The sequence below is a fragment of the Bifidobacterium sp. LH_417 genome (assembly GCF_056357035.1).
Window position 1 is genome coordinate 57,672 of the sequence record NZ_JBKEVI010000007.1, and the last position, 56,627, is coordinate 114,298.

Consider the following 56,627-nt stretch of genomic DNA (forward strand, 5'->3'; position numbering starts at 1 on the left):
TGGTGGCGATGTGGTCGATATGACGGTCGTTCATGGGAACCTCCTATGGATGTGTGGGGCCGTGGCGCCCCCGTGTGCCTTCCATAGGCGTATCCCGGCGGGGGCTCGACGGGTTTTCCGGGAAAGGTGCTTCGGAAAGGTGTTCCCGGGCGTGTTCCCGAAGGTCGGCGCAAGGCCGCGGCCCCGTGCCGGCCCTTGCGTCTCGGCCCTCGCGTCACGCCGGCGTGACGCTCACCCGTTTCGGCAGCGCGCCTCCGGGGGAGGCGACCATGCCGAAACGGGCCGGGCGCATGGCGGCGCCCGCGGTGACCGGCTCCAGTTCGGTGGACGTGCCGTCCGGCCAATGCAGCGTCAGCCGGTAGGTGCGCGGCCTCGTCGACGATTCCAACTGCACGACGACCATGCCAGGCACCGTGTCGTGACGGCGCGCGAGCACCGTCAGATGGTCGGCGTGGAACCGGGTCTCCCACCGCTCCGGAGGTGTGGCGCCCCCGGGTTCGTCGTCGCCGCGCGTACCGGAGACGGCAAGCATCGCGGCGTCGAACGCGCACGCCTCCAGTTCGAGGGCGAACAGGTCGGCGTCCCAATCGGCGTCGGTCCATCCGCGTCCGGCGGCGTGTGCGATGTCCAGATTGAGATGGGGGCCGCCGTCGAGCTCCTCCTGCCGGATGGTCTGCCGGAACCCTTCGGGCAGCACCTCCAATCCGGTCGCGTTCGCGGCGCCGATGGCCGCCTGGCGGGACTCCCAGATGCCGTTCACCTGGCCGATCAGTTCGGGGTCGGCCAATACGGCGCGCGCCAGTCCCTCGCCGAACCCGTCCGTGGCGCCCCGGCTGATGGTCCACGCCGAGATCTCCGGGCCCACCCGGCCGTGCCACACCTCCCGCGCGGCCCGGCGGGCGGCCGGACCGAACAGCGGGTCGTCGAACAACGGATCGCCGCCCATGGTCGTCTCCTTTCTTATGACCGTGTTGTACCGTGCCCGGTATCACGCCCGGTGCCGTCGGTGCCTCTGTGATCGTCGTCGGGCTGCAGGACGCCGGCGCATCGCGGCGATCGGATGCAGATCGGCGGCGCCGGGGCTTCCTGTATGGACGCGACGAGATGCTCCGCCGCGTGCAGGGCGTCCGACGGCGCAGGCCCGTTGCCGGCCCGGTCCGGCTCGCCGGTCCTGTCGATGTGCGACGAATCCAGACGACCCAGAGTGGTCCGTTGCAGACGCCCGTCGCGGAACACGAGGACCTGCCGGGACGTGTCGACGAGGCGTATGCGCCCGGCGTCGATATGCCCGACCACCTTGTCCAGATTGCCGCACAGGGAGGCGAGCGTCTCCTTGTTCACGCCGCCCGCCTGTGCGTAGTATGCGGCGAGCGCGTCCGTCCAGCGGCGTTCGTCGAGGCGGAAGACCGGCATGCCCGTCCGCTCGTCGGTGCAGGGTCTTGCGGCGAGGTTGCACGAGTAGCGCGCCAACTGGATGCCGTCCTTGGATGCCGGGTCGCGTTCGGCCGCCTCGTCCAGCAGCAGCATCTCTTTCTCGAGCATCAGCACGCCCTGCTCCCGGACGGTCGCCGTCCATGCGCCGTCGGGCGTATCAGGGACGAAGGATTTCCTCCCCAGCGCGCCCACCATGTACATGATGCGGTGTGTCATGGCCACGGTTTGGGCGAGCCCGCGGGTCGAGGCGGCGCCGGGATCGTTCTGGAAGGTCTGCAGCGCCTCGACCCATCCGGCCTTGACGCGGAAGGCGGCGCAATGCCCGTGTCGGTGCGGGCTTTCCGTGATTTCCTGGTCCATCCAGGAGAACAGGACCTCGTATGCGCGTTGTTCGAGCTGATCCGTATGCGGGATCATGCCGAACAGGTCGCTGAAGGAGGTGTCGCCGGCCGTGAGGGAATCCTCCAGCGGGTCGGTGGCAGGCTCGTCGGTGCCGTACAGATCACGCCACGCGTTGACGAGCATGGGCCTGGTCGATCCGTAGGCGTCGGTGGCGAACGTGTTGCGCAGGATGTGCTCGATGCCGCCACGGTCGAAGACGAGCGGATCGTGGCGTGCGACGTCGCCGCGCTTGTTGGCCAATTGCTGGATGGATTCCATCGCCGCCGCATGGGCGACCTCGAAGGCGGCGTTGCCGTCGCTGGCATACGTCGGCTTGTCGGCGGCCCCGGCCCACGCCGACTCCGTCTCCCGCCGTTCCCGGCGTTCCCTCTCCATCCGTCTGCACACCTTTCCGGCGGCATTGCAAAGGTAGCCCCAGTACCGCCTCTGTTCCGGCGACGGGTCCGGATCGTCCAGCAGAGCCTGGTAGAACGCGTGGATCAGCAGCCAGTCGCGCACGACCCCCACGCTGCGCGGAGTGTTCGGCCGCGCGAAGTTCGGCTTCGTCTTGCCTTTGACGGTGGTCTTCTTCGTCTCGTCCTTGGCGACGGTCGGCTTCGACCTGCCCTTGACGGCGGGGAGGAACGATTCCCTGAAGTTCCTGCTGATGTTGCGCTCCCACAGTTCGCGCGCCCGCGCGACGTAGGTGTCGATGCGCCTGTCCAGCTCGTGGGGCTCATCGGACGCCAGCTTCCGGTAGGAGTCGGGCAGCCTGCGTTTGAGCTCATGGAGCTTCATGTCGAAATCGCCGTCGCCGACGGCTTCGTCCGCCACCGAGCGGGCGATGTCCATATACCATCGCTCGGCGATGTCGCAGGCCTCGGCGACGGGATTGTCGCACGGCCCTCCATGCGGGTCGGCGATCCGCTCCAAGGCCCATGCGTTGCCGAGCCTGCCGAGCCTGCTCTTCGCCTTCCGGATGACCGCGAGATCGGCCTGGTACGCGTCTGGGTCGTCGCTCGCGCAGGTCCGCAGATACCTGTCGAGCCCGTCCCGTCCCGCCGTCGTCTCGCCGCATCCCTTCGGCTTCCTGGCGATGGGGAATCCTTGCGCCTTGACCGGTTTGGGGTCGCGGTCCTGATCCAGCAACAGACAGGCGTATTTGAAGATGGTCGCATGCCTGACGTCGATGCAGTCCAGCTCGCGGAGCACCTTCCCGATGAACTCGCGCTCCGATTCGGGCAGAGCGTCGTATTCGGCAAGCTGCCTGTACCAGACGCTCGGGCGACACGCGGTACCATCCGCACCGGGCATGGCCTTGGTCGCGCCGGATGTTTTTCGGGAAGAGGACATCATCGTATGCTCCCTCGAACGTACGTGGAACCCTTGTCCCCACAATACACCGGCTGTATGCTGAACATGGGTTCGAACGCTGACGGTGGTGTGAAAGGGGTGCGTCATGCCGGAACAGGGACAGGCGTTGTATGTGGGCATCCGGCGTTACCGGAAGCACAACGATCTGCGCTGCTGCCGCGCCGACGCCGAAGCCATGGCCGAAGCCTTGCGCTACGACTGCGACGACAACCCGATCTGGGAGAACACGGTGCTCGTCGACGGTGAGGCCGACGTCGTGGACGAGGCCTCGCTGCGGGACGAGATCGGGCGCATGCTTCGCGCGGCCGACCATGACGACGTGCTGCTGTACTACTCCGGGCACGCGTTCGCGCTTGCCGACGGCGACCTGCTGCTCGCCACGTACGAGGACGACCCCGACGCCGGCGATGCCGGGCGCTCCGGCCTGCGGTTCCGCGAAATCGTGGAGGACGTGCGCCGGCACGAGGACATCCTGCGGTCCGTGGTGGTCATACTGGACTGCTGCCATGCGGGAGCGCTCGCCGGAGTCGAACTGCCCCGCAACATGGCGGTGCTCGCGGCGTCCCGCGAGGACGAGGCGGCGCGCGAGATCGGGGAGCACGGGCGGTTCACCGATGCGCTGCTCATGTGCCTCGACGGCGCCAGCGCCGACGTGTACGGCAATGTATCGGTGTCGTCGCTGTTCTCGAACGCGAGCATGGCGCTGGCCGCCGACGGGCGCGGGGCGCAGCGGCCCATGCTCAAGGCGTTCCTGGACCGCGACATCGTGCTCAAACGGACACGAGCCGGCATCACGCCGAAGATGATGAGCCGCCTGGTGGAGGCGCGCGATCCGCGTAGGGACGGCAGACGTCCCGTGTTCGCCGACGCGACATCCGAATTCCTGCCGTACCCGGAGATGGAGGCGCCTCTGCCTGAGGACGGGGGCAGGCCCAGCCGCAGCCCCGACGACCGTCCGGAGGACCGCACGCCCCATCAGCGGCTGATGGACGAGATGAAGGCGTGGCGCAACGCGTACCTCATCGACATCGTCGACGACAAGGGGGAACCCACCGACCTGTTCTGGGCGGTGGTCAACGGCGGCCGCGTCCGACTGACGGCGCGCGGCGCCTACTACTACGACCTGATGAAACGGCAGTCGGGCAGACGCTGACCCGCGGGGTCGGCGTGTCGTAATCGTTTTTCCTGAGTGGTTGGACCGGGATACCCCTATGTGGGGCGTAGGGCGGTGAAGGGAACCGCCCCGGTCCGAAAGGAAACGATCATGGCACACGGTCTCTCGACGCTCGCGCGGCAGGTGAAGCGTTATCTGGACGCCGACGACATCCATTACAGCATGCCCTCCGCTGGGCATTTCCGGCTCATGATGACCATCGACGGCAAGATCAATCACATCACGGTGCACATCATCATCGGCCACGGATACGTCACGTTCCTCGGGGAGCCGCCGCTCGAGCCTGACGACGACGATACGGAACTCATCGGGAAGGTCGCGATGCTGTTCCATCGTCTCACCTTCGGCCTGCGCGCGGGGTCGTTCGACATCGACCCCGAGGACGGGCAGACGCTCTTCCGCATCGGCGCACTGTATAAGGCGGGAGACGTCCCTTCGATCGAGACGCTGCGATACATGATGGGAAGCGTATGCTCCGCATGGGAGTCCCATGGTGACGAGTACCTGCGTCTTCTAATCTGCGGTGACGGCGGCGGTTTCGACGATGACGGTGATGACGGTGACGGTGGTTCCGGCGGCTCCGACGATGACGATGATGACGACGGTCCCGACGATGACGGCGAGGACTTCGACGAAGAGGAGTTCAGGCGTCTCTTCCAGGAACTGTTCGGGTGGGGTGGCGACGGGGAGGATGCCGACGACAACGGGCCGTCCGGCGTCGACGACGGTTTGGACGGCGGCGACGGCGACGGCCTGGACGTCGACGAGAACAACCTGCTGCGCTCGGCGGACGGACTCTGCAGCTGCGGCCGCGAGGCGATGCGGCGGGATGATCCCCGCCGCGCGCTGGAATGCTATCGCGAGGCGCTGCGCATCTTCCGTGGCCTGGACGGCAGGATCCCCGAATACCACGTCGCCGACGTGAGGTTCGCCCTCGCCGAGACCTACCTACGTCTGGACGACGACGAATCAGCGAAGCGCGAGTTCATCGGGTTCCTGGACGAGCGCGGCCTGATCCGGGCGAAATACCACCCGGATCAGCCCTTCTCCGACTACAAGGTCATCGAGGCGCACGAGCAGCTCTCCCGCATCTACCGCGCCGAAGGCGACGAGGAGCAGGCGAGGCGCGAGGCCGTGGCCTGCGTCGGCGCCCGCACGAACCTCCACGTCGGATCCGTCGAGGCGTCCGGGGCGAACGGCTACTGCTACTGACCGTCGTGGCGCGGGGAGGCGGTCTGGAAAACCGTATGGAAAACCGTCGGATGCGATTCCGGATACGCCTATGACCGGTACCACGCCGATAAGGAATCGGCGGAACGCCAAGTAAAGGAACAATCATGAGCTACGACGACACCGGCATCATCACCATCGACACCATCGACACCATCGACACCATCGACACCATCGACACCATCGACACCAGCGGTCCGTTCACCGACGCCGTTCCGTCCGCCATCGGCGACGGATCCGCCGACCGCGGCATCGCCGAGCCAGCGATGCCGCAGGTGCCACTGCCCGAGCCCGCCTCCGACTCTTCCGACACCTTCGTCGCCAAGGCGTCGGGCGTCGGCGCCGGCCTCGACGACCTGCTTGACTCGGACCGGCCGTTCTGCGACCTCGTATGGGTGCCGCTCACCTCGAGGAAATACCTGTCCCCGCACCTGCCGCTGGGCGCCGATCCCCTCGAGGCGTTGAACGCCAACTGGGAGAAGGTGCGCGGCGAGGACGTCGCCGTCGTGTCGGACAACGGCATGTCGGTGACGATCCCGATGGAGGTGGACAGCATCGCCTGCCATCGGAAGGTCACGCTGCGGCTGACCCTCGTCCCCAACCGCTACCACGACGAGGACGACTCATGCCCGTCGTTGTACCTGCACCGTGTCGAAGGACCGGCGGAACCGGCGTCGACGATCCCGGCGAAGGGAACGCCCGCCGCGGCCGTCGTCCCCGGGCGCGCGCTGCAGGAATTCGCCTACCTCGGCGGTCGCGACTTCGACTCGCCCGACTCCTATCCGGAGAAGCTGCGCAGGCTGGCGGACATGGCGCTGCCTGAGGACTGGGACATGCCGGAGGAGACCAGGCCGTTCCCACTGCTGCACCGGTACCTCACCTACACGTTCTACCGTGTGCAAAGCCAGGGAAAGGTCGTCGTCAACGAGTCGGCCCACGGAGGGTTCGCCGCCATCAACACCGGTCTGGTGTCCCGCGTCTCCTCCGCCGACCTGTACATGGTGTTCGGGCGCAACGGCGGCCGCGAAGGCTCGAGGAAGTGGCGTCTGTGCGGGTTCTGCGAGGCCGGTGTGGGCGGCATCGGCAAATACCTGCTGCAGTCCCTGCCCGTGGAGAGCGGCAAGGTGCGTTTCCCCGAACGCGCCACCTACTTCAGCAATCTGTCCGACGTGCTGTTCGACGTGCCCCGCGAGCTGGTGGCACTCGACTACGCGCACATCCTCGGCGACCACCTCGAGCGCATGCCCGAAGGGTTCCTCCGCCGCGCTATCGACGGGGAGTCCCCGCTGCACGCGCGTCTGGAGGAGCTGCTCGCAGCCGGCACCGACGACGAGGGATGGCAGACGTTCGGCAAGGAGGTGCTCGCCGACACCGTGGTGCGCCGCCGCATGCAGGAGGCCATCGACCGCGGCCTGGAATACGCGATGGTCCTCGCCCGTCTCGACTACAAGACCGCCGTGCCCTGCTTCTACCCGACGACCGACCGCATGAGCCTGCTGCTGCCGCTGGGATTGACCGATCCGTTCAAGGCGGAACTGGCGCTGGTGATGCAGGTGAACGGCAACGGCACGGCGCAGGGCGTGACCGTTCTGCCGCTGCGAGTCGCGTTCGCCAACGCGCGTCTCATCTGCCGTCCCGATTCCAGCTGGCTGACGCTGTGACCGGGGCGCCCGGGAATCGTGCGTCCCGTCCCACGGCCGGGGCGCACGACGGATACACTTGGGACAACAGACAACAGACAACAGACAACGGCTGGGCCGGGACGGCCGGCGGAGGGAATCGAGACGGATATGAGGATCGGCGTGACCGGGCACCAGCGCATTCCGGAAGAGGCGAGGGCATACGTGGAGCAGGGGCTCGACGAGTTCCTGCGCCGTCACGCCGGCGGGGACGTCGTCGGTGTGAGCTCGATGGCGTGGGGCGCCGACCAGATGTTCGCGGACGCGATGCTGCGCGCCGGGTATCAGGTCATGGCGATCATCCCGTGCCGCGGATACAAGGCCACGTTCGACGAACAGGGCCTCGCTGAATACGACCGTCTCATGACGCAGGTGCGCACCGCCGTGACCCTGGACTTTCCGGAGCCGGGCGAGGAAGCGTTCCTCGCCGCCGGCAGACGCGTGGTGGACGAATCCGACCTGCTGGTCGCCTTCTGGGATGGACTGCCCGCCGCAGGCAGAGGCGGCACCGGCGACGCCGTGGCCTATGCGCGGGCGAGACGCAAACCCGTCGTCGTGATATGGCCCGAGGGGGTGGCCCACTAGGCCGGTTTGCCCCTTGGCCGGAGACAACGTACGCGGGGACGTTCGCCGGCGTACGGTCTTTCCGGCATTGCCGTGTTTTCCGTCAGGTTCCGCCCCGGATACCCCTATGTCAGGCGGACAGGTCGCCGACCTGTCGTCAGGGGCATCCGAAAGGAACGACGAATCATGGGAACGACACGGAAGGTGAGGCTGACGAAACTCACCGAGCGGGACGCGTTTATGCCGGAGGCGATGCGCACCGTGCAACGGTCGATCGTGGTCAGGGCAGGAGGCAGGCCGAGACCCTCGCGCGACTGGTGGGCCGCGCTCTTCGACCGCAGGACGATGGTCGCACGCTACCGCAAGGACAATCATCTGCCCGACGAAGGGTATCTGCACGTGCTCATCGAAGGGTATCTGGGAGCGGTGGCCATCGAACGGCAGGACACCCTCCTGCTGCAACAGGCGCTGCGATGCCGCGCCCTGGAACTCGTCGAGGAGTGCCGCGGGCTTCAGGAGAGACTGCCCGGACTGCTGCGGTCCCGAGACCGGGCCGCCGAAGCCATAGGCGGGCCGTCCGACGCCGACCGGCCATCGACGGCGGCGGAATGCTACGAATCGCCGGCCGCAATCGCGCGCCGCCGCCGCCGGGAGCGGACGAAGGCGCTTCACGACGGCAGCGCGGCCGTGGATGCCGCGCTTCGTCGTCTCGCCGAGATCAGAAGCGAACACGCCGAACTCGAGGACACGTTCTGCTTCCATCAGGGCGCGTTCATAAGCCGTGCGGTGGTGATCCGCACCTACTACCTCATCCGCATGAACGATTTCGTGCGCCGGACCCTGTATGGGGTCCTGCGCGACGGTGAGCCCCCGATCCTTCCCGACATGCCGTGCGGGTTCGACGATCCGGAGCCGTTCCCCTCCCTGCCGGACAAGGCGCCGGAGGAGATGGCCGTCGCCGGGGATGGCGATGGGAATAGTACTGGGAATGCCGGCGGAGGCACCGGGGCCGTTGCCGGGGATGGCGCCGAGGATTCTGCGGCGGCATCCCGCCGCGAGGACGCCGCGCGACGCGGCGGAGAGGCCGTCATCGCGGTCCTGTAGTGCCCGACACGCCCGGAATCCCGATTTTTCGGTTCCCGGGCGTGTTTCCTCCGCATACCGTCCCGCATACGCCTATGGAGGGCGACGGATACATACGGCACATGATCCGCAGCCGGAATCGCGTGCGAAACCGCGCGCTCTCCGGTCAAGGAAAGGAGCACCCATGTTCGATCGCAACCAGAACAATCCAGGCAACCGAAGCAATCCGAACGGCCGGAACGACGCAAACATCCGGAATAACCCGAGCGGCCGGAACAACCCGGCCCGGCGGGTGGCTCGGCAGGCGGCGCGGGCTGTCTTCGCAGCCCTGTGCGCCGCAGCCCTGCTCTCCGGCCTCGGCGGCTGCACCTCCGGCGCGAACGAAGCCGCCGAGTCGAAGTACTCCGCCGTGGCCGTGGTGATCGCCGACACGGTGACGAATCCGGCGCCGTCCCTGAGCTCCGACGAGGAGGCGCTGGTGAAGGACGTCATGCTGACCTACGGCACCGACAGGCTGACCGTCATCTCCGCAGCCGGCGAACCCCGCACGGTGCGCCCCGACCTCGTCGAGTTCGATCCGAGCCAGGGAAACGCCACGGGCAACAACGTCCGCGCGAAAAGCAACATGCTCGAACTCGCCGACGCCCTGGCCGCCATGCACGCCGCCAGCGACGAGCAGAGCACGCTGGAGGCGATCGCGATGGCCGCCGACTTCCTGGACGCCAAGGCATCCGACGGCAAGCCTGCGCTGATGCTCGTCCATTCGAACGGCATCGACACCGCCGGGCCGCTCGCCATGCAGAGCACGCTCGCCGCGAACTCGGCCGACGAGATCGCGCAGGCGGCGCACGGGGCGATCCCCGACCTCTCCCTTGAGGGGGTCATGGTGAGGCTCGCGGGTTTGGGATATCTCGCCGATGACGCGCCCAAGGCGCAGGAGCGGCCGTCCGCGGCCGTCCGCACGCTCATCGAGGACGTCTGGACGCGCACGTTGAAGACCTTCGGGCCCGAAGGCGTGGAAGTGGACAAGACCCCGCTCTCCGGCGGCCATGCGAGCGGCGCGACCAGAAAGGTCACGGCCGTGAAGCTGCCTTCCGCCTCGGTGGCGTGCACGTCCGGGAATGTGAACTACCGGCTGCCGTCGTCGCTGCTGTTCGCGCCGGACAGCGCCGTGCCTTCCGCCTCGGCGAAGGACCTGCTCAAGGAGCCCGCGGCCCTGCTGCACGACAACCCCCGGGCCACGGTCACCGTCACCGGGCACGCGTACGCGGCCCCCGCGTACGACGCGCAGGACTATCAGGCCATCTCCGAAGCCCGGGCGGCCGCGATCGCCGAGATGCTGCGCGACGACTACGGCATCGACGCCTCCCGCATCACATCGCGCGGGGCCGGTGCAAGCCAGTCCGCAGGCGACGTCGGCGGATCGGAGAGCCCCGAGGCGCAACGCCGCGTGGACGTCGCCGTCACCGGCGTCGCGGACTCCTCCTGCAAAGTCGGCTGACTCCGGCCGATGATTCCCCGTCCGATCCCGCGATCGCGCGGCATCGGACGGGCACCACCCACGACTGTGCCGGAAGGCGCGTGGAAAGGAAAGCATCATGAACACGTCAAAACACATCGAACTTCCCGAATTCAGCGCGGATCGCGCGTTCGACGACATCGAGACAAAGGCCATGGAGGAGCTCCAGGGGCTGATCGATGTCCATGCGCTCGATTCGGCGCACGGCGACCTGATCGACGACTACGTCGCGAACCTCTCCGAGGACGTCCATCGGCAGGTCGACCGCACCTACCATGACGGGCTGCGCATCCTCGAGAGGCAGGAGGAGAGGCTCGTCGCCCGCATATCGCGGTCCCGTTGCGCGGCGGACGCGGCCGCCGACGCCGCCGCCGACCTCGAACGGCAGACCGATGCCGTCTACGAGGATTGCCTCGGCCTGCGCGCCTCGCACGGCGGCGTCGACTGGTGTTCGCAGCTCGGCTGGTGGAGGTCGGTCGGCGGGGAGCAGGACCGACCCGTGGCCGGCCGGTCGCCGTCCTCCGCTGGGTCCTCCGCCGCACCTTCCGCCGTGCCCGCCGCCGCATCGCCCGATGACGGGGCCGGGAAGGATCGTCCGGCGGCGTTCGCGGCCGAGCCCTGCGTGTTTCCGAAAAGGACGGTGGTGTTCCTGATCGCCGGCGTGCTCATGGAACTGGCCGACCCGGTCATGAGCGCCTCCCTGTTCGACGCGCTGCTCAACATGCCGGGCACCACCGTGTTCGGGGTGAGCCCGTATTCCTGCTTCATCGTGCTCGCCGTCACCGCGGCCGCGATAGGCGTCCCCTCGTCCATCGGATGCCATCTGGCGTCGTCGCGTCCCTCCGGCGGCGGCCGGGCTGGGGCGCCGCGGTGGATCGTCGCCCTTGCGGCGGTCTGGGCCGCCGTGGGGCTGGGCATGGCCTTCCTGCGGGTGTTCGAGGCGCAGATAGAGGGTGTGCGGCCGAACTACGCCTCCAGCGTTCCGGTCGGGTTGTTCATGCTCTTCATGTACGTGTGCGCGGGGCTCGACCTGTTCGCCACATCCTTCTCATACTTCGGCGGCACGTACCACCGCGTGCGCGCCGTCCAGCGCGGGGCGCGCAAGGCGCGGGCGCGGGCCGCCGGCGAGATGGCCCGCACGGAAGGGCTCGTCAGGCGGCTGGAGGCGTTGGACGCCATGCGCGAACGGTTCACCGTGGAACGCGACCGGCAGCATGCCGTCCTGCATGCGCGCGAGGACGCCATCAAGAACCTGGCGCGGCTCCGGCTCGCCCGCGCCCTGGCTGACCCCGCCCAGAGCGCGCTGGTCAAGACGCCGCTGCGCCCGGAGCGCGCGCGGGCGGAGGCTCGTATCCCGGCGGTTCCGCCGGTTCCGGAAGCCGCGACGGGGACTCAGCAGTCGATGGTGTAGACGCGGGTCTTGTAGTCCTTCCAGTCGGGCAGGGATTCACCCGCGTCGAGCGCGCGTTTGATGTCACCGTAATAGTGCAGTTTGCGCTGCACGTGCATCGCAGCCTCGTCGAGCGCGCGCCGCTGCTCGTCGAGTGTCTTGCGACGCGCGTCGAGCAGTTCGAGAATCTCATCGATGTGCGCCGGCTCGTCCTGCTCGTAGGCGAAGAACCGTTTCAGATCGTCGATGGTCATGCCAGCGTTCTTGAAGCAGCAGATGGCGCGCAGCCGGTTGATGTGGCACTCCTCGTATTCGCGCCGCCCCGCCGCGTCACGCCCCACGTTGGTGAGCAACCCCTGGTCCTCGTAGTACCGCAGCGTGGAGGTCTGCATGTGGAAGCGTGTCGCCACTTCACGGATCGTGTACGTCCCAGCCGTCGCGACTCCCGCCGTCGCAGCTCCCGCCGTCGTGTCCATCGTGCCGTCCTTTCCGGTCGTGCTCTGTCCGTCCGACTACGCCAGTCACGTGCGCGTCGCCATGCGCGGGGTTCCGCGTCCGCCGCCGCAGCCGCACGACACGCCGCGGACGTCGATTTGCCTTCAAGTTTACTTGAACTGAGAGGATGATTGCGTAATCACGAACATGGACGCCCGACCGGACTCGACGCGGATTCGACGGGCCCCAAAGGAGATATCGACGATGCCCGACTTCATCAGCGCATATACGCCCGCAGACACCCGCTATGACACGATGATCTACAACCGCTGCGGCGCCTCCGGCCTCAAACTGCCGGCCGTCTCGCTCGGCTTCTGGCACAACTTCGGCGACCTGACGCCGTTCGATCATATGAAGCAGCTCGTGTTCACCGCGTTCGACAACGGCATCACGCACTTCGACCTCGCCAACAACTACGGTCCCGAATACGGGCAGGCGGAGCGCAACTGCGGCGTGCTGCTCGACCGGTACTTCAAGCGCCACCGCGACGAGCTCGTTATCTCCACGAAGGCCGGATACGACATGTGGCCTGGCCCGTACGGCGACCACGGTTCGCGCAAGTACCTCATCGCCTCGCTCGACCAGTCGCTGGAACGCCTCGGCCTCGACTACGTGGACATCTTCTACCACCACCGTCCGGACCCGGAAACCCCACTCGAGGAGACGATGGGCGCGCTCGCCCAGATCGTGAGCTCCGGCAAGGCCCTGTACGTGGGCCTGTCCAACTACGACGGCCCGACGATGGAGAAGGCGGCGGCGATCCTCAACGAACTGCACACGCCGTTCATCATCAACCAGAACCGCTACAACATCTTCGACCGCACCATCGAACAGAATGGCCTCAAGGACACGGCCAAGCGTCTCGGCAAGGGCATCATCACGTTCTCGCCGCTCGCGCAGGGCCTGCTCACGAACCGCTACCTCCACGGCGTGCCGGCCGACAGCCGCATCGCCCTCGACCCGCGCTTCCTTCAGGATTCCGCGCTCACGCCGGAGCGTCTCCAGCAGATCCGCGAGCTCAACGACATCGCCATCGCCCGCGGCCAGACGCTCGCCGAGATGAGCCTCGCTTGGCTGCTGCACGACGGCGTCGTCACCTCCGTGCTCGCCGGCGCCTCGAAGCCGCAGCAGATCCTCGACAACATCGGCGCGTTGAGGAACACGACGTTCAGCGCCGAGGAGCTCGCCAGGATCGACGAGATCTCCAAGCGCTGAAACCCCGAAAACAAGGGAGGCGGACCCTCGCCAGAGGATTCGCCTCCCTTGCCGTGTAACGGAACGTGCGACGGCCTACATCACATCACCAACCGCGCATCTCGTCGTAGATGCGCTTGCAGTCGGGGCAGACCGGATACTTGGACGGATCGTGCTTGGGCACCCACACCTTGCCGCACAGCGCAACCACCGGGCGTCCGGTCATCTGCGATTCGGCGATGCGGTCGCGCGACACGTAGTGCGCGAACCGGTCCGCGTCGCCGTCGTCGGAGCGGCTGGTCTCCTCCTTCTCCTCCGGACGTTCGAGCACCGCGGTGCCGGTGCCGGCATCCGGATCGGACAGCGGCGACGACGTGTCCGCGTCGAGGAACGCGGCGAGAAGCCTGCCATCGTTCAGCTGATCATTGTTCGTCATGACGACCTCCTGATAGGACCTATGCTGCCCACCATCATAGTTGCCGTCGCCGCACCCGCGCCGTCGTGCGGTGGCGGCAAGGCGCGGTAGGCTAGTGAGCCATGACCATAGCAGTGTGCCCCGGCTCGTACGACCCCGTGACCGCCGGACATCTTGACGTAATCGAACGCAGTGCGCGCTTCTTCGAGGAAGTGCATGTGGTGGTGGCGGTGAACGCGGCGAAGACGCCGATGTTCCCCACCGAGACCCGCGTCGACATCATCCGCCGTGCCCTCGCCAAGGACGGATGCACGAACGTCGTCGTCTCCTCCACCGGAGGTCTCATCACCGACTATTGTCGTGAAGTGGGGGCATCCGTGATCGTGAAGGGCCTGCGGCAGAACGGCGACTACGAGGCGGAACTCGGCATGGCGCTGGTGAACCGCAAGATCGGCGACGTGGAGACCGTTTTCCTTCCCGCCGACCCGGTGCTCGAACACATCTCCAGCTCGATCGTCAAGGACGTGGCGCGTCATGGCGGCGACGTGACCGGCATGGTGCCCGATTGCGTGGTGCCGATGCTCGCCGAGGCGCTGTCGCGGGAGGTCGAGGCGCGCGCGTCGAAGGAAAGGAACGCATCATGACCGATGCAGCATATGACGACAAACAGGAAGGCGCGAACGCGGGCGACGGCGGTTCCGCGCCCGTCACGTTCGAGCCGATGATCGCGCCACCGTCGTCCGCGACGGACGGCGCGAACGGCGCGAACGGCATGGACGCGCCGCTCGACCCGCCTGCGCCGTCGGCCGTTCCGGCGTCGCCGCAGGCCGCGCCGGGAACCGCCGACGACACCGCCGCCGCGGCCCCCTCCCCCACCGTCGCCTCGCCGACGATTCCGGAGGACGACGGCGACGACAGCGACATCGGCGACGACGCGCGCGTGCTCAAGACGCCGTTCCCATTGCCGGATCTGCGCGAAGGCGATGACGAGGACGACGACATTGATGCCAGCCGCGACGAGTTCACCACCGTCTACGACATCATCGACCAGTTGGAGGCGACGCTCGAAGAGGCGAAGGGCAGCATCTTCTTCCCCGACCAGGTGAAGATCGACCGCACCGAATTCGCCGGTCAGTTGAGCGACCTGAAGAAGATGCTCCCCGTGCAGCTGGAACGCGCCTCCGCGCTCATGCGCGAGGCGGAACGCCGGCTGGAGGGCGCACAGACGCAGGCGAACGCGATCGTCGCCTCCGCGCAGAGCCGCGCCGCCGACATCGTCAAGGAGGCGAACGAGCAGGCGCAGTTCCTCGCCGGACAGGAGAACGTCACCGAACTCGCGCGGCAGAAGGCGCGCACGATCCTCAACACCGCGCAGACGAAGGCCGACCGTCTCACGCGCGGCGCCGACGAGTATTCGACGAAGGTGATGGAGACGCTGCGCGCGCAGCTCGCGAAGATGAGCGGCGACGTGGACGCCGGTCTCAACGTACTCTATGAGCGTCGCAAGTCGGCCGGCGCGGATATGCCGCACCTCGACATCAGCGACTATCCCGAATCGCGCTGACGCGTTCGGCCGCCGGACCGCACCCGGTTCACGGTCGAGCACGACGAACTGAACATGAACAACCGAAGCCTCGCGGGACCAACCGCAGGCGACAGCAGAAAGGACTTGACCTCATGCCCCGTCCCGAAGATTCCCTCTGGGCCGTGCCCGTCGCGCAGGTCGCATCGCGCGCCGGCCAGTCGAAGGCCGTCGACGCCGACTTCCCCGCACCGAGCGGCATCGGCGACGCGGTGATCGGCGTCGAGGAGGGCGCGCCTGTGCGCGTGACCGGCTCGTTCGACTCGATCGTCGACGGACTCATCCTCACCGCACGCGTCACCGCGCCCGTACACGCCGAATGCACCCGCTGCCTCAAGCCGATCAAGCGCGACTGGGGCGTGAACGTGACCGCGTTCTTCCCCTACGAGTCCGAACGCGACGCGAACCGGTCCGGACGCGACGACGGCAAGGGCGAAGTGGACATCATCGCCGGCGAGGAGGAGTCGGAGGACACGTACCCGCTGCTGGCCGGCGGCGCGTTCGCCGACCTGGAGGCGCTGCTGCGCGACACGCTCGTCGAGAAGCTGCCGCTGCAGCCGCTATGCCGCCCGGATTGCAAGGGTCTGTGCTCGCAGTGCGGCGCTGACCTCAACGAGGATCCCGACCACCATCACGAGACCACCGACATCCGCTTCGCGGGACTCGCCGCGTTGAAGGAGCAGCTGGAGGCCGAGGAGTCGGGCAACCAGGGCGAGTGAGCGCGACACACGCGGAGCCGCGCGTCCGTCTTTGTACAGGCGGTGCGTTACAGTACTGAACGCTTAAGCTCAATGTTCGAACGAAACAGAGGATACTGAAATGGCACTGCCTAAGTACAAGACCTCGCGCGCCAACACGCACTCGCGCCGCGCGAACTGGAAGGCGACCGCTACGGCGACCGTGACTTGCCCGAACTGCGGCGAGCCGGCCCTGCCGCACGTGGCCTGCCCGAGCTGCGGTTCCTTCCGCGGCCGCATCTACCGTGAGGCCATCCGCTCCGGTCACGCCAAGTGATCCACGCGGCATAGCCACGAATAACGGCATGAAGAAAGCCCTGCCATCGACGGGTGGCGGGGCTTTCGCATAGCTATCCACCCCTTCCCCGTCTTCACACCTTTCCATCCGGCCTCCGGCCGACCCTTAAGGACATCAAGGAGCACATGATGACCGAAACCACACCCACCCGCACCGCCGGCGCGTCCGACGCGGCGAACGAACTGCTGGAACGTCTGGGCACGACGATCAGCCCGGACCTGCTCGTGCAGGCGCTCACCCATCGTTCCTTCGCGCACGAGCACCCCGGCGTCAAGCATTACGAGCGTCTCGAGTTCCTCGGCGACGCCGTGCTCGAACTCGTCGCCACCGAGACCCTCTTCCGTGTCCATCCGGACATGACCGAAGGCCAGTTGGCGAAGATGCGCGCCAAGGCGGTGAGCGAGGAGGCGCTGAGCGCGATCGCCCGCACCAAGCTGCACGTTGAGCCGTACATCCTGCTCGGCCGTGGCGAGGCGGCACAGGGCGGCGCCTCGAAGAGCTCGATTCTGTGCGACATCGTCGAATCGCTGATCGGCGCGACGTTCGTCGAACACGGCATCGACGGCGCGCGCGAGGTCGTGCACCGCCTCGTCGACGACACGCTCGCCGAGGTCGCCACCGAAGGCCCCGCCCTTGACTGGAAGACCTCGCTGACGGTCAAGGCGCATGAGCTCGGCAAGCCGGAGCCCGTCTACCACATGTCCGTCTCCGGACCGGAGTATGCGCAGGTGTTCACCGCACGCGTCACGCTCGGCGACGACGATACGGTGCTCGGCACCGCGCGCGGCTCCAGCAAACGCAAGGCGCAGCTGGCCGCCGCCGAGATCGCCTGGCACAAGCTCAGCGACTGATTCCGCATTCCGCCCATTGGGCCGGGCCCTGCAAACATCAGCGAAACGAATAGACTGGAATCCACGCGCGAAAGCCGGCCACAAGCCGGTTTTCCATGCAACGGGGCCGGCACGGCACGGGCGGAACCATCCCGTACCGTGCCGGCCATGGATCAGTAGTGAAGTGTGAGAGGATTATGGCTTTACCCACGCCTTTGCAGGCTTTCAGCGGCGTTCCCAAGACGCCCGTGAACGACAAGCAGACCATCGTCGACGGTGAGAAGATGACCGGCGCGCAGGCGCTGGTCCGTTCGCTGGAGGATCTCGGCGTCACCGACGTGTTCGGCATTCCGGGCGGGGCCATCCTGCCCGTCTATCATCAGATCAATGACGATCTGAAATTCCGATTCATCCTGATGCGTCACGAGCAGGCCGCCGGCCATGCCGCGGAGGGTTATGCGATCGCGACCGGCAAGGTGGGCGTGTGCATCGTCACGTCCGGCCCGGGCGCCACGAACGTGGTCACCGCCATCGCCGACGCGAACATGGATTCCGTGCCGATGGTCGTCATCACCGGTCAGGTGGGCGTCAACGCGATCGGCACCGACGCATTCCAGGAGGCCGACATCGTCGGCATGACCTACCCGGTGTCGAAGCATTCATATCTCGTCACGCGCGCGCAGGATATCCCGCGCGTGCTCGCCGAGGCGTTCCATGTGGCCGCCACCGGCCGCCCCGGACCGGTCGTCGTGGACCTCACGAAGACCGCGCAGGTCGGCGACATGTACTATTCGTGGCCGCAGCGCATGATTCTGCCCGGCTATAACCCGACGACGAAGGCGCATGGCCGCGTGCTCTCCGATGCGGCGAAGCTGTTCAACCAGTCGTACCGCCCGGTGCTGTACGTGGGCGGCGGCGCGATGCGCTCCAACGCGGGCGCGCAGGTCAAGCGCCTCGCCGAACTCACCGACGCCCCGATCGTCACCACGCTGCCGGCGCGCGGCATCGTGCCCGACACCGATCCGCACAACCTCGGCATGCTCGGTATGCACGGCACGGTGGCGGCCACCGGCGCCGTGCAGCGCTGCGACCTGCTCGTCGCGATCGGCGCGCGCTTCGACGACCGTGTGACCGGCAAGCTCGACGCGTTCGCGCCCGGCGCGCGCGTCATCCACATCGACATCGACCCGGCGGAGATCGGCAAGAACCGCACGCCGGACGTGCCGATCGTCGGCGACGTGGCGACCGTGCTCGACGATCTCATTCCGGAGATCGAACGGGCGCAGGCGATCACGCCGAGACCGAACCACAAGCCGTGGTGGGACCGTATCGCCTACTGGCGCAAGCAGTATCCGATGACGTGGGACGAGCCGACCGACGGCTCGCTCGCCCCGCAGTGGGTCGTCAAGACGCTGTCCGACATGGCCGACCCGTCCACGATCTGGGTGACGGGCGTGGGCCAGCACCAGATGTGGGCGTCCCAGTTCATCGATTTCGAGAATCCGAAGTCGTGGATCTCCTCCGGAGGCCTCGGCACGATGGGCTACGGTCTGCCGGCCGCGATCGGCGCGTCCGTGGGTTCGGCCCGCGAGTTCGACGGTGCCAAGCCGGTGTGGCTCATCGACGGCGACGGCTCGTTCCAGATGACCAGCGAAGAGCTGGCGGCCGCGTTCTTCGCGCGCACGCCGGTGAAGATCGCACTGCTCAACAACTCCGTGTACGGCATGGTCCGCCAGTGGCAGACCCTGTTCTACGATCACCATTACTCGCAGACGAACCTGCTCGACGGCGAGGCGCACGGCGCCGAGGGCGACGCGCAGGCGGCCGCCGGCGAACTGCCGCTCGAGGTGCCGGACTTCGTGAAGCTGGCCGAAGCCTACGGTTGCGTCGCGTTCCGCGTGTTCACCGAGGAGGAGGCCGTCGAGGCGATCCGCAAGGCGAACGAGATCAACGACCGCCCGGTGCTCATCGACTTCCGCGTGTGGAAGGACGCGATGGTGTGGCCGATGGTCGCCGCCGGCGCGTCGAACGACGAGGTGACGTACAAGCCGGGCGTGAAGCCGTTGCTGGACGACACCGAGGGCGACGCCTATGTGAACGCCGCCGAGGAGGCGCGCAGGACCGCCGCCGCTTCCGCCGCCGAGAACGGGAAGGAGAACTGACATGCCCGCGAATTATCCCGCTTCCAAGCCCGGTTCCGAGCGTCATACGCTGAGCGTCCTGGTGGAGAACCGTCCGGGCGTGCTGGCGCGCATCGCCGGCCTGTTCGCCCGCCGCGCGTTCAACATCAACTCGCTGTCCGTCTCCCCCACCGAACGTCCGGACATCTCCCGCGTGACGGTGACGGCGGACGTCGAGGCCGTGCCGCTCGAACAGATCATCAAGCAGCTCAACAAGCTGCTGCACGTGCTCAAGATCGTCGAGCTCGACCCGAACACCACGGTGGAACGCGAACTCGTGCTCATCAAGGTGGCGGCGAACGAATCCAACCGCTCCGACGTGCTGGAGATCGTGCGTCTGTTCCGCGTGCGCGTGGTCGATGTGAACCCGGAGTCGCTCACCATCGAGGCGACGGGCGCGGAAGGCAAAATCGACGCGCTGCTGGGCCTGCTGGAGCATTACGGCGTGATCGAGCTGGTGCGTTCCGGCGCGGTCGCCGTCACGCGAGGCCCGAAGGCCCTGAGCGAAAAGGTGCTCGGCTCCGAGATCACCGGACGCTGACGCCGCGCACGTTCCGGCCGGCATCCCAAGAGATGAGCGGATAGGAGCGTGGGCACGACGAAGGGGATGGATACGTCATATGACGTATCCATCCCCTTGTTGCATACCCCGAGCGCCAAGTGCTAGCATAGTGCATGCATTGATTGATGACTGCACTATGACAGCAAGGAGGTCATGATGACCGCAACAGAGAGCACCGGCACCATCACCGTCCGCAAGGTGCCCGCGGAATGCATGGACGCGCTCAAGAAGATGGCGAAAGACAACAACCGCTCCATGGAGGCGGAGGTACGTTCGCTGCTGGAGGACTGCACCACCGAGTATCTGGCGCACCGCATCACCACTTCGGCCGATCTCGTGGCCGAGATGCAACGACTGCTCAACGGCGAGGGACTCGGCCCGGACGAGGAACTGTGTCCTCCACGCAACACCTACGACACCGGCCCCCGCCCCGTCGATCTGGGTCTCGACGATGACGACGATTGCGAGGGAACGCGATGATCACCATCCTCGACACCAATGTCGTCAGCGAGGTCACCAGCAAGCCCCGCATGGACACTAATGTTCGGGACTGGATCATATCGCAGCGACTCCATACCCTCCATACGACGAGCATCACCATCGCCGAACTGCTATACGGCATCGCCCTGCTGCCGGAATCGTACAAGAAGGAACGCCTCAGGCAAACCACGTCGGCATTCATAGACAATTTCCGACATCGCACGTTGTCGTTCAACAGCGCAGCCGCCCCGTATTACGCCACCATCGTCACCGAACGACGGGCGGCGGGACGTCCGATCGGCACACAGGACGCGATGATCGCAGCGATCGCGCGTGCGCACGGGGCGGCGGTGGCGACGCGCAACGTCAAGGATTTCGAGGGTACCGGCGTCACCCTCATCAATCCGTGGGAGGCACGGTAAAAGCCGCCGGTGGGGTGACACATCGGACATGAATCCGACGTGTCGTCCCACCGGCGGCCTCATCGGGCCCGCGTTCGGGAACGGCTCCGATCACAGGTCGAGCGGCGGCAGGGTGACGGTTGCGTCGGCGCGGTCGCGGCAGGCGGCGATGCGGCGCGCGTTGATCTCGTCGACCTCCATGACCCACTTGCGCGCCTGCTCGGGCTCCTTGCCGAACTGAATGTGACGCTCGACGAGACGCTCACGGCGCAGGTCGTCGTCGACGTCCACATACCACACTTCGGTCATGGCGGCGCGCACGTCCGCCCACGCATCGGCCTCATCGAGCAGGTAGTTGCCTTCCGTGACCACAAGACGGGTCCACGGGAAGACCGGAATCGCGCCGGCGAGCGGCTGTTCGAGGTCGCGCTCGAACATCGGGGCGTAGATCACGCCGTCCTCGCCCTCGTGGATGCGGCGCAGCAGGGAGCGATAGCCGCGGGCGTCGAAGGTGTCGATCGCGCCCTTGCGCTGCAGACGATTCAGGCGCTTGAGCTCAACGTCGGCCAAGTGGTAGCCGTCCATCGGCACCCAGGCCGCGAAGTGGTCCTGCGGCTCGTCCAGACCGGCCTCGCGGCCGTCGAAGAACGCCTCGGCGAGCAGTTGCGCCAGCGTGGACTTGCCGGCTCCCGGCGCGCCCACGATGCCGAGAATCACACGCTCGTTGGACGCGAGCAGCTTGGCGACGCGGGACTTGGCTTCATCGAGGTTCGCAATATGGGTCATCTGGGTCGTCATCGTCGTTTCCTTCCTTGAAAACATGGTCTGATTGCGTTTGGTTATGCCTGTCTGCACCGGCGAAACCGCATTGATGAGGCTTCACCTGCTTTGGAATCAACGGACACCGCAACGTCATCCGTTTTCTTCCTTGTGATACATAACTATACCACAGTTTTGTATAGCTCTATACAAAACTGTGGTATGAATTGTGAAGAGATTGTCGATATTGGCATGATGTATGCTACCAACTATGAATAAGTCAGCGGAACGGAAACCGATGAAACAGACATCGACGGAACGGGCGACGACGCCCCTCTCCGAAGGTGACGTCGAGCTGCTGACGCGCCTGCGCCTGCACGGGCCGATGACGCGCGGCGAGATCGGCGAGGCGACCGGCTGGGCTCGTCCCACGGTGAACAGACGCATCGACGAACTCATCGGCATCGGCATCGCGCGTCCGCTCTCCCTGCCAAGCCCGACCGGTGGACGCCCCGCCCAAGGATTCACGTTCGATGCGTCCTGCGCGTACATCCTCGCCATCGACATCGCCACCACGACCACCACCGTCGCCCTGTGCGATCTAGCAGCCCGCCCGGTGACGACACGGTCCATCCGCCGCGGCGCGGAGGACGGACCGGAGAAAACGCTCGCACTGATCGACGCGACCGCCGACGCAATGCTGGCCGACGGCGTCACGGGCGACGACGGACCGACGCGACTGTGCGCGGTGTCCGTCGCGGTGACCACGCGCGTCGAGGCCGCCACCGGCAACATCATCCAGGCGCCGGTGATGCGCGACTGGGAGAACCACAACCTGCGCGACTACTTCTCCGGGCGATACCACGTGCCCGCATTCGTCGAGAACGACGCCAACGTGCGGGCGCTGTGCAAGGCGCACCAACTCGCCGGCGACGGGAACGACGACGGGCGCGGCACGCACGACGGCGCGCACATGATCGCCGACCTCCTGTACGTGCATGCCGGCATGGGGCTGGGCGCCGGGGTCGTCTCGTCCGGCGCCATCATGCACGGCGCGTCCGGCGGTGCCGGCGATATCGGGCACATCCACGTCTTCGGCGACATCGGCGCGGATCGGCCGTGCCGTTGCGGCAACCTCGGCTGCGTGGAAGCCACCGCCGGCGGTTGGGCCGTGCTGCAAGAGCTGCGCGACGCCGACAAGCCCGTGCGCACGCTCGCGGACGTGGTCGATCTCGCCTCGCACGGCGACGTGGAGACCGTACAGGCGATCCGCCGGGCAGGCCGTCTCATCGGCGACGTGGTCTCCGCCTGCGTCAACATGCTCAATCCGTCATGCATCGTCGTCGGCGGGGAGCTGTCGCACTGCGGGGAACTGCTGATGAGCGGGATCCGCGAGCGCGTATGGGCCCGCACCCAGCCGCTCGCGACCACGTCGCTGCGCATCGAATCATGCGACAACGAAGCACGTGCGGGCATCATCGGACTCGCGTATGCGGCCATCGACCAAGGTCTGACTTCGCTGGATTTCCTGCGCGGGCTGGCACGCCGCTGACCGGAGCTGCCGACCGACCCATCCGGTTCACTCCCCGATCAGCACGGTTCCCAAGGAGGGAGCCGCCGTTTACTGCTCGAGCTGTTCGGACAGTTCCATCCACTCGGTCTCGAGCGCGTCGGACTCGTCCGTCACGGCCTGGAGTTGCTGGTTGAGGTCGTTGAGCCCCTCATAGTCGCTCGGGTCGTGCGCGGCCATCTGCGCTTCGAGTTCGGATTTGCTCTCCTCCAGTTTGGCGAGCTTGCGTTCGATGGCGGACACGCGCTTCGAGGCCTCGTGGAACGCCTTGCCGGTGAGCTTCGGGGTCGAGGCTGCGGCAGAACCGTCCGAATCGGATGTGCCGGACACAGACGATGTGCCGGACACATCAGACTCCGCGACGACGGAAGCCGACACGCCGGACGCGCCCTTCTTCCCGCCCTTGCCGCCGGAACGGCCGGAACGGCCGCCGGTGCCCGCGAAACCGGGCGTGTCCTCGGGAAGGCCCTTGCCGTTCCTGATCGATTCGACCATGTCGAGATAGTCCTGCACGCCGCCGGGCAGGTGACGCACCTTGCCGCCGATCAGCGCGAACTGCTGGTCGGTGACGCGTTCGAGCAGGTAGCGGTCGTGGGAGACGACGATGAGCGTGCCCGGCCACGTGTCGAGCAGATCCTCCATCACGGCGAGCATGTCGGTGTCGAGGTCGTTGCCGGGCTCGTCCATGATGAGCACGTTCGGTTCGTCGAGCAGGATGAGCAGCAGCTGCATGCGGCGCTTCTGGCCGCCGGACAGGTCGCGGATCGGGGTCATGAGCTGCGCCGATTCGAAGCCGAGGCGTTCCATGAGCTGGCCTGGCGTGACCTCCTTGCCGTCCACGATGTAGCTCGGCTTGTAGCGCGACAGCACTTCCTTGATCTTGTACTTGCCGAGCTTCTCGAGTTCGTCGAGCCGCTGGGAGAGCACGGCGAAGCGCACGGTCTTGCCGATGTTCACGTGGCCCACGGTCGGGGTAAGCGTGCCGTCGATGAGCTTGAGCAGCGTGGACTTGCCGGCGCCGTTCGCGCCGACGATGCCGAATCGGTCGCCGGGGCCGATGAGCCAGGTCACGTCGTCGAGGATCTCGCGGCCGGAAACGGTCACCTTGCGCGCGGCGGACGTGCCGGCGGCACCGTCCGCGGCCGCCACGGCGTCGTCCATGCCGATGGACTCGCCGCCGGTGTTCATGCGGCGCACGGCGCGATCGTCGTCCGACGCCGCGGCGCCGCCCTCCGCCTCGGCCTTCGCGCGCGCCTCCTCGGCGGCGGCGACCGCCTCGGGCACGCCGGCGTCGACGAGACGCGGGTCGGTCATGTCGGTGACGGCCACCTCGACGGAGCCGTGTGGCTGCGGTTCGGCGTACATCGGCTCCACCACGTCCACGTGGGAGGCGGAGTCGGCGAGCGCGGCCGCATCCGGATCGACCTCGACGGCGGTCTTCTCGAAGATCTGCGTCACGTCGACGAGGTCGACGACCTGCTTGCCGAGACGCGAGGTCGCCATCTGCTTCAATTCGAGCGTGTTGCGCATCGGCGGTACGTCGGCGATGAGCTCGCGCGCGGCCTTGACGTGGAACTTCTGCTTGGTGGAGCGGGCGCGGGCGCCGCGCGACAGCCAGGCGAGCTCCTTGCGTGCGAGGTTGCGGCGCTTCGTCTCGCGCACGTCGGCCTGGCGGTCGCGTTCGACGCGCTGGAGCATGTACGCGGAGTAGCCGCCTTCGAACGGCTCGATGACCCCGTCGTGTACCTCCCACATCGATTCGCACACCTCGTCGAGGAACCAGCGGTCGTGGGTGACGAGCAGCAGCGCGCCGGCGCCCTTCGACCAGCGGTTCTTGAGGTGTTCGGCGAGCCAGTGGATGGTGACCACGTCGAGGTGGTTGGTGGGCTCGTCGAGCGCGAGGATGTCCCAGTCCTTGAGGAGCAGTCGCGCGAGGTCGGCGCGGCGGCGCTGGCCGCCGGACAGGGAGCCGACCTTCGCGTCGAGACTCATGCCGCCAAGCAATGCCTCGACGATCTCACGGGAGGTGTTGTCGGACGCCCATTCGTAGTCGGCGCGGCCTTCGAGCGCGGCTTCGCGGATCGTGGCGTCGTCGTCGAGCGGATCGCGCTGGTCGAGCATGCCGAAGGTGAGGCCGCCGCGCTTCGTCACACGGCCGGAATCGGGTTCCTGGGTGCCGCGGAACAGGTGCAGCAGCGTGGATTTGCCGTCGCCGTTACGGCCGACGATGCCGATGCGGTCCCCTTCGAACACGCCCTGCGTCACGTCGGTGAAGATGGTCTTGGTGGCGAAGGCGAGCGAAACGTGTTCCAGTCCAATATCGTAAGTCGGCATGGCTCACCAATGTAGCCCATGGCCGCAACACGCAGGGGGCGGGAACGGCCGTCAGCAGATGACCGGATCCTTGGGGGCGTTCGCCGCCGCCTCGCGGACGAGCCGGCGCGCGTAGCTGTTGCAGCGGGCGGCGAATCCGGAGAACACCTGTTCGGCGAGCGGTTGGAGCAGCGGATTGTATTGCGCGAAGTCCTCGCGCAGCTTCGACTTGGAACCGCCGGCCGCTTTCAGGTCCTTGACCATGCTCGGTTCGTCGAGCCATTCCTCCAGCACGGAGGAGGTGACTTCGAGATGGAATTGCAGACCGAGCGCCGAACCGGCGCGGAACGCCTGCACTTTGGTGAGGGGCGAGCGGGCGAGCAGCTGCGCGCCTTCCGGCAGTCCCACCACGTCGTTGTGCCAGTGGAGCACGTTGATCTGCTTGTCCCACATGGAGAAGTAGTCGTGCTTGTCGACGCGCTTGATCGACCCGAATCCGATCTCCGGCTTGTCGCCGTGATGCAGTTTCGCGCCGAGCGCCGCGGCGATGATCTGATGGCCGAGGCACACGCCGAGCACCGGCTTGTTCACGGCGATGGCGGCGCGCGCCAGCTTCGTCTCCGCCTTGAGTCCGGGGTGCTTGTCGTAGTCGGTGGCGCCCATCGGACCGCCCATGATGACCACGCCGGCGACCTCGTCGAACGACGGCAAATCGGGTTTCTTCGTATCCACGACGTTGACGATCTGATAGCCGAGCCCGATCTCCTCGAGATTGGTGAGGATGCGCCCGGGCTTCTCCCAGGGGACATGTTGCAGAACAAGCACTTGTGGCGTCATGTCTCCTATTGTGGCACGACCCACGTAAACGACGGGCGCGTCGGCCGTCGGTGTCGCGTCACATCGCGTCGATGTACCGCCGCGCCGCCGCCGCACCATGCCGCCACACCGCGCCGACTTCACGCGTGTCATAGGTTCCGTCCATGACCCCGGGTCGCGCGTCCGGTTGCGCCCGTCGCCTTCCGCACATACTCTGTTGACTTATGGGAAACAGCCAAGAACCGCATGATTTCAGCACTTCCGTGATGCCGAGCGCGCTCACTCCGGTGAAGGTCGCCAAGGCCGCCGCGGGCCTCAAACTCTACGACACCGCCTCGCATACGACGAGCGTGTTCACGCCGATCAAGCCCGGCGAGGTGGGCATCTACGTGTGCGGCGCGACGGTGCAGTCGTCGCCGCACATCGGGCACATCCGCGCCGCCGTCGCGTTCGACATCGTGCGCCGGTGGTTCCTGAAGCTCGGCTACAAGGTCACGTTCGTGAGGAACGTCACGGACATCGACGACAAGATCCTCGACAAGGCCGCCGCCGCGGGCCAGCAGTGGTGGGCGCGCGCCTACTACTACGAGCGTGAGTTCACGCACGCCTACGAGACGCTCGGCGTGCTGCCGCCGACGGTCGAGCCGCGCGCGACCGGCCACATGTCCGACATGATCGACCTGATCGAACGCATCATCGCGAACGGCCACGGCTACGTGGTGACCGACGCGGACGGCAAGCCGACCGGCAACGTGTACTTCGACGTGGCGTCGTGGCCGCATTACGGCGAGCTGACGCACCAGAAGCAGACCGCCGAGGTGGACGAGGCGGCGGCCGTGGCCGACCGCATGGGCCCGTCCGTCGACGCCGCCGGTGACGACAAGTACAATCCGGTCGATCCGGCCGACGCCTCCCCCGACAAGCACGACCCGCGTGATTTCGCCCTGTGGAAGGCCCCAAAGGACACCGATCCGGAGGACGCCCGCTGGAACACCCCGTTCGGCGTGGGCCGCCCGGGCTGGCATATCGAATGCTCGGCGATGAGCCACCGCTACCTGAAGGACGGATTCGACATCCACGGCGGCGGCCTCGACCTGCGTTTCCCCCACCATGAGAACGAGATGGCGCAGACGCGCGCCGCCGGCTACGATTCGGCCGCCCGCTGGATGCACTCCGCGTGGGTCACCGCGAAGGGCGAGAAGATGTCGAAGTCGCTGGGCACCGGCCTGTCCGTGCCGAGCGTGCTCGCCGAACATTCCGCGTGGGTGGTGCGTTACGCGCTGGGCTCCGTCCAGTACCGTTCGATGCTGGAATGGTCCGATCAGGCGCTCGTCGAGGCGCAGGCCGCGTACGACCGTATCGCGAACTTCATCGAGCGCGCGGGTGTCGCATTGGGCGGACAGCCTTCGCGCGATGAGATCACGGCCGTCTCCGCCGATGATCTGCCCGCCGACTTCACGGCCGCGATGAACGACGACGTGAACGTCTCCGGCGCGACCGCCGCGATCTTCACGGCGATCCGCTCCGGCAACACGCTGCTCTCCAAGCTCGCCGACCACGCCGATTCGGACGAGGCCCGCGCCGAGGTGCGCGCCTCGCTCGTCGCCGTGCGCGCGATGCTCGACACGTTGGGTCTCGACCCGCTGGCCGAACCGTGGGTGTCCGCCGGAGCCGCGGGCGGCGCGGGCGACGGCGCCGACGAGTCGCCGGAGCATGTGGCGCTGGAGAAGCTGATCGGCGAACAGCTGGCCGCACGCGCCGAGGCCCGCAAGGCGAAGGACTTCGCGAAGGCCGACGCGATCCGCGACGCCCTCGCCGGAGCCGGTATCGCCATCGAGGACGGCCCGCAGGGCTCCACCTGGAGCCTCAAGTAGGCCATTCCTTTGCCCCCGCTGGAGGGAAAGCTCGGCGACCTGTTTCTCCTTTGCCCCCGCTGGCGGGGGCTGGCACGCGTAGCGTGACTGGGGGTGGTTGACCGCCCGATACCACCCCCAGTCGGCCAACGCCGACAGCCCCCGCCAGCGGGGGCGAATGAGGGCGGTCTTCGCTGACCGTTGCCACCCCAGTCGGCTAACGCCGACAGCCCCCGCCAGCGGGGGGCGAGATGAGGGAGGTCTTCCCCGCCCGCGGTTTTCGCCCGCCACGGCTAGACTGTTGCCCATTATGGCAGCATTTAGTTCTTTGACTGACAAGCTCTCGAATGCGTTCAAGCATCTGAAGAGCAAGGGCAAGCTTTCCGAAACGGATATCGACGGCACGATCCGCGAGATCCGCCGCGCGCTGCTCGACGCCGACGTGGCGCTCGACGTGGTACGCCCGTTCACCGCGCGCGTGCGCGAACGCGCGCTCGGCACCGAGGTGTCCGACGCGCTGAACCCGGCACAGCAGGTCGTGAAGATCGTCAACGAGGAGCTGACGGCGATCCTCGGCGCGGGCGTGGACCGTCCGCTGAACTTCGCGAAGAACCCGCCGACGATCATCATGCTCGCAGGCCTCCAGGGCGCCGGCAAGACGACGCTCGCCGGCAAGCTCGGCTACTGGCTCAAGGACGCGGGCCACACCCCGCTGCTGGTCGCGGCCGACCTGCAGCGTCCGAACGCGGTCACCCAGCTCCAGGTGGTGGGCGAGCGCGCCGGCGTGCCGGTGTACGCCCCGGAGAAGGGCGTGCAGTCGGACGGCGGCGACGCGGTGTCCGCGCCGGGCCAGACCACCGGCGACCCGGTGAAGGTGGCGCGTGATTCGATCGCCTTCGCCAAGCAGAAGCTGTACGACACGGTCATCATCGATACCGCCGGCCGTCTCGGCGTCGACGAGGAGCTGATGAAGCAGGCGCGCGACATCCGCGACGCCGTGAACCCGAACGAGATCCTGTTCGTCATCGACGCGATGATCGGCCAGGACGCGGTGCGCACCGCGAAGGCGTTCGACGAGGGCGTGGACTTCACCGGCGTGGTCCTGTCCAAGCTCGACGGCGACGCGCGTGGCGGCGCCGCCCTGTCGGTCGCGTCCGTGACCGGCAAGCCGATCCTGTTCGCCTCGAACGGCGAGGGATTGAAGGACTTCGAGGTCTTCCACCCGGACCGCATGGCCTCCCGCATCCTCGACATGGGCGACATCCTCACCCTGATCGAGCAGGCGCAGAAGCAGTTCGACGAGAAGCAGGCGCGCGAGGCCGCGGCGAAGATGGCCGAAGGCGAGTTCGGTCTCGACGATTTCCTCGAGCAGCTGCAGCAGGTCCGCAAGCTCGGTTCGATGAAGTCGCTGCTCGGCATGATTCCGGGCATGGCGGCCCACCGTAAGGAGCTTGAGCAGTTCGACGAGCGCGAGATCGACCGCACGGAGGCGATCATCCGTTCGATGACGCCCGAGGAGCGTCGCAACCCGAAGATCATCAACGGCTCCCGCCGCGCCCGCATCGCCTACGGTTCCGGCAACACGGTCTCCGCCGTGAACGCGCTGCTCCAGCGGTTCGAACAGGCCGCGAAGATGATGAAGCGCATGTCGAACAAGGCCGGTCTGGGCGGCGGCGTGCCCGGCTTCGGCGGTTCGATGGGCGGCGGCAAGAAGAACAAGAAGGCCAAGGGCAAGAACAAGAACAAGAAGGGCCGTTCCGGCAATCCGATGAAGCGCGAGGCCGAGGAGAAGGCGTTGCGCGACCGTCTGTCCGGCAAGAAGTCGGGCGGCTCCGCGTTCGCCAAGCCGCAGAACCCGGCCCTGCCCGCCGGTCTTCAGCAGGCGCTGGACGCGAACGGCGGCGAACTCCCGCCGAATCTCGGCGGCGGCCTGGCCGGTCTGCTGCGGTAGACCACGTATCAGCTCCCCTTGTCAGGGGAGCTGTCGCCGAAGGCGACTGAGGGGTAGTCCATCCTTGGTCGGTCTCTCCCCCAGTCGGCTTCGCAGACAGCCCCCTCGATGAGGGGGCCTATTTAATTGTCCTCAAGAAAGGTGTCTGTTCATGCTGGTCTGGTTGCTGTGGGGCGTGATGATCGTCGGCATGCTGTGGGTGCTGCTCAGTGAGCTGCCCGCCGGCGTGGAGGCGCGCATGCCGTTCCCGTACATGATCGCCCTGATTCCGTTCCTGTGGGTGCCGCTCGTCGCCTGCGCCGTGGTTGCCGGAATCATCCACGCGTGGGGGCCGATGTGCTGCCTGCTGGGCGTCGCCCTGTCCGCGTCGACCCGCCGCATCGCGTATTGGGGCACGGACCCGCATCCGCGGCGGGAACGCCGTACCGCGGCCACGGCACGCGACGCATCCCGTGAAACGTCGCGTGAAACAGTTTCCGACAATCGTGGAACATCGCGTGAAACGTCGCCGGTCGCGTCCGTCACAGATAGCATCGATGACACCGGAACCACCGTCGAACCGCCGTCGTCGCTCACGCTGATGACGCTCAACTGCCGCTACGGGCGCGCCGACGCCGTCGCGATCGCGCGCGAGGCGCGCACGCGCGGCGTCGACGTGCTCGCGCTGCAGGAGGCGAGCGACGACCTGCTCGCGCGTCTCGACGCGGCCGGCATCGCCGACCTGCTCCCCTACCGCCGGTCCGGCGAATCGAAGGAGACCGACAACGGCGGGTTCAACGTAATCCTCTCCCGCGTCGAACCGGACGACGCCACGTCCGACGCGATCGCCATCCCCGCGGCCGACGTGCCGTCGATCACCCTGCCGATGGCGGGCGGACACGACGTGACGTTCGCGTCCGCGCACCCGAAGTCACCGATGCGCGGATGCCGCGAATGGTCGGCGGGCATCATCGGTCTCGGCGGACTCGCCAAGGCCGCGAAGCAGGAGGACCGCGCCATCGCCGTCGTGCTCGGCGACCTCAACTCCTCCACCGAGCATCCAAGCTTCCGTGCGCTGCTGAAGACCGGATTCCATGACGCAAGCCTCACCCAGGCGAAGGGGCCGAACCTCACGTTCCCCCGCTGGCTCAAGTGGCCGCGCATCGAACTCGACCACATCCTCGCCACGCGTGGGGCGGTTTTCACGGATGTCGCATCGTTCGAGATCCCCGAGACCGACCATCTCGCACTGACCGCCCGCCTCACGGTGCGCGTGTAGGCACATCGATCGGGACGCACGCATCGGGACGCACACGCGTAGGCGTGTCGCGAGTCCGGGGCACGGCGCTATAATGAACCGGTTATTCGCGAGTGCGTGGCGCCCTCTACACCCCGTGCCGCGAGGAACACGTGGGCTCGGCGAGCTGCGCCCCACAATGCGAACCGAACACACACCCCTGATATTTTTAAGGAGAGCCACTTTGGCAACCAAGATTCGTCTGAAGCGCATGGGTAAGAAGTTCTACGCGTTCTACCGCGTGGTCGTCATGGATTCCCGTACCAAGCGCGATGGCCGCGCCATCGAGGAGATCGGTACCTACGATCCGAACACCCAGCCTTCCACGATCAAGATCAACTCCGAGCGCGCCCAGTACTGGCTCGGCGTCGGCGCCCAGCCGACCGAGCAGGTCTACAAGCTGCTGAACATCACCGGCGACTGGCAGAAGTTCAAGGGTCTCGACGGTGCCGAAGGTACCCTGAAGACCGTTGAGGCCGGCCCGGATGCCGCCGCCCGCGTCGAGGCCGTCGAGGCCGAGGCCCAGAAGCTCAAGGCCGCCAAGTCCGAAGCCGAGGCGAAGGCCAAGGCCGAGGCTGAGGCCGCTGCCGCCGCCGAAGAGGCCCCGGCTGAGGAAGCTCCGGCCGAGGCTGAGTGAGCCACGCCGCAAGGCGTACTGACGACGACATTGCCTTCGACGCGGTAGGCTGAGTAATCAGCGACCCGTGGTCGAAGGCAATGCTGCATAGAAAGGCTGATCGAAATGCTCGCACAGGCAGTGGAACATCTCATCAAGAACATCGTCGATTTCCCGGACGACGTGTCCGTCAAGTCCCATGAGAACGCGCGCGGCGAACTGCTTCGCGTGCGCGTCAACCCGGAGGACATCGGCCGCGTCATCGGCCGTTCCGGACGCACCGCCAACGCGATCCGCACCGTGATCCAAGCGCTGTCCGATCACAAGGTGCGCGTCGACATCATGGACGTGCGCCACTGAGCCGACAGGCGACTAGGTACTCGATGGGGTACACTGCTTGGCATGGCAGATCAGAATATGCATGACGACCCTCAGCAGCTCGAACTGCTGAGGGTCTGTCGTATCGGGCGCGCCCAGGGCATGAAGGGCGAGGTCACCGTCCAGGTGTTCACCGACGAACCGGAATGGCGCTTCGAACCCGGTTCCGTGCTCTATTCGAAGGACGGCTCGACGGAATACGTGGTGGAGTCCTCGCGCACGTTCAAGAAGCGCTGGATCATCAAGCTGGAGGGCTGCGACGACCGCGACGCCTCCGAGGCGTTGAACGGCACCGAACTGTACGGCGAGGCCGACGATCCGGACGAGATGCTCGAAGCGGACGAATGGTATCCGAAGGACCTCATCGGTCTTGAGGCCCGCATGGCGGAGGGCAACGGCCTGGGCGCGGAGACCGGGCTGGTGGTCGGCAAGGTGGTCGACGTGATCGACTCCCCCGCCCAGTCGCTGCTCAAGATCAGGCTCGCCGAACCGGTGCAGGTCGGCACGGCGAAGGACGGCACGCCGGTCATGGAGAAGACCGCGCTCGTGCCGTTCGTCGACGAGCTCGTGCCGGACATCGACGTGGAGGAAGGTTACCTTACGCTTGACCCGCCCGGAGGCCTGATTCCGGGACTCTAGACCGTTCTCCCCTCCCATACGCCGTCCCGACCGGCGGATTCCTCCGGTCTCCGCTTCCCTCCCGCCCTATCGTGTGGTTCCGCACCGCACGATAGGGTGGTTGCTTATGAAGATCGATATCGTGAGCGTGTTCCCCGAGTATTTCGACGTGATGGGATTGAGCCTGATGGGCAAGGCGCAGGAGAAGGGCCTGCTGACCATCACCGCGCACAACCTGCGCGACTGGACGCATGACGTGCATCATTCGGTGGATGACACCCCGGTGGGCGGCGGTGCCGGCATGGTGATGAAGCCTGCCGTGTGGGCCGAATGTCTCGACGAGCTGCTGGGACTGGAGCCGCAGGAAGGAACCGACGCACCCCATGAAGCCGCGACGGAGACGGTGACGGCCACGCATACCATCACTGGCAAACCAGTGTCCGATGAGACACCGGCAGATACCGATATTCAGACACCGGTAGATACCGATATTCGACGTGTTTCCACGTGTGGAACCGCTGGTGAGTCCGGCCCCAAGACCGTCGAAAACGCGGAATCATCCGCCCTTGAAGACTCGTTTACGGTGTCCGATGAGACACCGGCTTGTCAGTCACCGCAGGAGCACACGCCGGTGCTCATCTTCCCGAATCCGTCCGCGCCGCTGTTCACGCAGCGCGACGCGACGGAGCTCTCACACGCGGAGCATCTGCTGTTCGGCTGCGGCCGCTACGAGGGCTACGACGCGCGTATTCCCGAGTACTACCGTTCACAAGGCATCGACGTGCGCGAGTATTCGATTGGCGACTATGTGCTCAACGGCGGCGAGGTCGCGACCTCGGTGATGGTCGAGGCGATCACGCGCCTGATTCCGGGATTCATGGGCAACGCCGACTCCATCGTCGAGGAATCCTACACGGGCGCGAACGCGCTGCTCGAACACCGCCAGTACACGAAGCCGGCGGAATGGCGCGGATTGAAGGTGCCGGATGTGCTGCTCTCCGGCGACCACGGCAAAGTGGACCGCTACCGCCGTGACGAGGCGCTGACGCGCACGGACGAAATCCGCCCCGACCTCATCGAGCAGCTGGACTGCAAGTCCCTGGACAAGGCCGACCGCAAGACCCTGATGGCCCTAGGCTGGGAAGTCTCCACCCCCCACCCCCGCAAACTGCGATAGATACGACGCGCCCCCGCCGGCGGCCGCAAACACAACTCCGCCCCCGCTGGCGGGGGGCTGTCAGCCGCAGGCTGACTGGGGGTGGCTCCATACGAAAATGACCACCCCCACCCGCTTCGCGGGAGCCCCCGCCAGCGGGGGCAAGGAAACGGAATCGGCCTCCGGCCGTTGCGATTCCCCCGCGGCCTACGGCTACTTCTCCACTCTTCCTCAGTCGGCTTCGCCGACAGCCCCCGCCAGCGGGGGCAACGAAACGTGACGTACCGTAACGGCATCGTCACCGGCCGACAACCCCCGCCGGCGGGGGCGAGGAAATCTTACAGGCCGAAGACCTTGACGCGGGTCTCGGCCGGCTGCTTTTCGACCGGGCCGGCGGGCTGGGCGACGATGCCGAACGGCATCTGGGCCTGGAGCTTCCAGCTCTTCGGCAGGTCGAACTCGGCGGCGACGGCCTCGTCGATCAGCGGGTTGTAGTGCTGCAGGGAGGCGCCCAGGCCCTTCTCGGCGAGGGCGGTCCACACGGCGAGCTGGAGCATGCCTGCGGCGTCACGGGCGAAGCCGGGGAAGTTGGCGGCGTAGGCCGGGATGTTCTCCTGCAGCTGCTTGGTGACGTCCTCATCATCGTAGAAGAGCACGGTGCCGTGGCCGGCGGCGAAGGAGTCGATCTTCGCCTCGGTGGACTTGAAGGCCTCCTCATCGTTAACGACCTTGCGCAGGGTCTCCTTGACGATGTCCCACAGCTTCTGGCTGGCGTCGCCGAACAGGACGACGGCGCGCTGCGGCTGGGAGTTGAAGGCGCTCGGCACGTCGACGACGACCTTCTTGACGAGGTCGGCGATCTCCTGGTCGCTGATCGGCGAGGCGTCGGTCAGCGCGTACTGGGAGCGGCGGGTTTCAAGAGCGGTGACGAAGGACATGAGATTCCCCTTTTCGTTCGTGGTTCCGGATGCCCATGCGGCACCCGCAATATCTCGTTTCGAGATATGACTATACATGCATATCACGATTCGAGGTATCTTCGGCGTGGCGCACACCGGCCAAGCGGTCATGCAATGCCCGCCCACCCCGCGGTCAGGCCCGGGAAACCGCCCGTCTCAGCTTTCGTCGCCTGTGGCACCTTCGATCCGCTCGATGTAGTACACGGCCGTCTCACCATAGTCACGGTCGTCCGTGATCTCCCAGCCGTCCGGCGGCGTCGGCCGCTCGGACCGCGCGGAACGCTCCAGCATGACCACGGTCCCCTCCCCCGCGAATCCGTTCGCCGCGAGATCGGCGAGCAGCCGGTCGCACGCCTCCGTCTCGAACGCGTACGGCGGGTCGATGAAGATCACGTCGAACGCGCCCGCCGCTCCCGCGCCGGAGGCCGCATACGCCTCCGCCTTGCGCACGATCACGCGCGCCGAGAGATCCGACGACCATGACCGGTTGCGCTTCAGCTGCGCGACGGTTTTGACGACAAGCGCGGCCGCCGGCTTCGACGCCTCCACGGCCACCAGCTCGCGGGCCCCGCGCGACAGCGCCTCGATGCCGAGCGCCCCCGTGCCGGCGAACAGGTCGAGCACACGTGCCTCGTCGAGCACGCCCCACGCGTCGAGACGCGAGAAGATCGCCTCCTTGGTGCGGTCGGTGGTCGGCCTGGTGCCGGTCTTCGGCGTGGCCAACGCCACGCCCTTGAATCGTCCTGAGATCACTCGCATGGCTACCGACTTTAGCGGTACGCCACGTCGTCCATTTCCGGTACTGACTACCCCTCAGTCCCGCTACGCGGTCCAGCTCCCCTGACAAGGGGAGCCGAAAAACGGGCGTCAGTTGGAGGTGAGGAAGGTCTCGTTGCCGCGTGTGAAGTCAAGCACCGCGCCGGCGAGCTGCGTGTGCCCGTCAAGCGTCGGATCGTCGGCGAGCATCCGTTCGGCGCGCGCCCGCGCGTCGGTGATGAGGTCCGCGTCCTTGATGACGCGCAGCAGTTTGAGGCTCGATTTCGCGCCGGACTGCGCGTCGCCGAGCACGTCGCCGGCGCCGCGGAACTCCAGATCGGCCTGCGCGATCTCCGCGCCGTCCAGCGAATCGTGGATGACCTGAAGCCGTGCTTCGGCCGTCGTGCCCGCTTCGGCGCGCGAGACGAGGAACGCCCAACTGTCCGTGCCGCCGCGGCCGACGCGTCCGCGCAACTGATGCAGCTGGGACAGGCCGTACCGGTCCGCGTCGAAGATCACGATGCAGCTGGCCTGCTTCACGTCCACGCCGACCTCGATCACGGTGGTGGAGACGAGAATCGGCGTCTCCCCGGAGGCGAATCCGGCCATGACCTCGGCCTTCACATCGTCCTTGTCGCGTCCGGTAAGCGTCGCGAACCGGATGCCGGCGAACTGCGGCAGCGCCTTGAGCCGCGTCGTGATCTCCGCCACCGAGTGCAGCGGCGGTCGCGCGACCGTCTCGCCGTTCTCGTCGAGCGTCTCATACGCGTCGTCGATGCCGTCCAACGCCGTCACCTCGCCGCGCGAACCCCGCCCGCCGCGCGAGGAGCCGCGGCCGCCGCCCGGCACCCCCGCATCGTCGTCGGAGTCCGCGTCGATGCGCGCGCACACGATGTAGGCGCGCTCCCCCGCGTCGATGCGCGCACGGATGTGCGCGAACATGCGCGCCATCGTGCGCCCGTCCGCCTCGTTGACGACGATCGTGCGGATCGGCTTGCGCCCGCCGGGCAGTTCGGTGAGCCACGAGATGTCGAGGTCGCCGAACCAGGTCATCGCGGCGGTGCGCGGAATCGGCGTGGCGGTCATGACGAGCAGGTGCGGCGCGGTGCCGTCCGTCGATTTCGCGTTCAACGATTCGCGCTGTTCGACGCCGAACCGGTGCTGTTCGTCGATGACGACGAGCGCGAGCCGCGGCGCCTGGAACGTCTTCGAGAAGGCGGCATGCGTGGCGACGATGATGCCCGGCGTGCCGCTCGCGGCGGCGGCGAGCGCCTTGCGCCGCGCCGCGAGCTTCATGCCGCCGGTGAGCAGCGTCACCGGCACGGACGGACCGGCGTCGCCGCCGTCCGCGCCGCGATCGCCGGCACCGTCGCCATCGCCGGCACCGTCCGCGCCGTCCATCGCGGCGATCATGCGCGTGATGGTCTCGACGTGCTGTTCGGCGAGCACCTGCGTGGGCGCGACGAGCACGGCCTGATAGCCGGCGCCGACGGCCTGGAGCATGGCGGCGAGCGCGACCACTGTCTTGCCGGAGCCGACCTCGCCTTGCAGCAGGCGTTGCATCGGGGTGTCGCGCGTCATGTCGGCGGCGATGTCGTCGATGACCTCGCGCTGGCCGTTCGTGAGCATGAACGGCAGGGAGGCGATGAACCGGTCGCGCAGGGACGGGGCGTCGGCGTCCGCGTCCGGCAACGGGCACGGATGCGCCGCGGACTTGTGCGCGCTGCGCCTCGCCTCAAGCAATGCGGCCTGGCAGACGAACGCCTCCTCGTAGCGCAGGGTGGCGATGCCCTTGTGGAAGTCGGCGACGGTCTTCGGCTCGTGGATCGCGCGGAACGCCTCGGCGCGGTGCATGAGCCCCCGTTCCGCGCGGATGGTCTCGGGCAGCACGTCGGGGATGGCGTCGGCGAGCGTGCCGGCGAAGCGCTCCTCGTCGTCGTGGGATTGCAGGGTGATGTCGTCGGTGCCGGGCGCGGGCATGTCGCGCCCGCCGAGCGCCCACATGAGACTCAGGATCGTCTCGTGGATGCGTTCGCTGGACAGTCGCGCGGACGCGTGGTAGACGGGTCGCGGCCGGGTGACGCGCGCCAGCGCCTCGGCGACGTTCGGCGCGTCGTAGCCGTTCGCGTGTGGCATCGACGGTTCCGGCGCGACGGTGATTACCTGCGGATGGTTGAACTGCAATTGACCCATATACTCGCCGGGGACGCCGGAGGCGACCACGACGGTGCCGGGGGCGAGACGGCGCGCCATCCAGTCGAGATACCCCTTCCTGCCGGAGAAGAAGACGAACTGCGCGCCCGACGGCAGTAAGCCGCGGGAGGCGGCGAATCCGTCGTCGTCGACGTTGACGACGAGACGCATGTTGCGCGAACCGTGGAACGTGCGCGCCGAGCGCACCGTGCCGGCGAACGCCATCGCCTCGCCGACGCGCGCCTCGCCGAGCGCGCGCGCCGGCACCGGGTCGGCGACGCGGAACGGATAGTAGGTGAGCGCGTCGCCGATGGTGACGATGCCGAACGACTTGAGCGTGGACGCGCGGCGTTTGTTCGCCAATAGCGCGGCGATCGGAGTGTCCCAGGTGATGCTCATAACGTCCCATTCTCCCACACGCGACGACGCGCGCGGCGGCTAAAACGAAAGCCCCCATCGGCGAACCGATGGAGGCTTCGATACGTTGACGCTATCCGCGCACTCACGCAACCGCGCGCTGGACCTTGCCGGCCTTGATGCACTTGACGCACACGCGCAGGCGAACGTTCTCGCCCTCGACGGTGGTACGGACCGACTGGAGGTTCGGACGGAAGGTGCGCTTGTTGCGGATATGCGAGTGAGACACGGTGTATCCGACCTGCGGACCCTTGCCGCACACGTCACAACGAGCTGCCATGATGGACTCCCTTTAACCTTGACTATCAAGTCTTTTTCGCGATTCGACCGGGCATGCGAACACGCTTAGCCGAACACACAACTTCACGAATATATCCCAGCGGCCCGACAAACGCAACACGCGTGGTATCCTATGCGGTTCCGCGCACGGTCGGCGCACGGTCGGCACGCGGCGGCGGCGCGGCGAATACGCTGCGAATACGCAGCAGAATCGTCTCCGATGACCGTTGCGCCACACCCCGAACGGCCTAAAATCCACCATACACCGGGCCCACGGCCATAGAATGGTGGCAGTGCATCGCGTCGGACGCGTGCAATCGACCGCTCAAGGAGGACGCCATGTTGTCGAAGCACATCAACGGGGAAACGAAGGGAACACGACTGGGCGAATTCATCGAACAGCGGCAGGAGGAACGACGCATCGACCGGGCCGTGGCGGAGTCGGACGCCGCTGACAAGGCCGCGGCCGCCGCGAAGTCGTCGGACTCCACAAGCGGCGGCCACACCCCGTCGGTGATCTCACTCGGCCAAGTGTGGGTCGACATCATGATGGATGTGGACGAACTGCCCGAGCCGGGCGGTTTCGCGGTCTCCAACGCCGCACGCCCGGTGGTCGGCGGCAGCTACCGCGTGCTGGACGCGGTGAGCAGCATGGGCGTGCCCGCCGAACACGCCGGCATCATCGGCAACGGCGTGTGGGCGGCGATGATCCGCGAGGCGTACGAGCACGACGGCATCACGCACGTGGGGCCGTGTCGGCTCGACGCGGACTCCGGATTCCGTCTCGTCTTCCACGACGACGACGGGCGCAAGACGTTCGTCGCACGCTACGGCGTGGAGGCGCAGGGCGACGCGCGCACGTTCGACGCGGTCGAACCGGAGGCGGGCGACGTGGTGCATGTCAGCGGCAACACGCTGCTCGACCATACGGCGGCCGGCATCGACGAGTTCATGCACCGGGCCGGCGACGACCCGAAGTCGCGCCCCTACCGGCTCGTCATCAATCCGACGAACACGCTCAAGCTCGTCAACGACCACCTGCTCGAGGATCTCGTGCTCGCCCGGCCCACATGGTCCTGCAACCGGCAGGAGGCGAACACGCTGGCGGAACGTCTCGGCGTCGACCTCGGCGAGGCGGGGGCGTTGACCGTCGGCGGCGGATTCGACCAGGCGATGAACGCGTTGTGCGACGCGCTCGGCAACACGCTGCGCGCGCCGCTGGTCGTGCGCGCCGGATCGCGCGGCGCATGGGTGCGCGAACCCGGCGGCGAAGTGCAGCATGTGGAGGGCTATCCGACGAAGGGCGTGCACACGCGCTCCGCCGGCTCCTGCCACACGGGCGCCATGTGCGCGATGCTTGCGAAGGGATGGTCGCTGGCCGATGCGGTGAACATCGCCAACGCGGCCGCCTCGCTCGCCATCCAGCGCCATCGCGCCGGCGTGCCCGTCTGCCCGAGCTACAAGGAGGCGGTCACGCTGGCCGGCGTCGCAGCGCGGTAGCGGTCCGGTGGCGGTCCGACCGTGACCCGACAACACACAGATACGCGCGATAATTCACTCTGCGTTCACCGGCGGGCGCGCTGGGCGGCATGGGGACTCCCCTACGATGGATTGCAGTTTCCGTCGTCGAGGAGAGTTCCATCATGTCCGAACAGTCAGTGAACGCGGCGCCGTCCGCCGCGGCGAAGCTTACGCCGCGTGAGAAGAAGTGGATCGTCTACGACGTGGGCAACTCCGCGTTCGTGCTGTTGTCGACCGCGGTCGTGCCGATCTACGCGAAGTCGCTGATGCCGGCGGACGGCAACATCGTGTCCGCGTGGGGCTACGCGCAGACCATCGCCTCGCTGGTGATCGCGTTGCTCATGCCGCTGCTCGGTTCGATCGCCGACGTGCAGGGCATGAAGGTCAAGTTCTTCCTCGGGTTCTTCGGCACCGGCGTGGTCACGTGCTGCGCGATGGCGTTGCCGCTGACCTGGCTGCCGTTCCTCATCGTGTACGTGCTCGCGACGATCGGACTTAACGGTTCGCTCACCTTCTACGATTCGATGCTCGTCGACACCACGTCGAACGAGCGCATGGACAAGGTCTCGTCGCACGGCTACGGCTGGGGTTATATCGGCTCCACGGTGCCGTTCATCCTGTGTCTGGTGCTGATTTTCGGCGGTCCGGCGCTGTTCGGCTGGTCCACGGCGGCCTGCACGCGTGCGTCGTTCGTCATCACCGCCATCTGGTGGGCGGCGTTCACCGTCCCGCTGCTGACCAGCTACCGGCAGGTGCATTATCGCGCGACCCGCGAGCATACGGCCGAAGCCATCCGCGGCACGTTCTCCGAACTCGCCTCCACGCTCGGCAAGGTGGTGAGGAACAAGCCGCTGTGGATGTTCATGATCGCGTTCTTCTTCTACATCGACGCCGTGAACACGGTGATTTCGATGAGCACCTCCTACGGCACGCAGCTCGGCATCGATTCGACGCAGCTGGTGGCGGCCCTGCTGGTCACCCAGTTCGTGGCGTTCCCGTCCGCCATCGCCTACGGCCGTCTGGCCGGCCGGTTCGGATGCAAGCCGATGATCATGGCCGCCGTGATCGCCTATCTGGGCATCGTGTTCTTCGCCGCGTTCTTCCTGCGTTCGGCCGTCGAGTTCTGGGTGCTGGCGATTCTCGTCGGCATCTTCCAGGGCGGCATCCAGGCGCTCTCCCGCTCCTACTACGGCAAGATCATTCCCAAGGAGCACGCCAACGAGTACTACGGCCTCTACGATATCTTCGGCAAGACCGCATCGATTCTCGGCACGTTCCTCGTCGCGACCACCACGTCGATCACCGGCAATGCGAGCCTCGGCGTGCTCTCCATCGCGATCCTCCTCGCCGTCGCCCTCGTCTTCCTCACCCTCCAGAAGGATCCGACCAGGAACTGACGTTTCGTTCCGATCCGGCATAGCGAAAGGTTCGATATGGACGGCCGTAATGGCGACGACACTGACAGCCGATCAGCCGGCTCGGACAGGCCCCGATACGCCCACGCATTTGTCGGCCACCTGTTGCTGAATGCCATCGTCTCGTTCCCGATCAGTCTGATCATTGCGTGGCTGGGGCTGCGCTTCATCGCGCGCATCGTGTTCGATGGCGGCACGCTCGCCGCAATGCTGGCGATTACATGGATCGGAATATCGCTGATTGATTCACGTTGCGACTATGAACTGCGCCGGACCGTCAACCGCATCAATTCGCCGATGCCATGGCCGCTGATCGCCACCAAGATTGCATTGCCGTTCGCCTTGCCGTGGATCGCCACCCTCTGGCACACGGACATGACGATTGTCGCGGCTACGAGCATCGCTGCCGGCGCGGTGCGACTGATGGAAATCATCGGCCTCGAACGACCATGGCGAAGCGAGGACCAGACGATGATCGACCGGCAACGAGAAGAGTTGAGGCGCATCACCCGCGAGACTGCCGAGGAGATCCGCAAGGAACGCCGCGCACAGGCGGACGGAGACACCTACGACCCCTACAATCTGCGCGGCAAACGGTGAATCGCCGTTCCTGCCCCCATACTTGGGATTCGTGAGAAAACGGCGGATCGACGCCCATACAACCAACGGTTGCGCAGCAACTACGACGCCGCTCGGTTGCATTTCGCCATGGCAACCGCAAGATGGTGGCGGAAACGGCGCCACCATGCCACAGTGGAATCATCGTTAGGACACGACAAGCCGACACTACCGACCTAGGGGATGATGACGATGACTTTCCGCACCAATCTGCAGACCCTGCGCGCAAGGCGCAACATGACGCAGGAGCAGCTGGCCATGCTGCTCGGCGTCTCCCGGCAGGCGATTTCGAAATGGGAATCCGAGAAAGCGTACCCGGAAATGGACAAGCTGCTGGCGATCTGCGACCTGTTCGGCTGCACGCTTGACGATCTGGTGCTTGGCGACGTGGACCGGCCGGCGACCCCCGCGAGAACGACAGATGCCACCCCGACCGTCGCCGATGATCCTCACGCGGTCGAGCAACGGGAAGGCGGTCCGACCACACCTCTGCCGAAGGACATCACCGGATACGACGCCCACCGCCTCCGGTTCTCGATGCTGATCGCATCCGGCGTGACGGCGATCATCGCGTCGGTCGGCGTCGCCAACCTGTTTGACCCGGAACATTCGATCATCGGCGTCAATCCGCTCAACGACTTCCTGATGTTCGTCTGCATCTGCGTGGGCGTGATCATCGGACTGGTTCTGTTGGTCCCGGGCGCCATGGCGCATGCCGCGTTCAGACGGAATCACCCGTATGTCAAGGACTTCTACACCGAGGATGACCGCCGCAGGGAATCCCGGCTTCTGGCGTGCGGCGTGGTCGCGGGCGTGGCGGCGATCCTGATCGGCATCGCGGTCGTCGTGTACATGGACGAGGTGCGGGAGGTCACCGCGGGGTGGCCGAACGCGGTCATGCTGCTGCTGTCCGCGGCCGCGGTGTTCGGATTCGTCTACTGCGGCATGCGGTACACCATGGTGAACATCGACGGCTACAACAAGGAAATCGAGCGGAATCGGCGTCAACGTTCCGGTGACGTGCCGCGATCCGTGAAGCTGTCCGGGGCGTTGAGCGGCATCATCATGCTCGTCGCCACGATCGTCGGCCTGACGCTGCTGTTCCTCGTTCCCGAATCGTTGTTCTGGATGTCGTGGGTGATCGGCGGCCTGCTGTGCGCCATCACCGGAATCATCGTCGATCTGTTCAAAGGCCATGTCGACAAGTGAACGAACGGAAGCCACGGGCGTGACACTACGCATGGTGATGCTGTTCTTCCACGCCCTTCATGAGAATCCGACGCAGGCCGAACCTCAAGGCGCCAACGGTACGCGTTGCATACATCGTCGTGTTCCAGCTCATACCGTCTGATGCCAATGATCTGTGTCCTGCGATACGGGATGCGAATACGGAGATACGGGGATACGGGGATACGGGGATACGGGGATACGGGGATACGGGGATGCTAACGATTAGTGGGCGGGGTCGCAAAACAAAGTCACAGCGCTGGCAACCTAGTGTCCGATAAGACACAACCCGACAAGACACAACCCGACAAGACACAACCCGACAAGACACAACCCGACAAGACACAACACCGTTCATCTCCTGAAACACGAGACGACCACTCAGCAGCCATCAATCGCGCCCTTGTTCATCGATGGCATCGATGAACAGGTCTTCGCCAGTCTGTGCGGCGAGAAGTCGGGCTTCAGCGTTGTTGCAGAGCCTTCCATATGCGGAACATGAGAGGGGGTTGTCTGGGTGGGGTGGGTTGGCGGGTTCTAGTGATTGTTGCAACACCTGATGATTGCTGGTTTCCATCGCTTGCCAAGTTTGATTTCGTCAGCACACGCCTTCCCCACCATTGTCAGTGTCTTATCGGACACCGGCCTGTCATTGGCCCCAAGAAGCCCAGGCGAACCGGCTTCCATCGCCTGCCAGGTTTGATTCCGTCAACAATAGAAGGCATATCAGTCGCCTATCCCCACGCGAAGGCACGACTCTTCACAGGCACCCGCCATCGCGTAGCCAGCATGGTTTCGAATCCTTACGCGCTCCCCGCCCGCCGGATTCCTACACCTCCCCACCGCCGTCAGTGTCTTATCAGACACCGGCCTGTCATCGGTCCCAAGAAGCATCGCCACCATTCTCCGTAGCGGTTGGAAACACAAGCTTCTCCCGGCATTCATATCCATGCGCGATACGTAGGCAACGCCTTGCCGTTCCGGCACTACACTGGGAGGGACGGAACCGGGCGGGATATGCCGGCGCGATGCGCGCGCACGATACCCTGTGCGGTTCCGCGAGTCGAACGTCAGTCATCAGTCATAAGGAGGCTGTCATGATCGATCATGTCGGATTGTTCGTCAAGGATGCGAACGAGCGTGCGGGGTTCTACGAGAAGCTGCTGGCGCCGCTGGGATACGTGAAGAAGCATGAGTTCCCGGGCGCCGTGTGCTTCGCGAACGATGCGGACGGCGACAGCGTGTGGATCCAGTCGCCGAAGGACGGCAATCCGCTCGTCCCGGCGCATCTGGCGTTCCGCGCCGCCGATCAGAACGTCGTCAAGGCGTTCCATGAGGCCGGTCTCGCCGCTGGCGGCACGGACAACGGCCAACCCGGTCCGCGCCCGAACTACGGCCCGACCTACTACGCCGCGTTCATCCACGACCCGGACGGCAACAACATCGAGGCCTGCCTGCAGTAAGCGGGGCGCCGATTCCGCGGTCGCTCGCGTCCGGACCACGCATGAGCAACCGCGTGAACGCCCTATGCGAACAGCCGGGCGCGCAGCGACGTGGCGTCGGTGAAGCGGATGCCGGTCAGACCGGGCACGGCGGCGGCCGCGGCGTCGGCGTTGCGCTGTTTGTCGTCGACGAACGCCGCCTGCGCCGGGTCGACGCCGAAGCGGGCGACCGCGCGACGGTAGATCTCCGCGTCGGGTTTGTGGATGCGCTCGGCGCTGGAGACGACCACGTCATGCAGCAGCCCGAGCGCAGGGAACAATTCGCGGGCCGCGTCCACGTATTTCACGGTGAAGTTGGTCAGTCCCCAGCAGCGCACGCCCGCCGCGTCGAGGTCGCGCAGCAGTCCGGCCATGCCGGGCAGCATGCCGGCGAGCGCGAGCCGCTGGCGTGCGAAGTAGGTGCGGAACGCCGCGAGTTCCACGGATTCGTGCGCGTCGGCCGCGTGATGCGCGGCATAGTCGGCGAGGATGCGCTCCTCACTCCAGCCCAAATCGGACAGTTCGTCGTAATGCCAGAATCCGTACGGGTCGTCGCGGTCGAACAGCCGGTCGGCGACGTCGTCCGGCACGACGCCGTCGACCGCGGCACGCGGCCGCCAGTCGACCAGCACGTCGCAGAAATCGAAGATCACGTCGTCGTATGCGGGATGCACGGAATGACGCACGGGGGAAACGCTCATACGTGACACCGTACACCCGCGTCGTCCGACGAGACGCGACGCGTCCGCCGCAACGTACTGGCGGTACAGTGGCCGGAAACCGACGGATGTGGGTGCATCGGGAGAGGAGAGACGACATGACGTATGTGCAGGCACTGCTGGGATTCGCGCTGGTGGCCGGGTCGATGGCCCTGCTGCCGGGATTGGACATGATGATGGTGGTCAACGAGACCATCAATTCGACGCGTCGGCGCGGCATCGCGGCGGCGTGCGGCATCTCGTTCGGCGTGCTCGCGTGGGCGGTGGCCGCGGCGGTCGGGCTCGCCGCAATCATCAACGCGTTCCCGCTCGCCTATGACGCGATCAGGCTGCTCGGCGGCCTGTACCTGTTCTATCTGGCGTTCAGTCTCGTCCGCAGGCCGAAGGCCGGCAAGGGCGGGGAACCGGAAATGGCTGAGCCGGCCGAACCGGCGGCGGCCGTCGCGACCGCGGGTGCCGGACGCGGCCCGCTCGCCTCCCCCATCGTCTCCTCGTTCGTGCGCGGCTTCCTCACCGATCTGTTCAATCCGAAGATCGGTGTGTTCTACATCGCCGTCATCCCCCAGTTCCTCGTGCCGGGCGTCGACCATCTGCGGATGGGCGTCTCGCTGGGGCTCATCCACTTCGTCGAGAGCATGCTGGTGCTCGTCACGCTCGCCTGCATGGCCGCGTTCTTCGCCGGCAGGCTCAAGTCGGGCCGTTCGCGCCGCATCCTGAGTCTGGTGTCCGCGGGCATCATGGCCGTGCTGGGCGGCGTGACCGTCACCGAAGCGATCCGCAGCCGTCTCGCCGCCTGAGTGGGTCCGTCCGGCCATTCGGCGTCGATGCCATCGGTGACGGCAGCACCCGCCGCGGGCTCAGCGGCCGAGCAGGCTGGAGATCTGGCCGATGACGTCGCCGGGCAGACCGGCCTGTTCGGCGATCGAGCCGAGGCCGAGGTTCGTGCCCTGCTCCTGGATCATGCCGGCCACGTTTCCGATCTGGTCGGCGGAGATGTGCTCCTCGGCCAGTGCGGTCAGGTCGCCGAGCTGTTCCGCGTTGAGATGGTCGCCGGCGATCTGCGCGATCTCGCCGAGCTGGCCGGCGTCGAACTGCTCGGTCACAGCCGCCGGCAGGTCGCCGATCGCACTCAGGTCGACGCCGCCGACGAACTGTTCGGCGATGTTGCCGACGGCGCCGTTCGCCGCGTCGCCGACCGTATCGCCCAGCACGCCGCCCACGATGTTCCTGATGCCGTCGAACAGTCCCATGTCACGCCCCTTCGTCGATGATCGTCCGTTGTCGACCACTGTACAGGACGATGATGTCGCGAGAGCTTCCGACTCCCGTGAGCTTGCTCATACGGCGAGGGGAACGGGACCGCTCCCGGCTCAGTCGGCGGTGTGGAGATTGATGGTCATCTTCTCGTCGTCGGGGAAGTAGTGCACGGATAGATCGGAACCGTTCGAGCCCTTCATCGACGCATAGTTGTCACCTTCGCCGTCAGCGGTGAAGCCCTTCTGCTTGCACTGTTCGACGTAGGCGGCGAACTGGTCGTGCGTGGTGCCGTAGACGCTGTATCCGACGCTCGTGTCGCTCACCGAACCGCCGATGATCGTCGATTCGGGCTTGGGCAGGGTCTTGGTGAGCTTGTCGTCGCCCCACTGGTTCGCCTTGCTTTCGGCCTTGTCGAGTGTGGTCTTCTTGTTGACGAAGTCGTAGGTGGCTTTGCCGATTGTGTTCGTGCCCTTCAGGTAGGCGACGGACATCGTGTCCGGTTCCATGAGCGGTGTGAAGTCGCCGATGGCCTTCCACCCGCCGATCGTGCATTCGCCGTTCTCGCTGGTCGCGCCCGGCTTGACGATGAGGTTGCTCGTGCATTTGAGCGGTTCGGTCTTGAGCTCCTCGTAGTCGGAGTCCTCGATCATCGTCACGGCCTGCCGCAGGTCGGCGAACGCCGCCTGCCGCTGGTCGTCGGTCACATCGCTTTTCTGCCGGTAGTTGAGTGAGACGGCGACGATGGTGACGTTCGTGCCGTTCGTGAACGACATCATGTCCTGACGCTGGTTGTCGACGGGCGTCGACGCGACGCTCGTCTCGAGCTTGGAGAGGTCCAGCGGCTTCGCCACCGGTGACGCCGAGCCGCCGGACGCGCCATTCGATCCGGTGCCCGTCGGACCGCCGCAACCGGCAAGCATCATCGCCGCCGCCATCACGCAGGCCACGCCGCCCGCGATCTTCCGTTCCATACGCATGTCGTGCTCCTTGTTCTCTCGTTCGACACGTTGTTCACGGGCCATTATCGGGAGGATCACGTGGGACGGCATCAGTTGGCGACTGAATCGGCGGGAAAAAGGATGTGCGAAGACGATGAGGTCCCCTTCCTGACGGAAGGGGACCTCATCGTTATGGGGAAGGCCGGTCGCAGGTCTCACTCTGACGAGGGGGCCGGAGACCGCCTAGCCTAGCGTGTTCAGCGCTCGGAGGCCTCCTCAGTGGCGGCCTCGCCTTCGCGCTCGACGCGAATCTTGTGGCCGTCGGCCTGGGAGACGCCGTAGTAGGCGGCCACGGCGATGTCCTTCATATCGTTGATCAGCGGGATGCGCGGGTTGGCCGGCGTGCACTGGTCCTCGTAGGCGCGCATGCCGATCTGGTCGAGGACGCTCCAGAAGTAGTCCTCGTCCACGCCGCACTCCTGGAAGCTCTTGTTCATGCCGAGCTTGTTGTCGCGGTAGTCCTCGACGGCCTTCGCCAGGTTCTCGACGGCCTCGGCCGGGGTCTTGCCCGGATCGATGCCGAGGTTGATCGCGATGTCGCGGTAGCGCTCGTCGGCGATGTACTTGTTGTACTTCGGCCACGAGGTCGGCTCCTGGGGCACCTGACCGTTGTAGCGGATCACGTACGGCAGCAGGATGGAGTTGGTGCGGCCGTGCGCGATGTGGCACAGGGCGCCGATCGTGTGGGCCATGCCGTGGCACATGCCGAGGAACGCGGAGCCGAACGCCATGCCGGCCATGGTGGCGGCGTTGTGCATCTTCTCCTGCGCGTTGGTCTTCTCCAGGCCCGGCTCGCCGTTGACGGACTCGGCCAGGTTGTCCCAGATCAGCTTGGCGGCGTGCAGGGCCATGCCGTCGGTGAAGTCGTTCGCGTACACGGACACGTACGCCTCGAAGCTGTGGGTCAGGGCGTCGAAGCCGGCGTCGGAGGCGAGCTTGCGCGGCTGGGTGCGGGCCAGGACCGGATCCACAATCGCGACGGACGGGGTGAGCGCATAGTCGGTGATCGGGTACTTGTAGCCGGTCTTGTGGTCGGTGATGACCGCGAACGGCGTGACCTCGGAGCCGGTGCCGGAGGAGGTCGGGATGCACACGAGCTTGGCCTTCTTGCCCAGCGGCGGGATCTTGAACGCGCGCTTGCGGATGTCGAAGAACTTCTCGCGCACGTCGGAGAAGCTGATCTCCGGGTGCTCGTAGAGCAGCCACATGATCTTGGAGGCGTCCATCGGGGAGCCGCCGCCGACCGCGATGATCGTGTCCGGCTCGAACTCCTCGCGCATCATCTCGGCGCCCTTCTCGACGGTCTCGACCGACGGCTCCGGCTCGACGTAGTCGATGATGCGGAAGGTGACGCGGTTGGAGCGGGCGCGCAGCTGGTCGATGATCTTGTCGACGATGCCGAGCTGCTCCATGACCTTGTCGCACACGATGACGGCCTTCTCGATGCCGTACATGTCGCGCAGGTACTTGATCGCGTTCGGCTCGAAGTACGTCTTGGCCGGGATCTTGAACCACTGCATGTTGTTGTTCCTCCGAGCGATGCGCTTGATGTTGATCAGGTTCACGGCCTGCACGTTGCCGGACACCGAGTTGCCGCCGTAGGAGCCGCAGCCCAGGGTCAGCGACGGGGCGATCGCATTGTAGATGTCGCCGATGCCGCCCAGAGAGCTCGGCTGGTTCCAGATGATGCGGCAGGCGTGCATGCGCAGGCCGTACTCGCGCACCAGATCCTGGTTGTTGGTGTGGATGGCGGCGGTGTGGCCGGCACCCAGCTTGAGCATCTTCTCGCACATGTCGAAGGCCTGGTCCTTGTTATCGGCCTTGAGCACGGCCTGCACCGGGGCGAGCTTCTCGTGGGTCAGCGGCTCGTCGTCGGAGACCTCCTTGCACTCGGCGCACAGGATGGTGGCGTCCTCCGGAATCTCGAAGCCGGCGGCCTTGGCGATGTACTGCGGGGACTTGCCCGGCACCACGGAGTTGAGCTTCGGGGTCTGGCCGGAGCCGGCGGTGCAGCCGAACATGTACTGCTCGAGCTTGGCCTTCTCTTCCGCGTTCACGAAGTAGGCCTTGCGGCGCTTGAGCTCCTTGACGAGCGGCGCGTACACGTCCTTGTGGGCGATGATGGCCTGCTCGGTGGCGCAGATCATGCCGTAGTCGAAGTGCTTGGACAGCACCAGGTCGTTCGCGGCGCGCACGATGTCCACGTCGGTGTCGACGTAGGCCGGGGCGTTGCCGGCGCCGACGCCGAGGGCCGGCTTGCCGGAGGAGTACGCGGCCTTGACCATGCCCGGACCGCCGGTCGCCAGGATCGTGGCGATGCCGTCGTGCTTCATCAGCGCGCCGGTCGCCTCGATGGACGGGTGCTCGATCCACTGGATGCAGTCGGCGGGGGCGCCGGCTTCGATGGCCGCGTCGCGCACGATCTTCGCGGCGGCGACGGAGCACTTCTGCGCGCCCGGGTGGAAGCCGAAGATGATCGGGCAGCGGGTCTTCAGCGCGAGCAGCGACTTGAAGATCGCGGTGGAGGTCGGGTTGGTGACCGGGGTGACGCCGGCGACCACGCCGACCGGCTCGGCTACCTCGTCGATGCCCATCACGTCGTCCTCGCGGATGATGCCGACGGTCTTCTGACCGGCCATGTAGTTGGTCACGTGCTCGCACGCGAAGATGTTCTTCGTGGCCTTGTCCTCCACGAGACCACGGCCGGTCTCGTCCACGGCCATCTTCGCCAGCACGAGGTGCTTGTTCAGCGCGGCCACGGAGGCCTTCGCCACGATGTGGTCGACCTGCTTCTGGTCGAGCTTCTCGAACTCGGCAAGGGCCTTGAGGCCCTTGGCGACGAGCGCGTCGACCTCCGCCTGCGCGGCGGCCTGCTTCTCCTCCGGGCTCGGCTTGGTGGGAGCCTCGGTCTTCTTTGCTTCTGCCATGAATCCTCCTCGATGTGCGTTAAGCAAAACTCGTGTTCTGTAATCTCCCGCCGCTGGGGCGGACAACGTTCGGCCGGTCCGACTTCATGTCGTTCTCTGTGGCCTGCGTCACAATATAACGAATTGGTCAACGACCTGCATGCGCACAAAATCGACGGCGTTTCGCGTGCGAATATGGGCGTTTTATGTAATGTTTTGTGCGATAAGGCGAACAAAAGCGCTCAAATGCCGGAAATTTGGTGCTTTTTGTTCACTTTTTGATGAAAATCACAGCCGCCCCACACGCCCCACTGCCTCACTTTTTAAAAGTGGTTTTCTAAAAGCCGTCCCCTAAGACTAGAATACATAAACCCACTTCGCAAAAATCAACCGCCCACATCCGCGTCATTGCGCCACTATACGCGCGCCACGCCCGACAATATGCAAAATCACTTTTATAAAAGTACACTATCAGCACAAGCATACTGTCGGTATTGCATCCAACGGAGGTCTCGCATGAAGGCAATGCCATCGACGGCGGTGAAGGCACACAACCGCATCGCCATGACCCAATACCTGTACCATCACGAACACGTCACCAAGCAGGAGATCGAACGCGAGCTCGGACTGAGCCTGCCCACCATCACCCAGAACCTGCGGGCGCTGGAGCAGGACGGCATCATCCGCCAGGGCGAACTGCAGCAGTCCACCGGCGGACGCAAGGCCCGCGGCTACGAGTTCAACCCGGACCATCGCACCGCCATCGGCGTGGCCATGCGCTCGAACGAGGTGCGCATGTGCGCGGTCGATCTCAACGGCACCGTCGTCGAACATCTCGAACGCACGCTCCCCTACCGCAACGCCAACGTGTACTACCAGCGCGTCGGCGCCATCATCGAGAACTTCGCGGCGGAGGTGGAGAAGAAGCACGGGCCGGTGCTCGGCGTCTCCTTCTCCGTCCAGGGCATCGTCAGCCACGCCGGCGACCGGATCATCTTCGGCAACATCATGCGCAACACGGGACTCACGCTCGACACGATCACGCAGTCCATCCACCGCCCGTGCATGATGATCCACGATTCCGACGCGTCTGCGATGGCCGAACTCTGGTTCGACCATTCGCTCACCGACGCCGTATGCGTCTACCTCGAACGGCGGCCGGGCGGCGCGGTGATCGTGAACGGCAAACTCTACCAAGGGCCGAACATGTGCAACGGCGCCATCGAGCATATGACGCTCGTACCGAACGGCCGCGAATGCTACTGCGGCAACCGCGGCTGCATGGACCCGTATTGCTCGCCCGAATCGCTGCCCGAAGACTACGAGTCCATCCCCGGCTTCTTCAGCGTGCTCGAACAAGGCGAGCGCCACCACCGCGAGCGCATGGACGAGTGGCTCGACTACGTGGCGCAGGCGATCGTCAACGCGCGTTCGGTCATCGCCGGCGACGTGATCGTCGGCGGCGAGGCCTCCCAGTATCTGGAGGATTCCGACATCGAGGACCTGAAGCGCCGGGTCATCGAACGCAGCCCGTTCGGCACCGAACGGTTCACGCTGCGCCGCAGCTACCAGGCAGAGAACCAGACGATCATCGGCGCGGCCCTGCGCTACGTGGAGACCTATCTGGCCGAGATCTGCGGGGAATAGCCTCGAAGACCGTTGCAACGCATGAGCCCCGAACCTGCGGGAAACCGCGGGGTCGGGGCTCGTTCATGCGTCATGCGGTCAGGCCCGGGTGAGGACCTCGGCGAGCGCCTGGATCACCGGCTGCGGCATGTGCGAGTCGAATTCGCGGCTCTCGTCCACGCCGTGCATGTCCTCGATCGTGTGGAGCGCCGGCAGCGCGTCCCTGCCGAGCTCCTTGACCATCGCGTAGGCGGTCTCCTTGGTGAGGTAGAGCATCTGCGCGTCCTTGAGTACGGCGAACGCGTCCTCGACCACGGTGTCGCCGGCGACCGGCAGACCGGCGACGAACGTCACCGTGAGACCGTCCGTCGCAGCCACGCCGGAGACCTTCACGACCGCGCTCAGCGTCGCCGCGTCGTAGGAGACGTCGGCGGCGACCGTGCGGCCGTCGGACGTGACGGTCACGTTCGCGCCACCGTCACCGACCGCCGACGCGTCGACGCCGCGAAGGACGATCGTCCAGTCGCGCGTCTCGGGCACGACGTCGGCGGCGCCGGCGACCGGCGCGACGGTGAACGTCGCTGCCGTCGCGGCACCGTCCGTCTCGCCCAGATGCAGCGACAGTGCGGTCGACGCCCAGCGCACGGACGCTTCGGGCGCGCCGTCGTCCTCCCACAGCGTGAACGACCCGCTCGCGCCCGGGAAGGCGACCACGCGCAGGGACTGCGGGTTCGCGACCGAGTTGAGCGGTTCACCGGCCCTCTCCTCCTGCAACGGGACGATGGCGCCGGCCTTCGCGAACACGGGGATGCGGTCGAGGCCGCGCCACGCCTCGATGCGACGGCCGTTCGCCGGGCGCGATGCGTAGCGGCGCCCGTCGAAGAAGTCGAACCACGTGCCCTGCGGCAGCCACACGTCGGCCTTCGCGCGCTGCACGCTCTTCTCGGCCGGGGCGACGATCGGCGCGACGAGCAGTTCGGTGCCGAAGCGGAACTCGTCGACGAGCTTGTACGCGTCGCGGATCTCCGGCCAGTCCCAGTAGAGCGGCTGGACGAGCGGCTCGCCCTCGTAGGCGGCGCGGCGGTTCATCGTGTACAGGTACGGGATCATCGCGTGGCGCAGGCGCAGCGCGGCGGTCATCGCGGCGGCCACGTCGCCGTGGAAGTTCCACGGCTCCTTGCCGTTGAACGGCGAGTCGGTGGAGTGCAGGCGGTTGATCGGGCTGAACGCGCCGAACTGGTACCAGCGCGCCTCCAGCTCCTCGTCGCGGTAGCCGAACATGTGGCCGCCGATGTCGTGGCTCCACCAGCCGTAGCCGATGTTGGAGGCGGTGGCGGTGAATTCGGGCTGGAACTTCAGGGACTCCCAGTTGACGACCGTATCGCCGGAGAAGCCGATCGGATAGCGGTGCGAGCCGGGGCCGGCGTAACGGGAGAAGGTGAGCGGGCGCGGGTTGCGCGCGGCGTAGTCGCTGCCGTCGGCGCGCGCCGAGTCGAGGTAGTGCAGGTGGTTGAGGCCCCACAGCGGGTCGAGGCCGGGCTGGCGGGTGGTGCCGCCCTGCTGCCAGTCGAGCCACCAGAAGTCGACGCCCTCGTCCTCCATCGGATGGTGGAGCTTGTCGAAGTAGGCCTCCATGAACTTCGGATCGGTGAGGTCGAACTGCACGGCCTCCTCGGTCTTCGGGTCGATGCCCATCGCCTCGGCGAGTTCCGGGTAACGTTCCTCGAACGCGCGCACGCCGTCCTTCGGGTGCACGTTGAGCGTGATCTTCATGCCCTGCTCGTGCAGCCACGCCATGAAGCGCTTCGGATCGGGGAAGAAGTCCTTGTTCCACGTGTAGCCGGTCCAGCCGGAACCGTACTTCGGGTCGACGTCGTCGACGAGATGCCAGTCCATGTCGACCACGGCGGTGGTGAACGGGATGCCCTCCTTCTCGAACCGTTCGACGAGCGTCATGTACTCGGCCTCGGTGTAGCGGTGGTAGCGGCTCCACCAGTTGCCGAGCGTGAAGCGCGGCAGCAGCGGGGTCGGTCCGGTCAGGCGGTAGAGGTCGTGCACGGCCTCGCGGTAGCGGTGCCCGTAGGCGAACAGGTAGAAGTCGGTGGTGGGCTCCGGCTTCGGCGTCACCCACGTGCCGAACGGGTTCGCCTTGCCGTTGACTTCCGGCGTCTCGCGGATGATGTTCGACTCCGAATCGTCGATGACGGCCCAGCCGTCGGTGCCGTTGACGCCGGGACCGACGGGGATGCGGCCGTTGGCGAAGTCGAGGGTGCGCGCCGTGCCGCCGAGGTTGCGCATCTGATCGTCGCCGTAATGCCACGTGTTGTCGATGGCCTTGACGTTCTTGATGGTGGCATACAGGCCCTCCTTGCTGAACGGGGCCTGATTGTAGGAGATATGGAGCGACGGCGTGTCGATCTCCAGCCATCCGTCGCGTTCGATGACGGTGAACTCCGGTGCGGCGTCCGGGCCGAAGTCGCGGTTGAGCACGGACTGCGTGGCGTCGTCGACGAACCGGCCGGAATCGGACCATTCGAAGCGGATGAGCGACTCGGTGATGACGCCGATGCGCCACCGGTCGCCCTGGATGATGCGGTCCGGGTTCATCGCCGGATGTGCGCCAAGCGTACCGAGCGAGAAGAGATTGCGGTCTACCACGTGAACTCCTTTGTCGTGTGCTGCGTATCGTGATGTCCGATTGGTTGACATCTACGATAATAGCGCTTGCACAATATGAGCCACGCTCAAGAAAACTGCGATATCATTCTGCGGAATATCAATATGTTTCCGCCGTGATTGGATTATCATAGCGCTTGCATACACAACGGCGTGCATGCATTACACTTCCCCTCAACAGCTCACCCACGCGCACGATCCCGTTGCTGAGATGACGTGAGCGACGCACATCAGGATGCATGCGCGTGACGGTACTGCGACGGTGTCACGCCGGTCTCGTCGCGGAACCGGCGGTTGAAGTTGGAGGCGTTGTCATAGCCGCTCATCCGTTGGATACGTGCGATCGGCAGATCGGTGCAGGTCAGCAGGCGGCAGGCGCGCCCCACGCGCAGGCGACGGACGAAATCGGCGAAACCGATGCCGGCCACCCGTTTGAAGAAGCGGGAAAAGGTCGATACGCTCATCGAGGCCGCTTCGGCGGCATCCGACAGCGTGACCGTATCGAGATGCGACGAAATATAGGCGATGGCGACGTTGACGTCGTCCTCGGCACCGAAGGCGACCTGCGGATTGTATCCCGGGGTCACCACGGTGCGAACCTCATCCGCCGGCGCCTGTTGGAACACCGTGAGGATGGCGATGAGGTCGGCCACGCGCCGCGCCGCGTCATGCTCCCCCATCGTCTCCAGCAGGCCTCCCGCCTCGTGCGCGGAGTCTCCCGACAGGACGAGTGCATGCGACGCGCGACGCACCACCTGCTCGAACCCGGCGGTCTCGGGGAACGCCGACGCCAGCAATCGCAGCGTCTGCGGGCGGACATGGCACAGCACGTCACGATGGGCGAGCCGTTCGCCGGGGATGATGTCCGACAGCCAGTTATGAGGCAGGTTCGAGCCGATCATCGCCACATGCCCCGCCTCGAACGGCATGAGTCCGTCCCCGGCCATGAGCTGTCCGCTTCCCTCACGGATCAGGTGGATTTCGATCTGCGGATGGTAGTGCCATCGGGCCAACGCGCTCGGATACCCGTGGCTCGACCAGCGTATGGCGGCGTCCCCATCGGGGACGATCACCTCCAGCGATCCAGCATCCGAGTATGGGATCATGCCGGCGTCACGCGCATCCATCGCCAACCTCCTCGTCGATTCCTCCACGATACCGCACCGTCCGCCGCCCGATGTCCGGCCTCCGATCGTTCACCGGCTCCCGTCGACGGATACCACCGGGCATCGGAAAACGACGTGACGACCGTCCGAGGAACACCGGAAATG

The 56,627-nt window shown here is 66.3% G+C and carries 50 protein-coding genes and 2 pseudogenes (1 of these 52 only partly in view); 32 read left to right on the forward strand and 20 right to left on the reverse strand.

Annotation, left to right across the window (positions count from 1 at the left end; all coding sequences use genetic code 11):
- From AC1AYR_RS05945 to AC1AYR_RS05955, 3 genes are all read right to left on the reverse strand, one after another.
- A protein-coding gene (locus AC1AYR_RS05945) for a hypothetical protein (protein WP_476511925.1) crosses the window boundary here: on the reverse strand, positions 1 to 34 show its 5' end (the start). The gene continues 461 nt to the left of window position 1, outside the view; the window shows 34 of its 495 coding nt (coding positions 1–34); it begins with the start codon at positions 32 to 34; its stop codon lies beyond the left edge, outside the window.
- A 180-nt stretch (positions 35 to 214) separates the two neighbouring features.
- Positions 215 to 946 (reverse strand): hypothetical protein, encoded by a 732-nt coding sequence (locus tag AC1AYR_RS05950; protein WP_476511926.1) that lies wholly within the window; start codon positions 944 to 946, stop codon positions 215 to 217.
- 14 nt (positions 947 to 960) lie between these two features.
- Positions 961 to 3,171 (reverse strand): hypothetical protein, encoded by a 2,211-nt coding sequence (locus AC1AYR_RS05955; protein ID WP_476511927.1) that lies wholly within the window; start codon positions 3,169 to 3,171, stop codon positions 961 to 963.
- Positions 3,172 to 3,274: 103 nt separating this feature from the next.
- On the opposite strand from AC1AYR_RS05955, the gene AC1AYR_RS05960 reads away from it, so the two are divergent.
- From AC1AYR_RS05960 to AC1AYR_RS05990, 7 genes are all read left to right on the forward strand, one after another.
- Entirely contained in the window at positions 3,275 to 4,342 is a 1,068-nt protein-coding gene (locus tag AC1AYR_RS05960; protein WP_476511928.1) for a caspase family protein, read from the forward strand.
- A 111-nt stretch (positions 4,343 to 4,453) separates the two neighbouring features.
- Positions 4,454 to 5,575, forward strand: coding sequence for a hypothetical protein (locus AC1AYR_RS05965; RefSeq protein ID WP_476511929.1), 1,122 nt, complete (start codon positions 4,454 to 4,456; stop codon positions 5,573 to 5,575).
- Positions 5,576 to 5,700: 125 nt separating this feature from the next.
- On the forward strand, positions 5,701 to 7,254 hold the full coding sequence (locus AC1AYR_RS05970; protein WP_476511930.1) for a DUF3825 domain-containing protein: 1,554 nt from the start codon (positions 5,701 to 5,703) through the stop codon (positions 7,252 to 7,254).
- 129 nt (positions 7,255 to 7,383) lie between these two features.
- Positions 7,384 to 7,857, forward strand: coding sequence for a hypothetical protein (locus AC1AYR_RS05975; RefSeq protein ID WP_476511931.1), 474 nt, complete (start codon positions 7,384 to 7,386; stop codon positions 7,855 to 7,857).
- A gap of 165 nt (positions 7,858 to 8,022) precedes the next feature.
- Positions 8,023 to 8,940, forward strand: a complete 918-nt coding sequence (locus AC1AYR_RS05980) for a hypothetical protein (protein WP_476511932.1) — start codon at positions 8,023 to 8,025, stop codon at positions 8,938 to 8,940.
- Between the two features lie 163 nt (positions 8,941 to 9,103).
- Positions 9,104 to 10,420, forward strand: a complete 1,317-nt coding sequence (locus AC1AYR_RS05985) for an OmpA family protein (protein WP_476511933.1) — start codon at positions 9,104 to 9,106, stop codon at positions 10,418 to 10,420.
- A gap of 97 nt (positions 10,421 to 10,517) precedes the next feature.
- A complete protein-coding gene (locus AC1AYR_RS05990; RefSeq protein WP_476511934.1) occupies positions 10,518 to 11,849 on the forward strand; it encodes a hypothetical protein in 1,332 nt (443 codons plus the stop codon).
- Here AC1AYR_RS05990 and AC1AYR_RS05995 read toward each other — a convergent pair.
- Positions 11,831 to 12,304, reverse strand: coding sequence for a MerR family transcriptional regulator (locus tag AC1AYR_RS05995; RefSeq protein ID WP_476511935.1), 474 nt, complete (start codon positions 12,302 to 12,304; stop codon positions 11,831 to 11,833). The two genes, AC1AYR_RS05990 and AC1AYR_RS05995, sit on opposite strands and share 19 nt — an antisense overlap.
- 223 nt (positions 12,305 to 12,527) lie before the next feature.
- Here AC1AYR_RS05995 and AC1AYR_RS06000 point away from each other — a divergent pair, with 223 nt between their 5' ends.
- Positions 12,528 to 13,538, forward strand: coding sequence for an aldo/keto reductase (locus tag AC1AYR_RS06000; protein WP_476511936.1), 1,011 nt, complete (start codon positions 12,528 to 12,530; stop codon positions 13,536 to 13,538).
- An 85-nt stretch (positions 13,539 to 13,623) separates the two neighbouring features.
- Here the strand turns inward: AC1AYR_RS06000 and AC1AYR_RS06005 are convergent, their stop codons facing one another.
- Positions 13,624 to 13,953, reverse strand: a complete 330-nt coding sequence (locus tag AC1AYR_RS06005) for a DUF3039 domain-containing protein (protein ID WP_476511937.1) — start codon at positions 13,951 to 13,953, stop codon at positions 13,624 to 13,626.
- 101 nt (positions 13,954 to 14,054) lie between these two features.
- On the opposite strand from AC1AYR_RS06005, the gene coaD reads away from it, so the two are divergent.
- The 9 genes from coaD (at position 14,055) to AC1AYR_RS06050 (ending at position 21,023) form a co-directional block, all read left to right on the forward strand.
- Positions 14,055 to 14,576 carry a pantetheine-phosphate adenylyltransferase gene (coaD, locus tag AC1AYR_RS06010; RefSeq protein ID WP_476511938.1) on the forward strand — a complete coding sequence of 174 codons (522 nt, stop codon included), beginning with the start codon at positions 14,055 to 14,057 and terminating at the stop codon, positions 14,574 to 14,576.
- Positions 14,573 to 15,496 (forward strand): ATP synthase subunit B family protein, encoded by a 924-nt coding sequence (locus AC1AYR_RS06015; RefSeq protein WP_476511939.1) that lies wholly within the window; start codon positions 14,573 to 14,575, stop codon positions 15,494 to 15,496. The genes coaD and AC1AYR_RS06015 overlap by 4 nt, the downstream gene beginning before the upstream one ends.
- A gap of 113 nt (positions 15,497 to 15,609) precedes the next feature.
- The gene (locus AC1AYR_RS06020; protein ID WP_476511940.1) at positions 15,610 to 16,233 is read left to right on the forward strand and encodes a YceD family protein; all 624 of its coding nucleotides are present in this window, start codon (positions 15,610 to 15,612) and stop codon (positions 16,231 to 16,233) included.
- A 100-nt stretch (positions 16,234 to 16,333) separates the two neighbouring features.
- Complete coding sequence (gene rpmF / locus AC1AYR_RS06025) at positions 16,334 to 16,528, forward strand: 50S ribosomal protein L32 (RefSeq protein WP_055427716.1); 195 nt, start codon at positions 16,334 to 16,336, stop codon at positions 16,526 to 16,528.
- A gap of 149 nt (positions 16,529 to 16,677) precedes the next feature.
- Positions 16,678 to 17,400 (forward strand): ribonuclease III, encoded by a 723-nt coding sequence (rnc, locus tag AC1AYR_RS06030; protein WP_476511941.1) that lies wholly within the window; start codon positions 16,678 to 16,680, stop codon positions 17,398 to 17,400.
- Positions 17,401 to 17,576: 176 nt separating this feature from the next.
- The gene (locus tag AC1AYR_RS06035; RefSeq protein WP_476511942.1) at positions 17,577 to 19,541 is read left to right on the forward strand and encodes an acetolactate synthase large subunit; all 1,965 of its coding nucleotides are present in this window, start codon (positions 17,577 to 17,579) and stop codon (positions 19,539 to 19,541) included.
- 1 nt (position 19,542) lies between these two features.
- A complete protein-coding gene (gene ilvN, locus AC1AYR_RS06040; protein WP_476511943.1) occupies positions 19,543 to 20,100 on the forward strand; it encodes an acetolactate synthase small subunit in 558 nt (185 codons plus the stop codon).
- Positions 20,101 to 20,277: 177 nt separating this feature from the next.
- Entirely contained in the window at positions 20,278 to 20,601 is a 324-nt protein-coding gene (locus AC1AYR_RS06045; protein WP_476555148.1) for a FitA-like ribbon-helix-helix domain-containing protein, read from the forward strand.
- Entirely contained in the window at positions 20,598 to 21,023 is a 426-nt protein-coding gene (locus AC1AYR_RS06050) for a PIN domain-containing protein (RefSeq protein WP_476511945.1), read from the forward strand. The genes AC1AYR_RS06045 and AC1AYR_RS06050 overlap by 4 nt, the downstream gene beginning before the upstream one ends.
- Before the next feature lie 90 nt (positions 21,024 to 21,113).
- Here AC1AYR_RS06050 and AC1AYR_RS06055 read toward each other — a convergent pair whose 3' ends face one another.
- Positions 21,114 to 21,800 (reverse strand): nucleoside/nucleotide kinase family protein, encoded by a 687-nt coding sequence (locus tag AC1AYR_RS06055; RefSeq protein WP_476511946.1) that lies wholly within the window; start codon positions 21,798 to 21,800, stop codon positions 21,114 to 21,116.
- 259 nt (positions 21,801 to 22,059) lie between these two features.
- Here AC1AYR_RS06055 and AC1AYR_RS06060 point away from each other — a divergent pair, with 259 nt between their 5' ends.
- Positions 22,060 to 23,313, forward strand: coding sequence for an ROK family transcriptional regulator (locus AC1AYR_RS06060; protein ID WP_476511947.1), 1,254 nt, complete (start codon positions 22,060 to 22,062; stop codon positions 23,311 to 23,313).
- A gap of 69 nt (positions 23,314 to 23,382) precedes the next feature.
- On the opposite strand, the pseudogene AC1AYR_RS06065 reads toward AC1AYR_RS06060, so the two are convergent.
- The 3 genes and pseudogenes from AC1AYR_RS06065 to AC1AYR_RS06075 form a co-directional block, all read right to left on the reverse strand.
- Positions 23,383 to 23,622 (reverse strand): annotated as a pseudogene (locus tag AC1AYR_RS06065) (ABC transporter C-terminal domain-containing protein); the annotation flags it as partial.
- A 117-nt stretch (positions 23,623 to 23,739) separates the two neighbouring features.
- Positions 23,740 to 25,665: pseudogene (locus AC1AYR_RS06070) on the reverse strand (ABC-F family ATP-binding cassette domain-containing protein); the annotation flags it as partial.
- 51 nt (positions 25,666 to 25,716) lie between these two features.
- Positions 25,717 to 26,481 carry a type 1 glutamine amidotransferase gene (locus AC1AYR_RS06075; RefSeq protein ID WP_476511948.1) on the reverse strand — a complete coding sequence of 255 codons (765 nt, stop codon included), beginning with the start codon at positions 26,479 to 26,481 and terminating at the stop codon, positions 25,717 to 25,719.
- A 203-nt stretch (positions 26,482 to 26,684) separates the two neighbouring features.
- Between AC1AYR_RS06075 and cysS the strand changes: the two genes are divergently transcribed.
- The 7 genes from cysS (at position 26,685) to AC1AYR_RS06110 (ending at position 34,329) form a co-directional block, all read left to right on the forward strand.
- Positions 26,685 to 28,334 (forward strand): cysteine--tRNA ligase, encoded by a 1,650-nt coding sequence (gene cysS, locus AC1AYR_RS06080; protein WP_034530102.1) that lies wholly within the window; start codon positions 26,685 to 26,687, stop codon positions 28,332 to 28,334.
- 289 nt (positions 28,335 to 28,623) lie between these two features.
- Positions 28,624 to 30,264, forward strand: a complete 1,641-nt coding sequence (ffh, locus tag AC1AYR_RS06085; protein ID WP_101621794.1) for a signal recognition particle protein — start codon at positions 28,624 to 28,626, stop codon at positions 30,262 to 30,264.
- 154 nt (positions 30,265 to 30,418) lie between these two features.
- A complete protein-coding gene (locus AC1AYR_RS06090) occupies positions 30,419 to 31,522 on the forward strand; it encodes an endonuclease/exonuclease/phosphatase family protein (protein WP_034530121.1) in 1,104 nt (367 codons plus the stop codon).
- 202 nt (positions 31,523 to 31,724) lie between these two features.
- On the forward strand, positions 31,725 to 32,177 hold the full coding sequence (gene rpsP / locus AC1AYR_RS06095) for a 30S ribosomal protein S16 (protein ID WP_034530100.1): 453 nt from the start codon (positions 31,725 to 31,727) through the stop codon (positions 32,175 to 32,177).
- 105 nt (positions 32,178 to 32,282) lie between these two features.
- The gene (locus tag AC1AYR_RS06100; protein ID WP_034530099.1) at positions 32,283 to 32,516 is read left to right on the forward strand and encodes an RNA-binding protein; all 234 of its coding nucleotides are present in this window, start codon (positions 32,283 to 32,285) and stop codon (positions 32,514 to 32,516) included.
- Between the two features lie 57 nt (positions 32,517 to 32,573).
- The gene (gene rimM / locus AC1AYR_RS06105; protein ID WP_476511957.1) at positions 32,574 to 33,173 is read left to right on the forward strand and encodes a ribosome maturation factor RimM; all 600 of its coding nucleotides are present in this window, start codon (positions 32,574 to 32,576) and stop codon (positions 33,171 to 33,173) included.
- 106 nt (positions 33,174 to 33,279) lie between these two features.
- On the forward strand, positions 33,280 to 34,329 hold the full coding sequence (locus AC1AYR_RS06110) for a tRNA (guanine(37)-N(1))-methyltransferase (RefSeq protein WP_034530095.1): 1,050 nt from the start codon (positions 33,280 to 33,282) through the stop codon (positions 34,327 to 34,329).
- A 317-nt stretch (positions 34,330 to 34,646) separates the two neighbouring features.
- Here the strand turns inward: AC1AYR_RS06110 and AC1AYR_RS06115 are convergent, their stop codons facing one another.
- The 4 genes from AC1AYR_RS06115 to rpmB form a co-directional block, all read right to left on the reverse strand.
- Positions 34,647 to 35,246 carry a nitroreductase family protein gene (locus AC1AYR_RS06115; protein WP_034529600.1) on the reverse strand — a complete coding sequence of 200 codons (600 nt, stop codon included), beginning with the start codon at positions 35,244 to 35,246 and terminating at the stop codon, positions 34,647 to 34,649.
- A gap of 177 nt (positions 35,247 to 35,423) precedes the next feature.
- Positions 35,424 to 36,026, reverse strand: coding sequence for a 16S rRNA (guanine(966)-N(2))-methyltransferase RsmD (gene rsmD / locus AC1AYR_RS06120; RefSeq protein WP_034529602.1), 603 nt, complete (start codon positions 36,024 to 36,026; stop codon positions 35,424 to 35,426).
- Between the two features lie 108 nt (positions 36,027 to 36,134).
- The gene (locus AC1AYR_RS06125) at positions 36,135 to 38,615 is read right to left on the reverse strand and encodes an ATP-dependent DNA helicase RecG (RefSeq protein WP_476511949.1); all 2,481 of its coding nucleotides are present in this window, start codon (positions 38,613 to 38,615) and stop codon (positions 36,135 to 36,137) included.
- Positions 38,616 to 38,718: 103 nt separating this feature from the next.
- Positions 38,719 to 38,913: a 50S ribosomal protein L28 gene (gene rpmB, locus AC1AYR_RS06130; protein WP_034529605.1), complete on the reverse strand. Its 195-nt coding sequence runs from the start codon at positions 38,911 to 38,913 to the stop codon at positions 38,719 to 38,721.
- Between the two features lie 338 nt (positions 38,914 to 39,251).
- On the opposite strand from rpmB, the gene AC1AYR_RS06135 reads away from it, so the two are divergent.
- From AC1AYR_RS06135 to AC1AYR_RS06150, 4 genes are all read left to right on the forward strand, one after another.
- Positions 39,252 to 40,412, forward strand: coding sequence for a PfkB family carbohydrate kinase (locus AC1AYR_RS06135; protein WP_084686220.1), 1,161 nt, complete (start codon positions 39,252 to 39,254; stop codon positions 40,410 to 40,412).
- A gap of 143 nt (positions 40,413 to 40,555) precedes the next feature.
- On the forward strand, positions 40,556 to 41,830 hold the full coding sequence (locus AC1AYR_RS06140) for an MFS transporter (RefSeq protein ID WP_476511950.1): 1,275 nt from the start codon (positions 40,556 to 40,558) through the stop codon (positions 41,828 to 41,830).
- Positions 41,831 to 41,866: 36 nt separating this feature from the next.
- Positions 41,867 to 42,448, forward strand: a complete 582-nt coding sequence (locus tag AC1AYR_RS06145) for a hypothetical protein (protein ID WP_476511951.1) — start codon at positions 41,867 to 41,869, stop codon at positions 42,446 to 42,448.
- A 210-nt stretch (positions 42,449 to 42,658) separates the two neighbouring features.
- Positions 42,659 to 43,675 carry a helix-turn-helix transcriptional regulator gene (locus AC1AYR_RS06150; protein ID WP_476511958.1) on the forward strand — a complete coding sequence of 339 codons (1,017 nt, stop codon included), beginning with the start codon at positions 42,659 to 42,661 and terminating at the stop codon, positions 43,673 to 43,675.
- Between the two features lie 269 nt (positions 43,676 to 43,944).
- Here the strand turns inward: AC1AYR_RS06150 and AC1AYR_RS06155 are convergent, their stop codons facing one another.
- Complete coding sequence (locus AC1AYR_RS06155) at positions 43,945 to 44,085, reverse strand: pentapeptide repeat-containing protein (protein WP_476511952.1); 141 nt, start codon at positions 44,083 to 44,085, stop codon at positions 43,945 to 43,947.
- 705 nt (positions 44,086 to 44,790) lie between these two features.
- Here AC1AYR_RS06155 and AC1AYR_RS06160 point away from each other — a divergent pair.
- Positions 44,791 to 45,156, forward strand: a complete 366-nt coding sequence (locus tag AC1AYR_RS06160; protein ID WP_034529611.1) for a VOC family protein — start codon at positions 44,791 to 44,793, stop codon at positions 45,154 to 45,156.
- Between the two features lie 62 nt (positions 45,157 to 45,218).
- Here the strand turns inward: AC1AYR_RS06160 and AC1AYR_RS06165 are convergent, their stop codons facing one another.
- Positions 45,219 to 45,875 (reverse strand): HAD-IA family hydrolase, encoded by a 657-nt coding sequence (locus AC1AYR_RS06165; RefSeq protein ID WP_051922999.1) that lies wholly within the window; start codon positions 45,873 to 45,875, stop codon positions 45,219 to 45,221.
- A gap of 116 nt (positions 45,876 to 45,991) precedes the next feature.
- Between AC1AYR_RS06165 and AC1AYR_RS06170 the strand changes: the two genes are divergently transcribed.
- Positions 45,992 to 46,690 (forward strand): LysE family translocator, encoded by a 699-nt coding sequence (locus tag AC1AYR_RS06170; protein WP_034529613.1) that lies wholly within the window; start codon positions 45,992 to 45,994, stop codon positions 46,688 to 46,690.
- 60 nt (positions 46,691 to 46,750) lie between these two features.
- On the opposite strand, the gene AC1AYR_RS06175 is transcribed toward AC1AYR_RS06170, so the two are convergent.
- The 3 genes from AC1AYR_RS06175 to adhE form a co-directional block, all read right to left on the reverse strand.
- Positions 46,751 to 47,143 carry a hypothetical protein gene (locus tag AC1AYR_RS06175; protein ID WP_238567680.1) on the reverse strand — a complete coding sequence of 131 codons (393 nt, stop codon included), beginning with the start codon at positions 47,141 to 47,143 and terminating at the stop codon, positions 46,751 to 46,753.
- 120 nt (positions 47,144 to 47,263) lie between these two features.
- Complete coding sequence (locus AC1AYR_RS06180; RefSeq protein WP_476511953.1) at positions 47,264 to 48,127, reverse strand: DUF6591 domain-containing protein; 864 nt, start codon at positions 48,125 to 48,127, stop codon at positions 47,264 to 47,266.
- Positions 48,128 to 48,345: 218 nt separating this feature from the next.
- A complete protein-coding gene (gene adhE, locus AC1AYR_RS06185) occupies positions 48,346 to 51,075 on the reverse strand; it encodes a bifunctional acetaldehyde-CoA/alcohol dehydrogenase (protein ID WP_476511954.1) in 2,730 nt (909 codons plus the stop codon).
- Positions 51,076 to 51,570: 495 nt separating this feature from the next.
- Between adhE and AC1AYR_RS06190 the strand changes: the two genes are divergently transcribed.
- A complete protein-coding gene (locus AC1AYR_RS06190) occupies positions 51,571 to 52,701 on the forward strand; it encodes an ROK family transcriptional regulator (protein ID WP_476511955.1) in 1,131 nt (376 codons plus the stop codon).
- Between the two features lie 78 nt (positions 52,702 to 52,779).
- Here AC1AYR_RS06190 and AC1AYR_RS06195 read toward each other — a convergent pair whose 3' ends face one another.
- Positions 52,780 to 55,287 (reverse strand): TIM-barrel domain-containing protein, encoded by a 2,508-nt coding sequence (locus AC1AYR_RS06195; RefSeq protein ID WP_476511959.1) that lies wholly within the window; start codon positions 55,285 to 55,287, stop codon positions 52,780 to 52,782.
- 299 nt (positions 55,288 to 55,586) lie between these two features.
- Positions 55,587 to 56,483: an AraC family transcriptional regulator gene (locus tag AC1AYR_RS06200; protein WP_476503014.1), complete on the reverse strand. Its 897-nt coding sequence runs from the start codon at positions 56,481 to 56,483 to the stop codon at positions 55,587 to 55,589.
- Positions 56,484 to 56,627 lie beyond the last annotated feature (144 nt).

What these genes read in the sequence shown, in the direction of transcription:
- cysS (WP_034530102.1), top strand. Translation starts at nt 26,685, where the DNA reads ATGGGAAACAGCCAAGAACCGCATGATTTCAGCACTTCCGTGATGCCG.
- AC1AYR_RS05960 (WP_476511928.1), top strand. Translation starts at nt 3,275, where the DNA reads ATGCCGGAACAGGGACAGGCGTTGTATGTGGGCATCCGGCGTTACCGG.
- AC1AYR_RS06110 (WP_034530095.1), top strand. Translation starts at nt 33,280, where the DNA reads ATGAAGATCGATATCGTGAGCGTGTTCCCCGAGTATTTCGACGTGATG.
- AC1AYR_RS06155 (WP_476511952.1), bottom strand. Translation starts at nt 44,085, where the DNA reads ATGGCTGCTGAGTGGTCGTCTCGTGTTTCAGGAGATGAACGGTGTTGT.
- AC1AYR_RS06200 (WP_476503014.1), bottom strand. Translation starts at nt 56,483, where the DNA reads ATGGATGCGCGTGACGCCGGCATGATCCCATACTCGGATGCTGGATCG.
- AC1AYR_RS05980 (WP_476511932.1), top strand. Translation starts at nt 8,023, where the DNA reads ATGGGAACGACACGGAAGGTGAGGCTGACGAAACTCACCGAGCGGGAC.
- AC1AYR_RS06135 (WP_084686220.1), top strand. Translation starts at nt 39,252, where the DNA reads ATGTTGTCGAAGCACATCAACGGGGAAACGAAGGGAACACGACTGGGC.
- AC1AYR_RS06165 (WP_051922999.1), bottom strand. Translation starts at nt 45,875, where the DNA reads ATGAGCGTTTCCCCCGTGCGTCATTCCGTGCATCCCGCATACGACGAC.
- AC1AYR_RS06115 (WP_034529600.1), bottom strand. Translation starts at nt 35,246, where the DNA reads ATGTCCTTCGTCACCGCTCTTGAAACCCGCCGCTCCCAGTACGCGCTG.
- AC1AYR_RS06180 (WP_476511953.1), bottom strand. Translation starts at nt 48,127, where the DNA reads ATGCGTATGGAACGGAAGATCGCGGGCGGCGTGGCCTGCGTGATGGCG.
- AC1AYR_RS05955 (WP_476511927.1), bottom strand. Translation starts at nt 3,171, where the DNA reads ATGATGTCCTCTTCCCGAAAAACATCCGGCGCGACCAAGGCCATGCCC.
- AC1AYR_RS05990 (WP_476511934.1), top strand. Translation starts at nt 10,518, where the DNA reads ATGAACACGTCAAAACACATCGAACTTCCCGAATTCAGCGCGGATCGC.
- AC1AYR_RS05985 (WP_476511933.1), top strand. Translation starts at nt 9,104, where the DNA reads ATGTTCGATCGCAACCAGAACAATCCAGGCAACCGAAGCAATCCGAAC.
- ilvN (WP_476511943.1), top strand. Translation starts at nt 19,543, where the DNA reads ATGCCCGCGAATTATCCCGCTTCCAAGCCCGGTTCCGAGCGTCATACG.
- AC1AYR_RS06170 (WP_034529613.1), top strand. Translation starts at nt 45,992, where the DNA reads ATGACGTATGTGCAGGCACTGCTGGGATTCGCGCTGGTGGCCGGGTCG.
- AC1AYR_RS06145 (WP_476511951.1), top strand. Translation starts at nt 41,867, where the DNA reads ATGGACGGCCGTAATGGCGACGACACTGACAGCCGATCAGCCGGCTCG.
- AC1AYR_RS06055 (WP_476511946.1), bottom strand. Translation starts at nt 21,800, where the DNA reads ATGACGACCCAGATGACCCATATTGCGAACCTCGATGAAGCCAAGTCC.
- AC1AYR_RS05975 (WP_476511931.1), top strand. Translation starts at nt 7,384, where the DNA reads ATGAGGATCGGCGTGACCGGGCACCAGCGCATTCCGGAAGAGGCGAGG.
- AC1AYR_RS05950 (WP_476511926.1), bottom strand. Translation starts at nt 946, where the DNA reads ATGGGCGGCGATCCGTTGTTCGACGACCCGCTGTTCGGTCCGGCCGCC.
- AC1AYR_RS05970 (WP_476511930.1), top strand. Translation starts at nt 5,701, where the DNA reads ATGAGCTACGACGACACCGGCATCATCACCATCGACACCATCGACACC.
- AC1AYR_RS06020 (WP_476511940.1), top strand. Translation starts at nt 15,610, where the DNA reads ATGCCCCGTCCCGAAGATTCCCTCTGGGCCGTGCCCGTCGCGCAGGTC.
- AC1AYR_RS06150 (WP_476511958.1), top strand. Translation starts at nt 42,659, where the DNA reads ATGACTTTCCGCACCAATCTGCAGACCCTGCGCGCAAGGCGCAACATG.
- rimM (WP_476511957.1), top strand. Translation starts at nt 32,574, where the DNA reads ATGCATGACGACCCTCAGCAGCTCGAACTGCTGAGGGTCTGTCGTATC.
- AC1AYR_RS06100 (WP_034530099.1), top strand. Translation starts at nt 32,283, where the DNA reads ATGCTCGCACAGGCAGTGGAACATCTCATCAAGAACATCGTCGATTTC.
- AC1AYR_RS05965 (WP_476511929.1), top strand. Translation starts at nt 4,454, where the DNA reads ATGGCACACGGTCTCTCGACGCTCGCGCGGCAGGTGAAGCGTTATCTG.
- rnc (WP_476511941.1), top strand. Translation starts at nt 16,678, where the DNA reads ATGACCGAAACCACACCCACCCGCACCGCCGGCGCGTCCGACGCGGCG.
- AC1AYR_RS06190 (WP_476511955.1), top strand. Translation starts at nt 51,571, where the DNA reads ATGAAGGCAATGCCATCGACGGCGGTGAAGGCACACAACCGCATCGCC.
- coaD (WP_476511938.1), top strand. Translation starts at nt 14,055, where the DNA reads ATGACCATAGCAGTGTGCCCCGGCTCGTACGACCCCGTGACCGCCGGA.
- AC1AYR_RS06045 (WP_476555148.1), top strand. Translation starts at nt 20,278, where the DNA reads ATGACCGCAACAGAGAGCACCGGCACCATCACCGTCCGCAAGGTGCCC.
- AC1AYR_RS05995 (WP_476511935.1), bottom strand. Translation starts at nt 12,304, where the DNA reads ATGGACACGACGGCGGGAGCTGCGACGGCGGGAGTCGCGACGGCTGGG.
- AC1AYR_RS06195 (WP_476511959.1), bottom strand. Translation starts at nt 55,287, where the DNA reads ATGAACCCGGACCGCATCATCCAGGGCGACCGGTGGCGCATCGGCGTC.
- AC1AYR_RS06000 (WP_476511936.1), top strand. Translation starts at nt 12,528, where the DNA reads ATGCCCGACTTCATCAGCGCATATACGCCCGCAGACACCCGCTATGAC.
- AC1AYR_RS06075 (WP_476511948.1), bottom strand. Translation starts at nt 26,481, where the DNA reads ATGACGCCACAAGTGCTTGTTCTGCAACATGTCCCCTGGGAGAAGCCC.
- adhE (WP_476511954.1), bottom strand. Translation starts at nt 51,075, where the DNA reads ATGGCAGAAGCAAAGAAGACCGAGGCTCCCACCAAGCCGAGCCCGGAG.
- AC1AYR_RS06005 (WP_476511937.1), bottom strand. Translation starts at nt 13,953, where the DNA reads ATGACGAACAATGATCAGCTGAACGATGGCAGGCTTCTCGCCGCGTTC.
- rsmD (WP_034529602.1), bottom strand. Translation starts at nt 36,026, where the DNA reads ATGCGAGTGATCTCAGGACGATTCAAGGGCGTGGCGTTGGCCACGCCG.
- AC1AYR_RS06035 (WP_476511942.1), top strand. Translation starts at nt 17,577, where the DNA reads ATGGCTTTACCCACGCCTTTGCAGGCTTTCAGCGGCGTTCCCAAGACG.
- AC1AYR_RS06175 (WP_238567680.1), bottom strand. Translation starts at nt 47,143, where the DNA reads ATGGGACTGTTCGACGGCATCAGGAACATCGTGGGCGGCGTGCTGGGC.
- ffh (WP_101621794.1), top strand. Translation starts at nt 28,624, where the DNA reads ATGGCAGCATTTAGTTCTTTGACTGACAAGCTCTCGAATGCGTTCAAG.
- AC1AYR_RS06160 (WP_034529611.1), top strand. Translation starts at nt 44,791, where the DNA reads ATGATCGATCATGTCGGATTGTTCGTCAAGGATGCGAACGAGCGTGCG.
- AC1AYR_RS06140 (WP_476511950.1), top strand. Translation starts at nt 40,556, where the DNA reads ATGTCCGAACAGTCAGTGAACGCGGCGCCGTCCGCCGCGGCGAAGCTT.
- AC1AYR_RS06060 (WP_476511947.1), top strand. Translation starts at nt 22,060, where the DNA reads ATGAAACAGACATCGACGGAACGGGCGACGACGCCCCTCTCCGAAGGT.
- rpmB (WP_034529605.1), bottom strand. Translation starts at nt 38,913, where the DNA reads ATGGCAGCTCGTTGTGACGTGTGCGGCAAGGGTCCGCAGGTCGGATAC.
- AC1AYR_RS06015 (WP_476511939.1), top strand. Translation starts at nt 14,573, where the DNA reads ATGACCGATGCAGCATATGACGACAAACAGGAAGGCGCGAACGCGGGC.
- rpmF (WP_055427716.1), top strand. Translation starts at nt 16,334, where the DNA reads ATGGCACTGCCTAAGTACAAGACCTCGCGCGCCAACACGCACTCGCGC.
- AC1AYR_RS06125 (WP_476511949.1), bottom strand. Translation starts at nt 38,615, where the DNA reads ATGAGCATCACCTGGGACACTCCGATCGCCGCGCTATTGGCGAACAAA.
- AC1AYR_RS06050 (WP_476511945.1), top strand. Translation starts at nt 20,598, where the DNA reads ATGATCACCATCCTCGACACCAATGTCGTCAGCGAGGTCACCAGCAAG.